This window comes from Thalassovita litoralis (assembly GCF_900182725.1).
GTDB classification, from domain to species: Bacteria; Pseudomonadota; Alphaproteobacteria; order Rhodobacterales; family Rhodobacteraceae; genus Thalassobius; species Thalassobius litoralis.
The window spans coordinates 57,672-113,417 of sequence record NZ_FXTO01000009.1; the positions used below are offsets into that span (position 1 = coordinate 57,672).

Annotated in this window: 56 protein-coding genes (2 of these 56 running past the window's edge); 33 read left to right on the top strand and 23 right to left on the bottom strand. The window is 59.8% G+C overall.

The window, feature by feature from the left end; genetic code table 11:
• The 12 genes from FN828_RS09255 to FN828_RS09305 all read left to right on the top strand — a co-directional run.
• Window positions 1–49, top strand: the end of a protein-coding gene (locus FN828_RS09255) for a hypothetical protein (RefSeq protein ID WP_142493116.1). The gene continues 338 nt to the left of window position 1, outside the view; only the last 49 of its 387 coding nucleotides appear in the window; the start codon falls outside the window, past its left edge; it ends in the stop codon at window positions 47–49.
• Window positions 46–2,277 (top strand): NosR/NirI family protein, encoded by a 2,232-nt coding sequence (locus FN828_RS09260; RefSeq protein WP_142493117.1) that lies wholly within the window; start codon window positions 46–48, stop codon window positions 2,275–2,277. Before FN828_RS09255 ends, FN828_RS09260 begins: the two co-directional genes overlap by 4 nt.
• A complete protein-coding gene (nosZ, locus tag FN828_RS09265) occupies window positions 2,270–4,204 on the top strand; it encodes a TAT-dependent nitrous-oxide reductase (protein WP_142493118.1) in 1,935 nt (644 codons plus the stop codon). The genes FN828_RS09260 and nosZ overlap by 8 nt, the downstream gene beginning before the upstream one ends.
• Window positions 4,204–5,532 (top strand): nitrous oxide reductase family maturation protein NosD, encoded by a 1,329-nt coding sequence (locus tag FN828_RS09270; RefSeq protein WP_142493119.1) that lies wholly within the window; start codon window positions 4,204–4,206, stop codon window positions 5,530–5,532. The genes nosZ and FN828_RS09270 overlap by 1 nt, the downstream gene beginning before the upstream one ends.
• Window positions 5,498–6,391: an ABC transporter ATP-binding protein gene (locus FN828_RS09275; RefSeq protein WP_408033799.1), complete on the top strand. Its 894-nt coding sequence runs from the start codon at window positions 5,498–5,500 to the stop codon at window positions 6,389–6,391. Before FN828_RS09270 ends, FN828_RS09275 begins: the two co-directional genes overlap by 35 nt.
• Window positions 6,391–7,218, top strand: coding sequence for an ABC transporter permease (locus FN828_RS09280; RefSeq protein WP_142493121.1), 828 nt, complete (start codon window positions 6,391–6,393; stop codon window positions 7,216–7,218). Before FN828_RS09275 ends, FN828_RS09280 begins: the two co-directional genes overlap by 1 nt.
• Window positions 7,215–7,772, top strand: coding sequence for a nitrous oxide reductase accessory protein NosL (locus FN828_RS09285; RefSeq protein ID WP_142493122.1), 558 nt, complete (start codon window positions 7,215–7,217; stop codon window positions 7,770–7,772). The genes FN828_RS09280 and FN828_RS09285 overlap by 4 nt, the downstream gene beginning before the upstream one ends.
• Window positions 7,773–7,774: 2 nt before the next feature.
• Window positions 7,775–8,686, top strand: a complete 912-nt coding sequence (locus FN828_RS09290; protein WP_142493123.1) for an FAD:protein FMN transferase — start codon at window positions 7,775–7,777, stop codon at window positions 8,684–8,686.
• Window positions 8,687–8,858: 172 nt separating this feature from the next.
• Complete coding sequence (locus tag FN828_RS09295; RefSeq protein WP_142493124.1) at window positions 8,859–9,146, top strand: co-chaperone GroES; 288 nt, start codon at window positions 8,859–8,861, stop codon at window positions 9,144–9,146.
• 39 nt (window positions 9,147–9,185) lie between these two features.
• A complete protein-coding gene (gene groL / locus FN828_RS09300; RefSeq protein WP_142493125.1) occupies window positions 9,186–10,823 on the top strand; it encodes a chaperonin GroEL in 1,638 nt (545 codons plus the stop codon).
• Between the two features lie 78 nt (window positions 10,824–10,901).
• Complete coding sequence (locus FN828_RS21050; RefSeq protein ID WP_328592207.1) at window positions 10,902–11,186, top strand: hypothetical protein; 285 nt, start codon at window positions 10,902–10,904, stop codon at window positions 11,184–11,186.
• Window positions 11,123–11,749 (top strand): DMT family transporter, encoded by a 627-nt coding sequence (locus FN828_RS09305; protein WP_328592208.1) that lies wholly within the window; start codon window positions 11,123–11,125, stop codon window positions 11,747–11,749. The genes FN828_RS21050 and FN828_RS09305 overlap by 64 nt, the downstream gene beginning before the upstream one ends.
• A gap of 51 nt (window positions 11,750–11,800) precedes the next feature.
• Here FN828_RS09305 and FN828_RS09310 read toward each other — a convergent pair whose 3' ends face one another.
• The 6 genes from FN828_RS09310 to FN828_RS09335 form a co-directional block, all read right to left on the bottom strand.
• Window positions 11,801–12,721 carry an electron transfer flavoprotein subunit alpha/FixB family protein gene (locus tag FN828_RS09310; RefSeq protein ID WP_142493126.1) on the bottom strand — a complete coding sequence of 307 codons (921 nt, stop codon included), beginning with the start codon at window positions 12,719–12,721 and terminating at the stop codon, window positions 11,801–11,803.
• The gene (locus FN828_RS09315) at window positions 12,721–13,479 is read right to left on the bottom strand and encodes an electron transfer flavoprotein subunit beta/FixA family protein (protein WP_142493127.1); all 759 of its coding nucleotides are present in this window, start codon (window positions 13,477–13,479) and stop codon (window positions 12,721–12,723) included. The genes FN828_RS09310 and FN828_RS09315 overlap by 1 nt, the downstream gene beginning before the upstream one ends.
• A gap of 252 nt (window positions 13,480–13,731) precedes the next feature.
• On the bottom strand, window positions 13,732–14,304 hold the full coding sequence (locus tag FN828_RS09320; protein WP_142493128.1) for a cob(I)yrinic acid a,c-diamide adenosyltransferase: 573 nt from the start codon (window positions 14,302–14,304) through the stop codon (window positions 13,732–13,734).
• Window positions 14,305–14,309: 5 nt separating this feature from the next.
• The gene (locus FN828_RS09325; RefSeq protein WP_142493129.1) at window positions 14,310–14,510 is read right to left on the bottom strand and encodes a twin transmembrane helix small protein; all 201 of its coding nucleotides are present in this window, start codon (window positions 14,508–14,510) and stop codon (window positions 14,310–14,312) included.
• Window positions 14,511–14,589: 79 nt separating this feature from the next.
• The gene (locus FN828_RS09330) at window positions 14,590–15,420 is read right to left on the bottom strand and encodes an SDR family NAD(P)-dependent oxidoreductase (protein ID WP_142493130.1); all 831 of its coding nucleotides are present in this window, start codon (window positions 15,418–15,420) and stop codon (window positions 14,590–14,592) included.
• 74 nt (window positions 15,421–15,494) lie between these two features.
• Window positions 15,495–16,040 carry an SH3 domain-containing protein gene (locus FN828_RS09335; protein WP_142493131.1) on the bottom strand — a complete coding sequence of 182 codons (546 nt, stop codon included), beginning with the start codon at window positions 16,038–16,040 and terminating at the stop codon, window positions 15,495–15,497.
• 219 nt (window positions 16,041–16,259) lie between these two features.
• Between FN828_RS09335 and FN828_RS09340 the strand changes: the two genes are divergently transcribed.
• Complete coding sequence (locus FN828_RS09340) at window positions 16,260–18,602, top strand: DNA topoisomerase IV subunit A (protein ID WP_142493132.1); 2,343 nt, start codon at window positions 16,260–16,262, stop codon at window positions 18,600–18,602.
• 169 nt (window positions 18,603–18,771) lie between these two features.
• Here the strand turns inward: FN828_RS09340 and FN828_RS09345 are convergent, their stop codons facing one another.
• Window positions 18,772–19,242 (bottom strand): Lrp/AsnC family transcriptional regulator, encoded by a 471-nt coding sequence (locus FN828_RS09345; RefSeq protein ID WP_142493133.1) that lies wholly within the window; start codon window positions 19,240–19,242, stop codon window positions 18,772–18,774.
• 119 nt (window positions 19,243–19,361) lie between these two features.
• On the opposite strand from FN828_RS09345, the gene putA reads away from it, so the two are divergent.
• The 6 genes from putA to FN828_RS09375 all read left to right on the top strand — a co-directional run bounded on the left by putA (window position 19,362) and on the right by FN828_RS09375 (window position 27,231).
• A complete protein-coding gene (gene putA / locus FN828_RS09350) occupies window positions 19,362–22,877 on the top strand; it encodes a bifunctional proline dehydrogenase/L-glutamate gamma-semialdehyde dehydrogenase PutA (protein WP_235891447.1) in 3,516 nt (1,171 codons plus the stop codon).
• A 201-nt stretch (window positions 22,878–23,078) separates the two neighbouring features.
• Window positions 23,079–24,089, top strand: coding sequence for a C4-dicarboxylate TRAP transporter substrate-binding protein (locus FN828_RS09355; RefSeq protein WP_142493134.1), 1,011 nt, complete (start codon window positions 23,079–23,081; stop codon window positions 24,087–24,089).
• A 97-nt stretch (window positions 24,090–24,186) separates the two neighbouring features.
• Complete coding sequence (locus FN828_RS09360; protein ID WP_142493135.1) at window positions 24,187–24,831, top strand: TRAP transporter small permease subunit; 645 nt, start codon at window positions 24,187–24,189, stop codon at window positions 24,829–24,831.
• The gene (locus FN828_RS09365) at window positions 24,831–26,231 is read left to right on the top strand and encodes a TRAP transporter large permease (protein WP_142493136.1); all 1,401 of its coding nucleotides are present in this window, start codon (window positions 24,831–24,833) and stop codon (window positions 26,229–26,231) included. Before FN828_RS09360 ends, FN828_RS09365 begins: the two co-directional genes overlap by 1 nt.
• A gap of 180 nt (window positions 26,232–26,411) precedes the next feature.
• Window positions 26,412–26,546, top strand: a complete 135-nt coding sequence (locus FN828_RS09370) for an aa3-type cytochrome c oxidase subunit IV (RefSeq protein WP_142493137.1) — start codon at window positions 26,412–26,414, stop codon at window positions 26,544–26,546.
• Window positions 26,547–26,574: 28 nt separating this feature from the next.
• Window positions 26,575–27,231: a hypothetical protein gene (locus tag FN828_RS09375; protein WP_142493138.1), complete on the top strand. Its 657-nt coding sequence runs from the start codon at window positions 26,575–26,577 to the stop codon at window positions 27,229–27,231.
• Between the two features lie 14 nt (window positions 27,232–27,245).
• Here FN828_RS09375 and FN828_RS09380 read toward each other — a convergent pair whose 3' ends face one another.
• The 4 genes from FN828_RS09380 to greA all read right to left on the bottom strand — a co-directional run bounded on the left by FN828_RS09380 (window position 27,246) and on the right by greA (window position 29,918).
• Window positions 27,246–27,578, bottom strand: coding sequence for an AzlD domain-containing protein (locus tag FN828_RS09380; protein ID WP_142493139.1), 333 nt, complete (start codon window positions 27,576–27,578; stop codon window positions 27,246–27,248).
• Window positions 27,578–28,300, bottom strand: a complete 723-nt coding sequence (locus FN828_RS09385) for an AzlC family ABC transporter permease (protein ID WP_142493140.1) — start codon at window positions 28,298–28,300, stop codon at window positions 27,578–27,580. The genes FN828_RS09380 and FN828_RS09385 overlap by 1 nt, the downstream gene beginning before the upstream one ends.
• Window positions 28,301–28,411: 111 nt before the next feature.
• Window positions 28,412–29,428, bottom strand: a complete 1,017-nt coding sequence (locus FN828_RS09390) for a hypothetical protein (protein WP_142493141.1) — start codon at window positions 29,426–29,428, stop codon at window positions 28,412–28,414.
• A gap of 19 nt (window positions 29,429–29,447) precedes the next feature.
• The gene (gene greA, locus FN828_RS09395) at window positions 29,448–29,918 is read right to left on the bottom strand and encodes a transcription elongation factor GreA (protein WP_142493142.1); all 471 of its coding nucleotides are present in this window, start codon (window positions 29,916–29,918) and stop codon (window positions 29,448–29,450) included.
• 301 nt (window positions 29,919–30,219) lie between these two features.
• Here greA and FN828_RS09400 point away from each other — a divergent pair, with 301 nt between their 5' ends.
• From FN828_RS09400 to FN828_RS09410, 3 genes are all read left to right on the top strand, one after another.
• Window positions 30,220–31,866, top strand: coding sequence for an electron transfer flavoprotein-ubiquinone oxidoreductase (locus FN828_RS09400; protein WP_142493143.1), 1,647 nt, complete (start codon window positions 30,220–30,222; stop codon window positions 31,864–31,866).
• Window positions 31,867–32,014: 148 nt separating this feature from the next.
• Window positions 32,015–33,718 carry a tetratricopeptide repeat protein gene (locus FN828_RS09405; RefSeq protein WP_142493144.1) on the top strand — a complete coding sequence of 568 codons (1,704 nt, stop codon included), beginning with the start codon at window positions 32,015–32,017 and terminating at the stop codon, window positions 33,716–33,718.
• Window positions 33,711–34,532, top strand: a complete 822-nt coding sequence (locus tag FN828_RS09410; protein ID WP_142493145.1) for a 4-(cytidine 5'-diphospho)-2-C-methyl-D-erythritol kinase — start codon at window positions 33,711–33,713, stop codon at window positions 34,530–34,532. Before FN828_RS09405 ends, FN828_RS09410 begins: the two co-directional genes overlap by 8 nt.
• A gap of 65 nt (window positions 34,533–34,597) precedes the next feature.
• Here FN828_RS09410 and FN828_RS09415 read toward each other — a convergent pair whose 3' ends face one another.
• Window positions 34,598–35,599 carry a polyprenyl synthetase family protein gene (locus FN828_RS09415; protein ID WP_142493146.1) on the bottom strand — a complete coding sequence of 334 codons (1,002 nt, stop codon included), beginning with the start codon at window positions 35,597–35,599 and terminating at the stop codon, window positions 34,598–34,600.
• A gap of 56 nt (window positions 35,600–35,655) precedes the next feature.
• Between FN828_RS09415 and FN828_RS09420 the strand changes: the two genes are divergently transcribed.
• The 3 genes from FN828_RS09420 (at window position 35,656) to FN828_RS09430 (ending at window position 36,885) form a co-directional block, all read left to right on the top strand.
• On the top strand, window positions 35,656–35,871 hold the full coding sequence (locus FN828_RS09420; RefSeq protein WP_142493147.1) for a putative signal transducing protein: 216 nt from the start codon (window positions 35,656–35,658) through the stop codon (window positions 35,869–35,871).
• Window positions 35,864–36,622: a tRNA1(Val) (adenine(37)-N6)-methyltransferase gene (locus tag FN828_RS09425; RefSeq protein ID WP_142493148.1), complete on the top strand. Its 759-nt coding sequence runs from the start codon at window positions 35,864–35,866 to the stop codon at window positions 36,620–36,622. Before FN828_RS09420 ends, FN828_RS09425 begins: the two co-directional genes overlap by 8 nt.
• 95 nt (window positions 36,623–36,717) lie before the next feature.
• Complete coding sequence (locus tag FN828_RS09430) at window positions 36,718–36,885, top strand: YdcH family protein (RefSeq protein WP_142493149.1); 168 nt, start codon at window positions 36,718–36,720, stop codon at window positions 36,883–36,885.
• On the opposite strand, the gene yddG is transcribed toward FN828_RS09430, so the two are convergent.
• The 4 genes from yddG to FN828_RS09450 form a co-directional block, all read right to left on the bottom strand.
• Window positions 36,863–37,750 carry an aromatic amino acid exporter YddG gene (yddG, locus tag FN828_RS09435; protein WP_142493150.1) on the bottom strand — a complete coding sequence of 296 codons (888 nt, stop codon included), beginning with the start codon at window positions 37,748–37,750 and terminating at the stop codon, window positions 36,863–36,865. The genes FN828_RS09430 and yddG overlap by 23 nt on opposite strands.
• 140 nt (window positions 37,751–37,890) lie before the next feature.
• Complete coding sequence (gene phbB, locus FN828_RS09440; RefSeq protein WP_142493151.1) at window positions 37,891–38,613, bottom strand: acetoacetyl-CoA reductase; 723 nt, start codon at window positions 38,611–38,613, stop codon at window positions 37,891–37,893.
• Window positions 38,614–38,797: 184 nt separating this feature from the next.
• A complete protein-coding gene (locus tag FN828_RS09445) occupies window positions 38,798–39,973 on the bottom strand; it encodes an acetyl-CoA C-acetyltransferase (RefSeq protein ID WP_142493152.1) in 1,176 nt (391 codons plus the stop codon).
• A gap of 138 nt (window positions 39,974–40,111) precedes the next feature.
• A complete protein-coding gene (locus tag FN828_RS09450) occupies window positions 40,112–40,861 on the bottom strand; it encodes an EAL domain-containing protein (protein WP_142493179.1) in 750 nt (249 codons plus the stop codon).
• 223 nt (window positions 40,862–41,084) lie between these two features.
• Between FN828_RS09450 and FN828_RS09455 the strand changes: the two genes are divergently transcribed.
• Window positions 41,085–41,672, top strand: a complete 588-nt coding sequence (locus FN828_RS09455; protein ID WP_142493153.1) for a DNA-3-methyladenine glycosylase I — start codon at window positions 41,085–41,087, stop codon at window positions 41,670–41,672.
• 21 nt (window positions 41,673–41,693) lie between these two features.
• On the opposite strand, the gene FN828_RS09460 is transcribed toward FN828_RS09455, so the two are convergent.
• Complete coding sequence (locus tag FN828_RS09460; protein WP_142493154.1) at window positions 41,694–42,251, bottom strand: TlpA family protein disulfide reductase; 558 nt, start codon at window positions 42,249–42,251, stop codon at window positions 41,694–41,696.
• A gap of 21 nt (window positions 42,252–42,272) precedes the next feature.
• Between FN828_RS09460 and argH the strand changes: the two genes are divergently transcribed.
• From argH to FN828_RS09485, 5 genes are all read left to right on the top strand, one after another.
• The gene (argH, locus tag FN828_RS09465; protein WP_142493155.1) at window positions 42,273–43,664 is read left to right on the top strand and encodes an argininosuccinate lyase; all 1,392 of its coding nucleotides are present in this window, start codon (window positions 42,273–42,275) and stop codon (window positions 43,662–43,664) included.
• Window positions 43,661–43,807, top strand: a complete 147-nt coding sequence (locus FN828_RS09470; protein WP_142493156.1) for an argininosuccinate lyase — start codon at window positions 43,661–43,663, stop codon at window positions 43,805–43,807. The genes argH and FN828_RS09470 overlap by 4 nt, the downstream gene beginning before the upstream one ends.
• Window positions 43,807–44,121 carry a DUF2834 domain-containing protein gene (locus FN828_RS09475; RefSeq protein ID WP_142493157.1) on the top strand — a complete coding sequence of 105 codons (315 nt, stop codon included), beginning with the start codon at window positions 43,807–43,809 and terminating at the stop codon, window positions 44,119–44,121. The genes FN828_RS09470 and FN828_RS09475 overlap by 1 nt, the downstream gene beginning before the upstream one ends.
• A 220-nt stretch (window positions 44,122–44,341) precedes the next feature.
• Entirely contained in the window at window positions 44,342–45,607 is a 1,266-nt protein-coding gene (lysA, locus tag FN828_RS09480) for a diaminopimelate decarboxylase (RefSeq protein ID WP_142493158.1), read from the top strand.
• Window positions 45,608–45,640: 33 nt separating this feature from the next.
• A complete protein-coding gene (locus FN828_RS09485; RefSeq protein ID WP_142493159.1) occupies window positions 45,641–48,202 on the top strand; it encodes a TIGR02302 family protein in 2,562 nt (853 codons plus the stop codon).
• On the opposite strand, the gene FN828_RS09490 is transcribed toward FN828_RS09485, so the two are convergent.
• The 4 genes from FN828_RS09490 to FN828_RS09505 are packed head-to-tail and all read right to left on the bottom strand — an operon-like array spanning window position 48,172 to window position 50,974.
• Complete coding sequence (locus tag FN828_RS09490) at window positions 48,172–48,918, bottom strand: sirohydrochlorin chelatase (RefSeq protein ID WP_142493160.1); 747 nt, start codon at window positions 48,916–48,918, stop codon at window positions 48,172–48,174. The genes FN828_RS09485 and FN828_RS09490 overlap by 31 nt on opposite strands.
• Before the next feature lie 9 nt (window positions 48,919–48,927).
• The gene (locus tag FN828_RS09495; protein ID WP_142493161.1) at window positions 48,928–49,743 is read right to left on the bottom strand and encodes an iron chelate uptake ABC transporter family permease subunit; all 816 of its coding nucleotides are present in this window, start codon (window positions 49,741–49,743) and stop codon (window positions 48,928–48,930) included.
• A complete protein-coding gene (locus tag FN828_RS09500; protein WP_142493162.1) occupies window positions 49,740–50,495 on the bottom strand; it encodes an ATP-binding cassette domain-containing protein in 756 nt (251 codons plus the stop codon). The genes FN828_RS09495 and FN828_RS09500 overlap by 4 nt, the downstream gene beginning before the upstream one ends.
• Window positions 50,492–50,974 carry a transcriptional repressor gene (locus tag FN828_RS09505; RefSeq protein ID WP_142493163.1) on the bottom strand — a complete coding sequence of 161 codons (483 nt, stop codon included), beginning with the start codon at window positions 50,972–50,974 and terminating at the stop codon, window positions 50,492–50,494. Before FN828_RS09505 ends, FN828_RS09500 begins: the two co-directional genes overlap by 4 nt.
• A gap of 95 nt (window positions 50,975–51,069) precedes the next feature.
• Between FN828_RS09505 and FN828_RS09510 the strand changes: the two genes are divergently transcribed.
• The gene (locus tag FN828_RS09510) at window positions 51,070–52,128 is read left to right on the top strand and encodes a zinc ABC transporter substrate-binding protein (RefSeq protein WP_142493164.1); all 1,059 of its coding nucleotides are present in this window, start codon (window positions 51,070–51,072) and stop codon (window positions 52,126–52,128) included.
• A 76-nt stretch (window positions 52,129–52,204) separates the two neighbouring features.
• Here FN828_RS09510 and FN828_RS09515 read toward each other — a convergent pair whose 3' ends face one another.
• Both FN828_RS09515 and FN828_RS09520 read right to left on the bottom strand, forming a co-directional pair.
• On the bottom strand, window positions 52,205–52,768 hold the full coding sequence (locus FN828_RS09515; RefSeq protein ID WP_142493165.1) for a DUF4202 domain-containing protein: 564 nt from the start codon (window positions 52,766–52,768) through the stop codon (window positions 52,205–52,207).
• Between the two features lie 66 nt (window positions 52,769–52,834).
• Window positions 52,835–53,860, bottom strand: a complete 1,026-nt coding sequence (locus FN828_RS09520; RefSeq protein ID WP_235891448.1) for an MBL fold metallo-hydrolase — start codon at window positions 53,858–53,860, stop codon at window positions 52,835–52,837.
• Between the two features lie 222 nt (window positions 53,861–54,082).
• On the opposite strand from FN828_RS09520, the gene FN828_RS09525 reads away from it, so the two are divergent.
• Window positions 54,083–55,746: the 5' portion of a caspase family protein gene (locus FN828_RS09525; protein ID WP_142493167.1), read on the top strand. Its footprint extends 1,408 nt past the window's final position; only the first 1,664 of its 3,072 coding nucleotides appear in the window; it begins with the start codon at window positions 54,083–54,085; the stop codon falls past the right edge of the window.

A 55,746-nucleotide genomic window follows, 5' to 3' on the forward strand; every position in this document is an offset into this window, starting at 1 on the left:
AAATCCGTCACGCGGCCCCCCATCCCTTAACGAAATATTGTGGACATGATGACCTTGTTTTCCCCATCTGCACGTCGCCTGACCCGCTTATTTGCCTCTCTTGTGCTGGTGTTTGGTCTGCTGATCACCGCCGCGTCGGCTCAGGCTCAATCCTCTGGGTCTGTCCTGTCCCGGTTCCTGCCAAAGGTTGATCCGGCGGAACTGGTTGAAGGGGCAGACGCTTTCGGCGCTATCCGGCAAGACGTACCCACGGCCCCCATTCTGAAAGGGGGGCAGGAAATCGGGACGGTGTTTATCACCTCTGATTTCGTAGGCACCACCGGCTATTCCGGTAAACCCATTCACACCATGGTGGCCCTTGATAAGGACGCCAATATCCTTGGTGTATCGCTTGTCAAACATTCCGAACCAATCGTTCTGATCGGTATCCCCGAAAGCAAAATTCGCGGGATGATGGAAGAATATCGCGGTCTGTCCCTTGTGGCCGAAGCACAGGCCGGTGGGTCGGGGCACGATCTGGATATCATCAGCGGCGCGACCGTCACCATCATGGTGATCGACGACAGCATTATTCGTTCAGGTCTAAAAGTGGCCCGTGCGCTGGGGCTGGGCGGTCTGTCCCCCGAAGTGGATACCGGGCCAAAGTTTGAAATCGCCGATCCCTCTCCGGTTCCGGGATCGTGGATGCAAATGGAAGGCGACGGCACCGTGCGGCGGTTGGCGTTGGACGTGGGGCAGGTCAATGCCGCGTTCGAGCAGGTGGACGATCCCCGCGCCGCCGAACGCGCCCTGACCGAAGCGCCGGAAACCACCTTCATTGACATGCAAACGGCGCTGGTATCGGTGCCGGGCATCGGACAGGCCGTTCTGGGCGAGGCGGAAAATACCAACCTTCAGGCATGGCTGGAACCGGGCGACCATGCCATCGCGGTTCTGGGCCGTGGTTTGTATTCCTTCAAAGGGTCGGGCTATGTGCGCGGCGGGATCTTTGACCGGATCGTGCTGATCCAGAATGACGTGTCGGTGCGCTTCCGCGACCGGATGCACCGCCGCATGGGGCCGGTTGCGCTGGACGATGCGCCCGAGTTCACCGAACGCGATCTGTTCCGTATTCCCGCCGATACCGGGTTTGATCCGACCAAACCGTTCCGCCTGCAACTGCTGGTGCAACGCGACGTGGCTGCGATTGAAAAGGTGTTCACCACTTTTGACCTTGGCTATCAGCTACCCAAGCCGTTCCTGACGCCCGTTGCCGTGCAGCCCGTGGCCGCCGCAGAAACGCAAAGCGAAGCAGACGCCCAAAGTGCGCTGTGGCGGAAAATCTGGAACGACAATACCATTGAGATCACGGTTCTGGCCTCGATGCTGGCGATCCTGACGCTTGCGTTCTTCTTCCAGATGCAACTGACGCGGTCGGAACTGCGGGTTAAAATCTTCCGCTACAGCTTCTTGACGGTGACGCTGGTTTTCCTTGGCTGGTTTGCCAATGCGCAGCTTTCGGTGGTCAACCTGATGGCCCTGTTCGGGGCGCTGACCACTGATTTTAGCTGGCAGGCGTTCCTGCTGGACCCGCTGACCTTTATCCTGTGGTTCTCGGTTGCGGCGGCGCTGCTGTTCTGGGGGCGGGGGGCGTATTGCGGCTGGCTGTGTCCGTTTGGCGCGCTGCAAGAGCTGACCAACCACATCGCGCGTAAACTGGGCGTGCCGCAGGTGAAACTGCCGTGGGGCCTGCATGAACGGCTGTGGGCGGTGAAATACATGATCTTCCTGGGGCTGTTCGGGGTGTCGCTGTATTCCATCGAACAGGCCGAGCATCTGGCCGAAGTTGAACCGTTCAAGACCGCGATTGTGCTGAACTTTATCCGCGCGTGGCCTTTCGTGGCTTATGCCGGGGCGCTGGTGATTGCGGGGCTGTTCGTGGAACGGTTTTATTGCCGCTACCTGTGTCCGCTGGGCGCGGCACTGGCGATCCCGGCGCGGTTGCGCATGTTTGACTGGCTGAAGCGCTACAAGGAATGCGGCAGCCCGTGCCAGACCTGCGCCAATGAATGCATGGTCGGGGCCATCCACCCCACCGGCGAAATCAATCCCAATGAATGTCTGAACTGTATGCACTGCCAGGTGCTGTACCAGTCCGACGCGAAATGCCCTGTCGTGATCCGCAAGCTGAAGCGGCGCGAGAAGGTATCCCAACCCGACCTGTCCCCGGCACATGCACGGGCGGTCGCCAATCATCCCAATATCAAGGGTAAGACAGAGGAGACTAAAAATGTCTGACCAACTGAAGAAAGGCCTGAGCCGTCGCGGCTTTATGGGGGCCACCGCCACCGGCGCCGCGCTGATGGGGTCCGCTGGGGGCCGTCTGGGCCTGATGGGGGGTACCGCGGCCCTTGCTGCTGCCAGCGCCACCGCGGCCAGCGCAGCCACCGGCCACGCCACCCCCGCACCGGGCGAACTGGACGAATATTATGGCTTCTGGTCGTCGGGCCAAAGCGGCGAGATGCGCATCCTTGGCATCCCGTCCATGCGCGAACTGATGCGCGTGCCGGTGTTCAACCGCTGCTCGGCGACGGGCTGGGGGTCGACCAACGAAAGCCTGAAAATCCTGAAACAGGATATGATGCCCCAGACCAAGGAATATCTGGCCGCGCAGGGCAAAGAAGTCCACGACAACGGCGACCTGCACCACGTCCACATGTCCTTTACCGAGGGCAAATATGACGGCCGCTTCCTGTTCATGAACGACAAGGCCAACACCCGCGTTGCCCGCGTGCGCTGTGACGTGATGAAAGCCGATAAAATCATCGACATCCCCAACGCCAAGGCCATCCACGGTCTGCGCCCGCAGAAATGGCCGCGCACCAACTATGTCTTTGCCAATGGCGAAGACGAAGTGCCGATGGTCAATGACGGCAAAATCCTTGACGATCCGTCGCAATACGTCAACTTCTACACCGCCATCAACGCTGACGAGATGACGATTGCATGGCAGGTGATGGTCTCGGGCAACCTTGATAACACCGACTGCGACTATGACGGCAAATATGCCTTCTCGACCTCGTACAACTCGGAAATGGGTATGAACCTGGCCGAGATGATGGAAGCCGAGATGGACCACGTCGTCGTGTTCAACATCAAGGAAATCGAAGCCGGTATCGCTGCGGGTGACTTTATCGAACTGAACGGCGTGAAGGTTCTGGATGGCCGCAAAGGCAAGAACAAGAAATACACCCGTTACATCCCGATCCCGAACTCGCCCCACGGCGTAAACATGGCCCCCGACAAGATCCACCTGTGCATCAACGGGAAACTGTCGCCCACCGTTTCGGTGATCGACGTGCGCAAGCTGGACGCCCTGTTTGAAAGCGACGTGGACCCGCGTTCGGCGGTTGTGGCAGAACCGGAACTGGGGCTTGGGCCGCTTCACACCTGTTTCGACGGCAAGGGCAACGCCCTGACCACGCTGTTCCTGGACAGCCAGGTGGTGATGTGGAACATCGAAGACGCCGTGCGCGCCTATAACGGTGAAAAGGTCGATCCGATCCGCACCAAAAAAGACGTGCATTACCAGCCGGGCCACAACTCGACCTCGATGGGGGAAACGCTGGACGCGGATGGCAAGTTCTACATCTCGATGAACAAGTTCTCGAAGGACCGCTTCCTGAATGTGGGTCCGCTGAAGCCTGAAAACGAACAGTTGTTCGCCATTGATGGCACCGAACTGACGCTGATGCACGACGGCCCCACCTTTGCGGAACCGCATGACAGCATCATCGTTCACCGTTCGGTTGTGAACCCGAAATCGGTTTGGGACCGGCATGATCCGATGTGGGCCGATGCCCGCGCACAGGCCGAAGCCGATGGCGTGGATCTGGACGATTATCAGGACACGGTGATCCGCGACGGCAACAAGGTCCGGGTCTACATGTCCTCTCAGGCGCCCGAATTCAGCCTTGAAAGCTTCACCGTTCAGGAAGGTAACGAGGTCACGGTCTATGTGACCAACCTTGATGACATCGACGACCTGACCCACGGCTTTACGCTGAACAACCACGGCGTTGCGATGGAAGTTGCCCCGCAGGCGACCGCCTCGGTCACGTTCACCGCAGCGAAGCCCGGCGTTTACTGGTACTATTGCCAGTGGTTCTGCCACGCGCTGCACATGGAAATGCGTGGCCGTATGTTCGTGGAGCCGAAAGCCTGATGAAACGCTTTGTCCCTGTCTTGTTGGCCCTGTGCCTGTCGGCGTTGCCCGCATGGGCCGACCAGTTCCGCGTTCCTGCCGAACCCGGTGCGCTGGCCGATGCGCTGGCGCGGGCCACGGACGGGGACGAGCTGATCCTTGCAGCGGGGCGGCATGCCGGCCCGTTGCACATCCGCCACCGCCTGTCGTTGATCGGTGAAGACGGCGCTGTGGTGGACGGGGGCGGCACCGGGTCCGTGATCACGGTAGATGCTGCCGGTGTCACGATCCGCCGTCTGACCGTCACCAATTCCGGCCGGTCACATGATGAAATTGATGCTGGTGTAAAACTGACGAAAAAGGCCCGCGATGCCCGTGTTCTGGATAACGACATTCTGGGCAATCTGGTGGGGGTCGATGTCCACGGCGCCCGCGATGCGTTGGTCAAGGGCAACCGGATCGAAGGGCTACGCCTGCGCCGAATGAATGACCGGGGCAACGGCGTATATGTCTGGAACGCGCCGGGGGCCGTGGTGGAAGAAAACGAAATCCGCTATGGCCGCGACGGGATTTTTTCCAACACCTCGCGCCACAATACCTATCGCGGAAACCTGTTCCGCGACCTGCGCTTTGCGGTGCATTACATGTACACCAATGACAGCACCGTGCAGGGAAATGTTTCGATCGGGAATCACCTTGGCTTTGCGATGATGTATTCTGACCGGATCGTGGCGCGGGATAATATCTCGATCAATGACCGCGATCATGGGGTGATGCTGAACTATACCAACCAGTCCGATATTTTCGCCAATTTCGTGACGGGGGGGACGGAAAAATGCGCCTTTGTCTATAACTCGCACCGTAACCTGTTGGCGGACAATACGTTCCACGGTTGCGGGATCGGGGTGCATTTCACTGCCGGGTCTGAACGCAACACGATCACCGGGAATGCCTTTATCGGCAATCAGACGCAGGTCAAATATGTTGGCACCCGTGATGTCGAATGGAGCTTTGAAGGACGGGGGAATTACTGGTCCGATCATCCGGGGTTCGATCTGGATGGCGATGCCCGTGCCGACAGCCCGTACCGGCCCAATGACCTGATGGACCATATCCTGTGGTCGCAACCGGCGGCCAAGCTGCTGCTGGGTGCGCCTGCCGTGCAACTGGTCCGCTGGAGCCAGGCACAATTCCCCGCCGCCCGCACCGGGGGCGTGGTGGACAGTCACCCGCTGACGGGTGCGCCGGTGCCGGACATTCCGCAACCGTTTCAAATGTTAGCCCAAGCTGATCCGCTGTGGGCAAAAGGAGAGCATGATGACGATTCTGACCCTCTCGCATCTGACTAAACGCTATGGCACGCGGACCGTGCTGGATGATGTATCGCTGACCATTTCCGCTGGTGAACGGGTGGCCCTGCTGGGCCATAACGGGGCCGGGAAATCCACGATGATGAAGCTGATCCTTGGCCTGATCCATGCCGACGGGGGCGCGGTGGATATTGCAGGCCATGCGCCGGGATCGTCCGTGGCGCGGTCACTGACGGCCTATCTGCCGGAAAACGCGGCCTTTCACCCGGCGCTAACCGCGCGGGAACAAATCCGTCACTACCTGCGCCTGCGGGGGCAACCTGCCAGCAAGGCTGACGCGCTGTTGGAAAAGGTCGGGCTGGCTGATGCCGCACGCCGCCGCATTGGCACTTATTCCAAGGGGATGCGGCAGCGGGTTGGATTGGCCCAAGCCCTGATCGGCGCGCCGCGCCTGATGATACTGGACGAACCGACCTCGGGGTTGGACCCGGTGTCGCGTCGTGAATTTTACGCGCTGTTGGATGAACTGGCCGCGCAGGGGACGGCGATTTTGCTATCGTCGCACGCGCTATCCGAGCTAGAGGCCCGTACCGATCGTATCGTGATCCTGTCGGGTGGCAAGATGGTCGCCGAAGGGCCGTTGGCGCAATTGCGCGGCGAAGCGGACTTGCCCCTGACGGTCCATATCCTGCCTGCCGAGGGGCAGGGCGCCGTGCTGGCCGCCGCCTTCCCCGAGGCCGAACCGCAGGGCAATGCGCTGTTCCTGCATTGCGCCCCAAGTGACAAGCTGGCGCTGCTGGAACGGATCGCGGCCAACCGTCATCTGGTGGCGGATTTCGATCTGCAACCGGCATCGCTTGACGATCTGTATTCCCATATCAGCCGGAGGGCCGCGTGATGCTGTCCCGTATTCTGTCCACTGCCAGTATTGAATTTGCCATCGCCCTGCGCAACCGCTGGGTCGCTGTTGGCGCGGCAATGATGGTGCTGTTTTCGCTGGTCCTGTCGGCGGCGGGGGCCGCGCCTTCGGGTGGGTTGTCGATTGATCCGCTATCGGTGATCGTGGCCAGCCTGATTTCGCTGGCGGTCTATCTGGTGCCGCTGATTGCCCTGCTGATTTCATTCGACGCCATCGCGGGCGAAGTCGAGCGCGGCACGCTGCCGCTGCATCTGGCCTATCCACTGTCACGGACCGAATTGCTGGTGGGCAAACTGCTCGCGCAATTGGTGGTGATCGTGCTGGCCGTGCTGGCGGGCTATGGCGCGGCGGCGATCATGGCCTTTGCCCGTGGCGGCATGGACGCCACAGCGGGGCTGGGCGCATTGTGGCGGCTGGTCTGGACTTCGGTCCTGTTGGGGGCGGTGTTCCTGTCGCTGGGCCATGCGATGTCCTGCCTTGCGCGGCGTCCTTCGGGGGCGGCGGCAATGGCGATTGGGCTGTGGCTGGTGGCTATCGTGCTGTACGATCTGGGCCTGCTGGCCGCTGTCGTGGCGGATGATGGCGGGGCGTTTACCACGCAGGTGTTCCCGTGGGCGCTGGTGCTGAACCCGGCGGATGCCTTCCGTATTTTCAACCTTGCCGCTTCGGGGGCAGTGGATGCGGCCTCGGGGCTGTCGGGGGCAGCCGGGTCGATTGCCATCTGGAAACCGCTGCTGGCGCTGCTGGCATGGCCCGTGCTGGCCGCCATCATTGCCCGCCTGTCATTTCAAAGGGTGCAGCCATGAAAACCTCTTTTCTTGTCCTTGCTTTACTTGCCTTGACCGCCTGCAAAGAGGACGTGGCGCAACGTCCTGCGCCGGTCGAAATCACAGCCGAGGCTGCCGGGTTCTATTGTCAGATGGGGCTGTTGGAACATGACGGTCCCAAAGGGCAAATTCATCTGGATGGTATGCCCGCCCCGCTGTTTTTCAGCCAGGTACGGGACGCGGTGGCGTATTTACATATGCCCGAACAAAGCCATGCCGTGACAGTCACCTATGTTCAGGACATGTCAGGGGCCACATGGGATGCGCCCGGCAAATGGATCACCGCCCAAGAGGCGATCTATGTCATCGGGTCAACCGCGCGGGGCGGTATGGATGCGCCTGAATTTGTGCCGTTTTCCGATGCCGCAGGGGCGCTGGCCTTTATCGACCGGCACGGCGGCATGATGCGCCGGTTCGAGGAGATCACGCCAGCAATGGCGCTGAGCGCCACATTGCCCACCGACATCGCCCCGGCACCTTCATCAGATATGTCGAACCGCTTGCGTGCGCTCGGCCAATACAAGGGGAACTGAGTATGAAACCCACCCGTCGCCGTTTTCTGACGCTTGCATCGGCTGCCTGTTTGGGCGCGGCCCTGCCTGCACGTGCCTATCAATGGCAGGGAACTGCCCTTGGCGCCCATGCCCAGATCATTCTGGACCACCCAAACGCCAAGGATATCACCCGCGCTGCAATGGCCGAGATTGCGCGGCTGGAACGTGTGTTCAGCCTGTATAAATCCGGATCCGAGCTATCCCGGCTGAACGCCGCTGGCCGATTGGAAGCGCCATCATTTGAACTGTTGGAATGCCTTGCTGTTGCACGGGATGTTCACAGGATCACCGAAGGCGCGTTTGATCCCAGCATCCAGCCGTTATGGGCCGCTATGGCGCAGTCTTATTCCGCAGGGCGTTCCCCCACCGCCAAGGACCTGACACAGGCCCGATCCGCCATTGGATTTGATCGGGTGCGGTTCGATGCGTCGGCTATCGAACTGGCGCCCGGACAGGCGTTGACCCTGAATGGTATTGCGCAGGGCTATATTGCGGATCGGGTGGCCGATCTGATGCAACGGGCCGGGGTGCAGGATGTTTTGATCAATACCGGCGAAATTCTGGCAATGGGACCGTCCGATACCGGCGCTGGCTGGCCGGTTCGGATTGACCGGACGGATCAGAAGCTATTCCTGAACAACCGCGCAATCGCAACGTCGGCAAGTTTTGGGACCGTGCTGGATGCGGACGGCAGGCAAGGGCATATTCTATCGCCCGATCCACGGGCGGCGGTTGCGGCGGTTCAGGTATCCGTCAGCGCCCCGACCGCGGCGTTGGCGGATGGGTTGTCTACCGGGCTTTGTGTGTTCGACAGTCTGGCCAAAGTACACGATACGCTGCGCAAAGCCCCGGATGCACGGCTGGAAAGCTATCTGGAAATCGGGACACTCTGAAGCGGGCGCTGCGGTGCGGCGAAAAAAATCAGCCAGAAGTTTGTGCCAATCGGTTGACTCGTGCATTTCCGCTCCTTAGCTATGCGCCGTTAGCACTCGACTAGGGTGAGTGCTAACGGCCCCGCTTAATGAGAAGGGGGCCAGGATAACTTTGAGCCAAGGAGCCTCAGAGATGGCATTTACACCGCTTCATGACCGCGTGCTGGTTCGCCGCGTGGAAAGCGACGAAAAGACCAAGGGTGGTCTGATCATCCCCGACAGCGCAAAAGAAAAACCGGCCGAAGGTCTGGTTGTTGCAGTTGGCGCAGGCGCAAAAGACGATGACGGTGATCGCATCGCAATGGACGTCAAAGAAGGCGACAAAATCCTGTTCGGCAAATGGTCCGGCACCGAAGTCACCATCGACGGCGAAGAGCTGCTGATCATGAAAGAATCCGACATCATGGGCATTCTGTCCTGATCGTCGACGCTGAAATTCTAGGATACAGGAGCAAGCAATATGGCTGCTAAGGACGTAAAATTCGATACCGAAGCCCGCAACAAGATGCTGAAAGGCGTCAACATTCTGGCTGATGCTGTGAAAGTGACGCTTGGCCCGAAAGGCCGGAACGTGGTTCTGGACAAATCTTTTGGCGCGCCCCGCATCACCAAAGACGGTGTTTCGGTTGCCAAGGAAATCGAACTGGAAGACAAGTTCGAAAACATGGGCGCGCAGATGGTGAAAGAAGTCGCCAGCCGCACCAATGACGAAGCCGGTGACGGCACCACCACCGCAACCGTTCTGGCCCAAGCCATCGTCAAAGAAGGCATGAAGTCGGTTGCAGCGGGCATGAACCCGATGGACCTGAAGCGCGGTATCGACCTGGCAACCGCCAAAGTCGTTGACGCAATCAAAGCCGCAGCGCGCCCCGTGAACGACAGCGACGAAGTCGCCCAAGTCGGCACCATTTCGGCGAACGGCGAAAGCGAAATCGGTCGTCAGATCGCGGACGCAATGCAGAAAGTCGGCAACGAAGGTGTGATCACCGTCGAAGAAAACAAAGGTCTGGAAACCGAGACCGTTGTTGTCGAAGGGATGCAGTTCGACCGTGGCTACCTGTCGCCCTACTTCGTGACCAACCCCGACAAGATGATTGCAGATCTGGAAGACTGCATGATCCTGCTGCACGAAAAGAAACTGTCGTCGCTGCAACCGATGGTTCCGCTGTTGGAATCGGTGATCCAGTCGCAAAAACCGCTGCTGATCATCGCGGAAGACGTTGAAGGCGAAGCGCTGGCAACCTTGGTTGTCAACAAACTGCGCGGCGGTCTGAAAATCGCAGCCGTGAAAGCACCGGGCTTTGGTGATCGCCGTAAGGCCATGCTGCAAGACATCGCGATCCTGACCGGCGGTCAGGTCATCAGCGAAGATCTGGGCATGAAGCTGGAAAGCGTCACCATGGACATGCTTGGCACCGCCAAGAAGATTTCGATCACCAAAGACGAAACCACCATCGTTGACGGCGCAGGCGAAAAGGCCGAGATCGAAGCACGCGTGGCTCAAATCCGTACCCAGATCGAAGAAACCTCCAGCGATTACGACCGTGAAAAGCTGCAAGAGCGCGTGGCCAAACTGGCTGGCGGTGTTGCCGTGATCAAAGTCGGCGGCATGACCGAAGTCGAAGTGAAAGAGCGCAAAGACCGTGTGGACGATGCTCTGAACGCGACCCGCGCAGCCGTGCAGGAAGGTATCGTCGTTGGCGGCGGTGTGGCTCTGGTTCAGGCAGGCAAATCGCTGGATGGTCTGGAAGGCATCAACAGCGACCAGAACGCCGGTATCGCCATCGTGCGCCGCGCACTGGAAGCGCCGCTGCGTCAGATCGCTGAAAACGCCGGTGTGGACGGTGCGGTTGTTGCGGGCAAAGTCCGTGAATCGACCGATCTGGCCTTTGGCTTCAACGCTCAGACCGAAGAATATGGCGACATGTTCAAATTCGGCGTGATCGACCCCGCCAAAGTAACCCGTACCGCGCTGGAAGATGCGGCATCGGTTGCTGGCCTGCTGATCACCACCGAAGCAATGGTGGCCGACAAGCCGCAAAAAGACGCCCCCGCAGGCGGTATGCCCGACATGGGCGGCATGGGCGGCATGATGTAATCTGCCGAACATCGGATTTCGGAAAGGCCCGCCTTTGGTGGGCCTTTTCTTTTTCGTGCCGCGTGCCACGATGGCGGCATGAGACTCATTCTTCTGACGACGCTGACGATGGTCGCCTTCGCGGCGAATTCTGTACTGAACCGGATGGGGCTGGCGCAGGCAGGTATGGACCCCGTGGCCTTTGGCACGATCCGGCTGGTTTCCGGCGCGGCGATGCTGGGCGTGCTGGTGCTGGCCCTGCGCGGGGGCATTACGCTGGCGGGGCGGGGCGGGGACGTGTGGCCGGTGTGTCGTCCTTGGTGTTGTACATATATGGGTTTTCCGGTGCCTATGTTGCGCTGGACGCGGGGATGGGGGCGCTGATCCTGTTTGGCACGGTGCAAATCACCATGTTCGCGGGGGCACTTTGGCAGCGCGATACCCTGCCGCTGATGCGCTGGCTGGGGGCTTTGGTGGCCTTTGCGGGATTGGTCTGGTTGCTGTGGCCAGGCGCAGGCGCGGAGGTGCCATTTGCGCAGGGCGGTATGATGGTTTTCGCTGGTGTGGGCTGGGGTATTTATTCACTGGCTGGTCGTGGGGCCGGGGATGCCTTGGGGACGACTGCCGCCAATTTCCTGCTGGCTGTGCCGGTGGGGGGCTTACTGGGACTATGGCACTCAGCCGGAGGAGAGGCGGCCCCCGCCACCGCAACAGGTATCGGGCTGGCGGTTCTGTCTGGCGCGGTTACGTCCGGTCTGGGTTATGCGCTGTGGTACAGCCTGTTGCCTGCTTTAGGGGCGGGGCGTGCCGCAGTGGCGCAGCTTTCAGTGCCGGTGATTGCCATGATTGGCGGGGCGCTGCTGCTGGCTGAATGGCCGGACCCCAATGTGCTGCTGGCTGCCGCGGTTGTGCTGAGCGGGGTCTTTCTGTCGCTCAGGGCAAAATAAAAGGCCCGCCACTGGCGGGCCTTTCTGTATCTTGTTGCGTCCGTCGGGCGCTTACAGTTTGCCGGTCAGATCCGGGACTGCTTCGAACAGGTCGGCAACCAGACCGTAATCGGCGACTTGGAAGATCGGTGCTTCTTCGTCTTTGTTGATTGCGACGATGACCTTGGAATCTTTCATCCCGGCCAAGTGCTGAATCGCACCCGAGATACCGACGGCGATGTACAGTTCCGGTGCCACGACCTTGCCGGTCTGACCCACCTGCCAGTCGTTCGGGGCAAAGCCCGAATCCACTGCGGCACGCGATGCGCCAACAGCAGCGCCCAGCTTGTCGGCCAGAGCTTCGATAATGGCAAAGTTTTCTTCCGAACCCACGCCACGGCCACCGGACACAACCACCTTGGCCGAGGTCAGCTCGGGGCGGTCGCTTGCGGCAACTTTGTCTTCAACCCATTCGGACAGGCCGGGGTTGGCAGCGGCTGCGGCAGCTTCGACAGCGGCAGAGCCACCTTCGCCAGCGGCGTCAAAGGTCGAGGTCCGAACCGTCAGAACCTTTTTGGGGTCATTCGATTTCACCGTCTGCATGGCGTTGCCCGCATAGATCGGGCGCTCGAACGTCGAACCGTCCACAACGGCGGTCACGTCCGACAGAACCATCACGTCCAGCAGCGCAGCAACGCGCGGCAGGATGTTTTTGGCCGATGCGGTCGACGGGGCCACGATATGTTCGTAGTCGCCAGCCAGCGAAACAACCAGATCGGCGACCGGCTCGGCCAGACCATTGGCATAGGCGGCATCGTCAGCCACCAGAACCTTGGACACGCCGTCGATTTTGGCGGCGGCATCTGCGGCAGCGGCAGGACCGGCGACCAGAACGGTCACTTCGCCCAGTGCTTTGCCTGCGGTGACAGCTTTCGCGGTGGCGTCCAGCGCCAGTTCACCGCCCGAAACTTCTGCAAGAAGAAGAACAGCCATTACACGATCCCCTTTTCTTTCAGCTTGGCGACCAGTTCGTCGACCGAGCCAACCATTTCACCAGCCGAACGTGCGGCGGGTTCTGCGGTTTTCACGACTTCCAGACGCGGGGTGACATCGACGCCGTAATCGGCGGCGGTTTTTTCATCCAGCGGCTTTTTCTTGGCTTTCATGATGTTGGGCAGCGACGCATAGCGCGGTTCGTTCAGGCGCAGGTCGGCGGTGATGATGGCGGGCATCTTCACCTTGATGGTTTGCAGGCCGCCGTCCACTTCGCGGGTTACGGTGGCGCTGTCGCCGTCCACACCCACTTCGGAGGCAAAGGTTGCCTGGCTCCAGCCCAGCAGTGCCGACAGCATCTGACCCGTGGCGTTCATGTCGTTGTCGATCGCCTGTTTCCCGGCGATGATCAGGCCCGGCTGCTCTTCCTCGGCCACTTTGGCCAGGATTTTCGCAACGGCTAGCGGCTCGATGTCCTGATGTACGTCATCGGCAGCCACAACCAGAATGGCGCGGTCCGCACCCATCGCCAGCGCCGTGCGCAGCGTTTCCTGCGCCTGTTTCACGCCGATGGACACAACCACAATCTCATCGGCTTTCCCGGCTTCTTTCAGCCGGATCGCTTCTTCGACTGCGATTTCGTCGAACGGGTTCATCGACATTTTGACGTTGGCGAGATCGACACCGCTTCCATCCGCTTTCACACGGACCTTCACGTTATAGTCGATCACACGTTTAACAGGTACGAGTACCTTCATATCCGTGGTCTCCCTTCAGTGGTGGGAAGGCGCGAAACGACTCCCCAAGAACTCTCTGCGCGTTGATATATACTTGCGCGGCGGCAAAACAGTGCAAAATCGTCACGTTAGCGCCAACCGACGCCGCGTTTCTGCCGATTTGACATAAAATGCCGTTAGGGCAGGACTGTTCGCATGTGAATTATAGCTTGTCCAGAAGAATTTTGCACATGCAGCAAAGCGGCGCCCTAGGTTTGATTCCTCAGGTCCGCTTTAGCGATTTGCGCCCGGCACCCACAGCACGTCACTGTTTCCATTGTCATTGGCCACACGGGCGGCCACGAACATCCAATCGCTGAGGCGGTTCAGATATTTCACGGCGGCGGGGTTGACGGGTTCAGACAGGGCCAGTTCCACGGCCAGACGTTCCGCGCGGCGCGATACGGTGCGGCACAGATGCAGATGCGCGGCCAGCGCCGACCCACCGGGCAGGATGAAGCTGCGCAGGGGTGACAGGTCTTTGTTCATTGCGTCGATTTCGGTTTCCAGCCGCGTGACCTGTGCGTCGGCCATGCGCAGGGGCGGGTATTCGGATTCGGCGTCTTTTTCCATATCCGGGCGGCATAGGTCGGCCCCCAGATCGAACAGATCGTTTTGAATGCGGGCCAGCGCGGCATCCAGTTCTCCGGTTGCGTGCAGGCGGGCCAATCCCAGCGTGGCGTTGGTTTCGTCCACCGTGCCATAGGCATTTACACGGGCGGCATTCTTGGCCACGCGATCGCCGTTGCCCAAGGCGGTGTCGCCCTTGTCCCCGGTGCGGGTATAGATTTTGTTCAAAACCACCATGATAGTCAGCCCCTTCTGATCCAGACGAACAGCAGAATCAGCAACACGGCAACGAACTGTGCCGCGATACGCATCCGCATGATTTTATTGGCGTGCTTGCGGTTGAAATCGCCACCTTTGGCAAAGCCGCCAATGCCGATCATCAGGATCACCACTACGCCCAGACAGGCCGCAGCGACGACATAAAAAAGGGGATCGTCCTTCATTGCGAAAGGTCCTTTCGATTGCTTGCGCCTGATGTAGCGGTCCCGCCGGGAAAAGCGAACCCGCGTTTTGTCGCGCAGCTTAGCCTTTGGCCAGCAGCCAGTCCAACATGCGTGTGGGCAGGATACGGCGCAAGGTGCCCATGATATAGGTGGCCGTGGTGACATAATACCGTGGGCGCGGCGACGGGGTGTTCAGGATGCGCAACACTTTTGCCGTAACGGCAGAGGGGGGCAGCTCAAACATGTCCTTGCCCTCTTTCTGGGCATACAGGCGCGGGATCAGGCTGTCGCGGTATTGCTGGGCGCGAGGGGATGATTCCCAGTCGATCCATTTTTCAAAATACGGCACGGAATTGGCCCGGATGCGGGATGTGACGGGGCCGGGTTCCAGCAGCACCACCTGAATATTGGTGTCCCGCATTTCCAGCCGCAGCGTATCTGTCAGCCCCTCTAGTGCGAATTTCGAGGCGTTATAGGCGGACCGCCACGGCGCAGCCACCAGCCCCAGCACCGAGGAACAGTTGATGATATGCCCGTGGCCCTGCGCCCGCATGACCGGAATCACCAGCCGGGTCAGATCGTGATAGCCAAACAGGTTAACCTCGAAAATTTCGCGCAACGCGCCGCGGGGCAGGTCTTCGGCAGCGCCGGGGCAGGCGAAAGCGCCGTTATTATATAGCGCATCCAGCGTACCGCCGGTCTGTGTCAGAACGTGATCCAGCGCCGCGCGAATGCTGGCCTCGTCCGCGTAATCCAGTTGCAGGGCGTTCAGCCCTTCGCTGCGCAGGCGTTCCACATCTTTTGTCTGGCGGCAGGCCGCGAAAACACGCCATCCGGCCCGCTGCAACCCATGCGCCGCGTCATATCCGATGCCCGATGAGCATCCGGTGATCAGGATTGATTTTGCCATGCTGCCCTTGCCGCCTGTTTGCCCGTTGCGGCAAGGGCTAGGGGAAATACCGCGCGGTTGCAATCACGGCTGTTTCAGCCTTCCAGCTTTTGCAGCAAACGGCTGGCCATCCATCCGATGCGGCCGTTTTCAGCAACCTTCAGTTTCACCCAGCCATTACCCGGCTCCTGAAGGATTTCCACACGCGTTCCTTGGGTCAATTTCAGAATCACGTTGTACTGGGTGCTTGGCCCATTGCGCAGGTTCACGCGGGTGGCGGTCACCTGTCGTATATCCGGGGGGGAAGCTTCGGGGTGTGTTTCTGCTGCGATGGTGTCCGGTTTGGAGGCGGCAGAGGTGGAGCCTGCCGTGTTGTCCAATACCGGGGATGACGCGTCGAACGCCGCCCGCGTCACCATTGCGTCACTGATGTCCGGGGTGTCGGTTTTGTCTGGCAGGCGGGCGTTTTGCTGTTCGCGGGCCGCCCGGTCTGCGGCCTGTTTTTCAGCCAGTTGTGCGGCTGCTTCGGCGCGCACCTGTTCCTTTTGGGCCATAAGATCAGCCGCAAAATCCGTGCCGCCGCTGACCTCGTAAAAGGCCCAGCCAAGGAAAACGAACGACAGCAAAATAAAGCGCAACATCACGCGCCCCCATATCAAACGAACACTAAAATTTAGATCAGCATAACATGGATTTGGTAAAATGCTTATGGGGAAAGCCGGAAAACTGTTCCCCCGCAGTCAAAACACCATGCGGAAATCTTCAACAACACAAAGGGGATAGCCGGTTATGCACAACAGATTGTCTAAGGATTTGGCCTGTGGCTTGCCGCGCCAGATTTTGGGCGGTACACAGCATGTATGAGCGATGTGCTGGACGACCCCAACATGAACCCAACCGAACTGGCCGAGCCGCTGCGCCGGGCCATCGGTGAACGTTATCTGACCTATGCGCTAAGCACGATCATGCACCGGGCCTTGCCCGATGCGCGTGACGGGCTGAAGCCGGTGCATCGGCGAATCCTGTATGCGATGCGCGAATTGCGACTCAGCTCTACCGGGGGGTTCCGTAAATCGGCTAAGATCAGCGGTGACGTGATGGGCAACTATCACCCGCATGGTGATGCCGCGATTTATGATGCGATGGCCCGTCTGGCGCAGGATTTCAACGTCCGTTACCCGCTGGTGGACGGACAGGGGAATTTCGGCAATATCGACGGCGATAACCCCGCCGCCAGCCGGTATACCGAGGCGCGGATGACCGCCGCCGCCGAGGCGCTGCTGGAAGGGCTGAACGAAAACGCCGTTGATTTCCGCGAAAATTACGATGGCACCCTGACTGAACCCGTGGTGCTGCCCGCCGCGTTTCCGAATCTGCTGGCGAATGGGGCGGCCGGGATTGCCGTGGGGATGGCGACGAACATCCCGCCGCACAATATCGAAGAACTGTGCAACGCCTGCCTGCATCTGATCAAGGCACCGGATGCGCGGGACGATACGCTGCTGCAATATGTGCCGGGGCCGGATTTTCCAACCGGCGGCGTCATCGTTGAACCCAAGGAAAATATCGCACAGGCCTATCGTACCGGGCGCGGATCGTTCCGTCTGCGTGCGAAATGGGAGGTCGAGGATCTGGGCCGGGGGACATGGCAGGTTGTCGTGACCGAAATCCCCTATCAGGTGCAGAAATCCAAGCTGATCGAAAAAATCGCCGAGGTTATCCAGACCAAAAAGGTTCCGATTCTGGCCGATGTACGGGACGAATCCGCTGATGACATCCGGCTGATTCTGGAACCCAAATCGAAAAACGTAGACCCGCAGGTGTTGATGGGAACGTTGTTCCGCAGCACCGATCTGGAGGTGCGTTTCAGCCTGAACATGAACGTCCTGATCGACGGCGTGACCCCCAAAGTGTGCAGCCTGAAAGAGGTTCTGCGCGCCTTTCTGGATCACCGCCGCGAGGTGCTGCTGCGCCGTTCGCGTCATCGGCTGGAAAAGATTGATCACCGTCTGGAGGTTCTGGAAGGGTTCATCATCGCCTTCCTTAATCTGGATCGCGTGATCGACATTATCCGCTATGACGACGATCCCAAAGCCGCCCTGATGGCCGAAGATTGGGGCGTATCGCACAAGCGGGCGACGTCGGAAAAGGATTACCTGTCGCCGCTGCCCGCCAAGGGCGATGGTGAACTGACCGAGGTTCAGGCCGAAGCGATCCTGAACATGCGCCTGCGCAGCCTGCGGCGTCTGGAAGAAATCGAACTGACCCGCGAACGCGATGCCCTGATGGCGGAACGTGCCACGATTGAAGATTTGCTGGACGACGAAGGCCTGCAATGGGGGCGCATTTCCGACGAATTGCGGGAAACACGTAAACGGTTCGGGCGTGACTATGAGGGCGGCGCACGTCGCACCCAGTTTGCCGAGGCGACCGAAGTCGAAGACGTCCCGCTGGAAGCCATGATCGAACGGGAACCGATTACGGTGGTCTGTTCGCAAATGGGCTGGATTCGCGCCATGACGGGCCATATCGACCTGACCCGCGAACTGAAGTTCAAGGATGGCGACGGTCCGCGCTTTATCTTCCACGCGGAAACCACCGATAAGCTGCTGGTCTTTGCTACGAACGGGCGGTTTTATACCTTGTCAGCGGCCAACCTGCCCGGCGGGCGTGGTATGGGCGAACCGCTGCGCCTGATGGTCGACCTGCCGAACGAGGCGGAAATTATTGACCTGTTCATCCACCAGACGGGGCGGAAATTGTTGGTCGCCTCCTCCGAAGGGAACGGGTTCATGGTTGGCGAAGAGGATGTTCTGGCCCAGACCCGGACAGGCAAACAGGTGTTGAACGTCGGTGATGGGGTCAAGGCGCAACTGGTACGTCCGATCGCGGGCGATCATGTTGCCATCGTCAGCCAGAACGGCAAGCTCTTGGTGTTCCCGGTATCCGACTTGCCCGAAATGACACGGGGCAAGGGCGTGCGCCTTCAGAAATACAATATGGCGCGCGGACGTCAGGGGACGCTGGAACTGGATGGCGGCCTGTCTGATGTCACAACCTTCAATTGGGATGATGGTCTGTGCTGGGAAATGGGCGGCGGCAAAACCCGCCACGAACCGGACCTGACAGAATGGCTGGGAAAACGGGCCGGGGTTGGGAAAAAACCGCCCTATGGGTTCCCGCGGTCCTTCAAGTTCAGTTAAGCCAGCGCAAGTGCGCGCCTTCTCCTTGCAGCTTGGGGCTTTGCCCCAAACCCCAGAGTGTTTCTGATCAGAAAGAAATCAATCCGCTTCTTTTTGATAAAAAATACTCCGGGGTGAATGCGCCGCAGGCGCAGAGGGGCAGCGCCCCCTTTTCCTGATCGAAAGGGGATTACAAGGCTTCGTCCTTGACCGATTGCATCGACACATGGGTCGAGGTGGAGCCAACATAGGGTAGGGTGGAAATCACCTCTCCCAGGACGCGGCGATAGCTTTGAATGTCACTGGTCCGGACCTTCAGCAGGTAATCGAAGGAACCGGCGATCATGTGGCATTGTTCGATTTCCGGCACCGCCAGAACCGCCTTGTTGAACGCCCCCAGGGCTTTTTCGGTGGTGTCTGTCAGTTTCACTTCGGCAAAGGCGACGTGTTCCAGCCCCAGCTTTTCAGCGTTCAGAATGGCGCGGAAACCCTGAATATAACCATCATCCTGAAGCCGTTTCAGGCGCACCTGACAGGGGCTTTTGGACAGGCCCACCTTGCGCGCCAGTTCGGTCACGGGAATGCGCCCGTTTGCGGACAGAATGGTCAGAATTTTACGGTCGATACGGTCCAGATCGTCGCTTAGATCGGGGTGAGGCATGGATATGGCCTGTCATTTGTTTAATTTTCAGGCCAAATGCCTGTGAATTTCAATTCTACGGGAAAACTGCCCGAATTGCATCTGGTAATCTGCCGGTACTGTCCTTTTGAGAGCCACTGATGACCGATATGACCCCCCTTCGTTTTGCCGAACTGGCCCCGCAGCGCACCGCGATCCGTCAGGTGCATCACATGGCTGAAACCACTGTTTTATCGGACCTGCGTGCGGCCCATGCGCCAGATGCCACCGTCCGGCAGTCTGCCGTCGCGGCGGGTGTGTCGCTGGTCAAACGTATTCGCAGCGCGAAAAATGCTGGTCTGATGGAGGTGTTCCTGTCCGAATATGGCCTGTCCACCAAAGAAGGCATCGCCCTGATGTGTCTGGCCGAGGCGCTGCTGCGGGTGCCGGATCGTGACACGATTGACGAATTGATCGAGGATAAAATCGCGCCGTCGGAATGGGGTGCGCATCTGGGGCGGTCGTCGTCGTCGTTGGTGAATGCCTCGACCTGGGCCTTGATGCTGACGGGCAAGGTGCTGAAAGAAGACGAAACGCCGGGATTGGCGGCCACCTTGCACGGCGCTGTCCGGCGCTTGGGCGAGCCTGTGATCCGCTCTGCCGTGGCGCGCGCGATGAAGGAACTGGGTGCGCAGTTTGTTCTGGGGCAGACGATTGACGAGGCGATCAAGCGCGGCAGCGCACGGGCGAAAGACGGATATACGTTTTCCTATGACATGCTGGGCGAAGCGGCGCTGACGGCCCGTGATGCCGCGAAATATCACGCGGCGTATCTGGATGCGATTCAGCGTCTGGCAGGGGAATGCCGCCATGATGACATTCGCCAGAACCCCGGCATCTCCATCAAACTGTCCGCGCTGCATCCCCGGTACGAGGTGGGGCAGGCGGATCGTGTCATGCGCGAACTGACCGCGTCGACGCTGGAACTGGCCCTGGCGGCGAAACAGGCAGGCATGGGGCTGAACATCGACGCGGAAGAGGCGGATCGGCTGGACCTGTCGCTGGACGTGATACAGGCAGTTCTGGCGGATGATCGGCTGGCGGGCTGGGATGGGTTCGGCGTGGTGGTGCAGGCCTATGGCAAACGTGCGCCTTTCGTACTGGATTGGCTGCATGGGCTGGCGCAGAGCTTGGATCGCAAAATCATGGTGCGGCTGGTCAAGGGGGCCTATTGGGACACGGAGATCAAACGCGCTCAGGTCGAAGGGCTGGGCAGCTTTCCGGTTTACACCCGTAAACAGGCGACCGATGTGGCCTATCTGTGCTGTGCGCAAAAGCTGTTGGGGATGACGGATCGGATTTATCCGCAATTTGCCACCCATAACGCGCATACAGTGGCCGCTATTCTGGAAATGGCGCGGGGGTTGACGGGGCAACCCTATGAGTTCCAGCGCCTGCATGGCATGGGCGAGCTGCTGCATGATCTGGTGAAGCAGGACAATCAGACCCGCTGCCGGATTTATGCGCCGGTGGGGGCGCATCGGGATTTGCTGGCCTATCTGGTGCGGCGGTTGCTGGAAAACGGGGCGAATTCGTCCTTTGTGAATCAGATCGTGGACGAGGATGTCGCCCCGGAAACCGTGGTCGCCGATCCATTTGCGGCGCTGGACGGTTTGGCGGGCACGCCTGTGCGCGGTGTGGCTGCACCTGCGGATTTGTTCCGGCCCGAACGGGGCAATTCGCAAGGCTGGGATTTGCACGACAGCCGTGATCTGAGCAATATCGAGGATGCGCGCACCCCCTTCCGGACCCATCAATGGCAAGCTGCGCCGCTGACGGTCAGCCCCGCTGCGGATGGCCCGGTGCGGGCGGTTATGAACCCCGCGCTGCCGGGCGATACGGTGGGGCTGGTGGCCGAAGCGACAGCCACACATGCCGCGCAGGCGGTGGCCGATGCGCGGGCATGGGATGTGCCGGTTGCGGATCGTGCGGCGGCGCTGAACCGTGCCGCAGACCTGTACGAGGCGCATTTTGGCGAATTGTTCGCCCTGCTGGCCCGCGAGGCAGGCAAGACCCCGAAAGATGCGATTGCCGAACTACGAGAGGCGGTGGATTTCCTGCGCTATTACGCAGCACAGGCGGCCGGTCTGGATGCGCCCGCGCGTGGTGTGTTCACCTGCATTTCGCCGTGGAACTTTCCCTTGGCGATTTTCTCGGGGCAGATTGCGGCGGCGTTGGCGGCGGGGAATGGCGTGTTGGCAAAACCGGCGGAAACCACCAGCCTGATCGCCCATCGCGCCACGCAATTGTTGCATCAGGCCGGGGTGCCAGTGGCATCGCTGCAATTGCTGGCGGGGCCGGGGCGTGAACTGGGGGCGGTTCTGACGGGCGGGGCCAGCATCAATGGTGTGTGCTTTACCGGATCAACCGCCACGGCGCAGCGCATTCAACAGGTGATGGCGCAAGACACCGCCGCCGATGCCGCATTGATTGCGGAAACCGGGGGGCTGAATGCGATGATCGTGGATTCCACCGCGCTGCCGGAACAGGCGGTGCGGGATATTATCGCCTCGGCCTTCCAGTCGGCGGGGCAGCGGTGTTCGGCCCTGCGCTGTCTGTATGTCCAAGAGGATATCGCCAACAGCCTGTTGGCCATGCTGTATGGCGCGATGGATGAACTGCGGATCGGTGATCCGTGGGACCATGCCACCGATGTGGGGCCTGTGATTGATGCCCGTGCGCAGGCGGATTTTGCGGCTTATATCGCGGCTGCGCGGGAGCGGGGGGCGCTGTTGCACCATCTGGCCGCGCCCGAACAAGGGCATTTCATCGGCCCGGCAGTGATCCGTGTGAACGGGATTGCTGATCTGGAACGGGAAATCTTTGGCCCGGTGCTGCATGTCGCCACCTTCAAAGCGGCTGAAATTGACGCGGTTGTGGATGCGGTGAATGCCACGGGTTATGGGCTGACCTTTGGGCTGCACACCCGGATTGACAGCCGGGTGGAACAGGTGTCCAGCCGCTTGTGCGTGGGCAACCTGTATGTGAACCGCAACCAGATCGGGGCCATTGTCGGCTCGCAACCCTTTGGTGGCGAAGGCATGTCTGGCACGGGTCCAAAAGCAGGCGGCCCGGCCTATTTGCCGCGTTTTGCCCAATGTGACCGGATCGCGCATTCCGCCTCAGGCGGGAAGGCGGTGAAGGTGGCGCAGGTGCAGGCCGAACTAGACCGTCTGGCCGTCTTGCCGCAAGAACGCTTGTCCGTCACCGATCTGCCGGGGCCGACGGGGGAATCCAACCGCCTGTCTGTTTATGGGCGTGGCACGGTTTTGTGCCTTGGGCCGACGGCCGAGGATGCAATCGAACAGGTGCGCATTGCGCGGGATAACGGGTGTCAGGCCTTGGCCGTTGCGCCCGGTGTTCCCCCGGCGCTGGGGCTGGATGGCACCCTGCCGCGCGGCGCATTGGAACATCTGGAGCATGTCGCGCTGCTGGCCTGCTGGGGGACGGATGCCGATGTGGCCCCGATCCGCCGCGCCTTGGCGGCGCGGGACGGGGCGCTGATCGGGCTAAGCTGCGGGTCCGATCTGGCGGCGCGTTGCCGGATGGAACGCCACATCTGCGTGGATACCACCGCCGCAGGTGGCAACGCGCAATTGCTGGCGGCAAGTGCCTGATTCGGCGTCATATTGGTCGTATAGGGCGGGGATCAGCCCCGGCCCTATACGTTTGAAGTAGTTCAGCCCCGGATTGCTACCCAATGGTGGGTATGCGAAAATTTGACCAGTCAGGAAAGGGTTGGCACCAGCGGATCACTGTACTAGCTTCCCCAGATGTCAGCGGCAAAAATCAACAAAGCCGCCTACTGGGAGGACATCATGAAGAACCTTATGACCAAGGCCGCCGTGGCGGCCCTTGCCTTTGGCTTTGCAACCGAAGCAATGGCAACAGAATGGAATGTTTCCGTTTGGGGTAAGCGCCGCGCCTTTACCGAACATCTGGAAAAGATGGCCGAAATCGTGGCCGAAAAGACCAATGGCGAATTCACCATGAATGTCAGCTATGGCGGTCTGTCGAAGCCCAAGGAAAATCTGGACGGTATTTCAATCGGCGCGTTTGAAATGGCGCAGTTTTGCGCGGGCTATCACCCGGACAAAAACCCGACCGTGACCGTTCTGGAACTGCCGTTTCTGGGCGTGAACACGCTGGCCGAAGAAGTGGCGGTTTCCAATGCCGTCTATGCGCATCCTGCCGCGCAAAAGGATCTGGCCCGCTGGAATGCAAAGCTGCTGATGCCGTCGCCCATGCCGCAGTACAACATTGTCGGCACTGGCGAACCGCGCGATACGCTGGAAAAAATGAACGGTATGCGCGTCCGCGCCACCGGCGGGATCGGTCAGGCGTTCAAGTCGATCGGCGCGGTTCCCACCTCGGTTCCGGCAACCGAAGCCTATAACGCGATGGAAAGCGGCGTTGTGGATACTGTGGCCTTCGCCCAGCACGCGCATTTTGCCTATCGCACGATTGATCAGGCGAAATGGTGGACGGCGAACCTGAACCCCGGCACCGTGAACTGCCCGGTGGTGGTGAATATCGACGCCTATGAAAGCCTGTCGGACGCCCACCGCGAGGCGCTGGACAGCACCGTTGATACCGTTGTGGCGTATTACCTGGAAAACTATGGCAAGACGCTGACCAAGTGGGATCAGGTTCTGGCCGAAAAGAACGTGACCAAGGTTATGCTGAGCGAAGAAGAAATCGCCAAGTTCAAAGCCACCGCAGCCGACCCGATCCGCGAAGAATGGATCGCCAAAATGGATGCGCAAGGCATTCCGGGTCAGGATCTGTATGACACGGTGATGACGGCGCTGGCGGAAGCCCGCAAATAAGCAAAGCTGCTGAAAATACCCGCCCGAAGGTTTCGGCCTTCGGGCGGTTCGGCCTTTTTGGCCCAATGAAGCAACAATTTACAGACAGGGGGATAGCATGGCAGGCGGAGCGGCTGTGCTGGAAGATGGCTCGGGGTTGAGCCGTCTTGACCAGGGACTTCACAAGGTTGAACGTGTTTTGGCCCTGATCAGCGGTATCGCGGTGTTTTCACTGATGCTGCTGGCGGTGGTTTCTGTTGGGGGGCGCAATTTGTTCAATGCGCCCTTGCCCGGTTATGTGGACTGGATTGAACAGGCCATGCCATTGATCGCCTTTATGGGGGTTGCCTATACCCAGCGCGATGGCGGTCATATTCGCATGGATATTCTGGTGGGCCGCCTGAAAGGGCGTGTGCTGTGGGGGGCGGAATTCCTGACGGCGCTGGTGACGCTGATCCTGATGGCGCTGCTGGTTTGGGGAAGCTGGACCCATTTCCAGCGTAGTTTCGATTTCGGCGCCCCGATGTGGAGCCGCGACAGTTCCATTGATATCGGCATTCCGCTGTGGCCCGCAAAACTGCTGGCACCTGTGGCGTTTTCGGTGCTGTGCCTGCGTATGGTGCTGCAAGTCTGGGGCTATGCCCGTGCCTTTGCGCTGAACCTGTCGGAACCTGTGGCGGTGCCGCTGGTGATGTCCGCTGCCGCGCAGGCCGCGGAAGAGGCGCAGCATGTCAGTGGTCTTGATGAAGAGGACGCGAACTGATGGAAAGTATTGAAATCGGTCTGTGGGTTTCCGGGTTCCTGCTGCTGCTGGTGCTGCTGGGGATGCGCGTGGCCTTTGCTGCGGCGATGGCGGGTCTGGTTGGGCTGGTCTGGATTTTCTGGAACAAGTTTGGCTACGATCCGTCGCGGTTCCTGAAAGCGGTTACAATCGCGGTGAAAACGGCGGGGCAGGTGCCGCATTCCAAGGTTGCCAGTCAGGCGCTTAGCCTCATCCCGACCTTTATCCTGATCGGCTATCTGGCCTATTACGCGGGTCTGACCAAAGCCCTGTTCGAGGCGGCAAAACGCTGGGTCGGCTGGTTGCCGGGCGGTCTGGCGGTGTCCACTGTGTTCGCCACTGCGGGCTTTGCGGCAGTATCGGGCGCATCGGTGGCAACGGCGGCGGTTTTCGCCCGGATTGCGATCCCCGAAATGCTGAAGGTCGGGTACGATAAACGCTTTGCCGCTGGTGTGGTGGCGGCTGGTGGCACACTGGCGTCCTTGATCCCGCCCTCGGCCATTCTGGTGATTTACGCGATTATCGTGGAACAGGACGTGGGTAAGCTGCTGCTTGCAGGGTTCATTCCCGGTGCATTTTCGGCAGTGATCTATGGTGCCTTGATCGTCGGTCTGGCGTTGGTGTTGCCGAAATTCGGCCCGCCGGTGCGGGGCTTCACATGGAAGCAGCGGTTCGCGTCGATTCCCCCGGCGTTCCCGATCTTTTTCGTGGTGCTGATCATCGTGTTGTTCATCTACAACCCCTTTGGCGGTGACGCTTGGGGCACCCCGACCGAAGGCGGTGCATTAGGGGCGTTCGTGGTGTTCCTGATGGCGGTTTATCGTGGAATGCGCTGGTCGCAATTCAAGGATGCGCTGCTGGAAACGGCGAAGCTGTCGGCGATGATTTTCACGATCATCTGGGGCGTGCTGATCTATGTTCGCTTTCTGGGGTTCGCCGATCTGCCGGGCGCGTTTTCGGATTGGATCACATCGCTGCATCAACCGCCGATGATGACATTGATCCTGATCCTGCTGGCCTATGCGGTGCTGGGCATGTTCATGGATGCAATCGGGATGCTGCTGCTGACTTTGCCGGTGGTTTATCCTGCTATCATGGCCCTGAACGGGGGCGAGATGGTCAGCGCAGCCGACAGCGCCTTTGGCATGTCGGGGCCGATGTGTGCGATTTGGTTCGGCATTCTGGTGGTGAAAATGGCGGAATTCTGCCTGATCACGCCCCCCATCGGGTTGAACTGTTTCGTCGTGGCAGGCGTGCGCCCTGACCTGAGCGTTCAGGACGTGTTCCGCGGCGTGACACCGTTCTTTGTGGCGGATGCGGTCACGATCGGGTTGCTGATTGCCTTCCCGTGGATCGTGCTTTGGTTGCCATCGCTGGCCTGACCTGATCCCGATTTGATTGGAAAACGCCCCCGTTTCGGGGGCGTTTTTTCGTTTTCAGGTCACACGGCCGTATTCTTGGAAGGATATACCGCAAGGGGCCGTTTCAGCGTTATTCCTGGGATGACAGGCCGGGAAAAATCCGTTAGTCACGGTTTGAATGCTAATCTAAGGAACGCGAAAATGGCAGACTTCAAGCCCGGTGAAATGGACGTAACTGTTCAGGAAAAAACCTTTGCAGGGTTCATTAACTTCACCAAATATTCGGTTGTGGTCATCATCTGCACGCTGATTTTCATGGCGCTGGTCAACGGCTAAGCACTGTTTGCCCAAGGGGACCCCACCGATGCGTAAATGGTTATTGGTTTTGGCAGCGGTCAGCCTGACGGCTGGTTGTGCGGTAAAGCAAGATCCGCCCGTCACGGACGAGCAGATCATCAATGCCACGTATCGGCATGATGCACCGCCTGAACTGACGCTTTATACGATGATCAACAACCAGAACGGATCGGGGGCGCATACGTCCCTGATGATCAACGCCAGCCAGCGCGTGATCTTTGATCCGGCGGGGTCTTTCCGGGATAAGGCCATCGTGGCCCGCAATGACGTGGTGTATGGTGTCACCCCCTATGTCGAGGATGTGTATACCCGTTTCCACGCGCGCAAGACCTATCATGTTGTGATCCAGCGGTTGCAGGTGACGCCCGAAGTGGCTGAACAGGCGTTGCGTCTGGCGCAGGGGATGGGCGAAATCGGTGACGGTCAATGTGCCAGCTCGACCTCGCGTCTGCTAAGCCAGTTGCCGGGGCTGAATATTCAGCAAACCATGCTGCCGAAAAAGCTGATGGCGCAATTCGGCGACGCCCCGTTGATGAGTTCGCGCAGCCTGTATGAATACGATGACGAAGATCGGTTCAAGGCGTTGCGGGAATACGATCCTGAAAAGGCCAAGGCCAGTTTTCAGCGTATCCGTGAGCGCGATTCTGCAAAGGCCGACGATTGATTGATCTGCTGGGATTAGCCCAGCAGATACAATGACAGATACAGGCTGGCAGCTCCTGCAAAGATCGCGGCCAGCACGTTTTTCCACAGATAGCCCACGATCACAGTGACCGCCGCAGCAATCAGGCGGGCCGGGTCCGGCTGTCCGCCGGTCACTGTGGGCCACATGACGGCGGGGGCAACCAGCCCCGGCAGGATTGCCACTGCCGTATAGCGCAGGTGACGCAGCAGCCATTCGGGCATGGCACGCTGGCCAATGATCCCGGTGAACACAAAACGCAGGCCAAAGCTGCCCAGCCCCAGACCGATCATGATGGTCCACAGGGTTTGAGTATCAATCTGATGCATCAGGCTGTTCCTTTCCGGGTGGCGCGGCGGGTGGTCCACAGCTCCACCTGTGCGCCGGTCATCATGCCGCCCAAACCGGCCACCAGAAGCCCCGTGTTATAGGGCATAAAGGCAAAGATCAGTGCCAACACGACCGATGACAGCGCCGCCGCCCGATGTGCAGCCGTGTGCAGCATGGGGGCGATCAACGCCAAAAAGGTGATCGGCACCGCGAAGTCCAGCGCCAGTTCCGGCGGGATATTCGCCCCGATCAACGCACCCGCCAGTGTCGAGAGATACCAGCTTGGGCAGACAGGTGTGACGACGCCAAAGAAGTAGCGCAGTTTCTGGGACAGGGACCAATCGGGATTTTTTTCGTATGCCATGATCGAGCAGGCATAGCTTTGGTCGACAGTGAAATAGGCGGCAAATGCCCGCTGCCATAACGGGGCCGCGCCGATATGTGGGGTCAGCGATGCCGAATACATCGCCATGCGCAGATTGACCGCCAAGGCCGAGGCCAAAATGACCAGCGTGGGGGCGTCCTCTTTCAACAGTTGGATGGCGGTAAACTGTGCAGCCCCCGCAATGACGACCACCGAAAAGCTAAGCGTTTCAAACACGTTCAGGCCTGCTTCGGTGGCGATTACGCCGAACAGAATACCAAAAGGAATCATCACCAGAAGGAAGGGCAACCCATCCCGGACGCCTTGCCAATATGTCGAACGGTCAGACTGTGACATGCCAATACCCCTATCTCAATGGGCATGGCCTATCGGCTGGACCGGGAAGATGCAATGTGGATCGGGCGCTGCGGGGTGGCTTGTGCTGTATGCGCCCGGTTCCTGTGCAGCTTAGTCAAACATACCTGTCACACGGCCCAGCAGCATAAAGGCGCGGGCGGTGCGGGTGTCTGACAAATCCGCAATTTCATTGTCGCTGGCGGATTCCGCGAATTCGGCCAGCATCCGATCGAAACGGCGCAGGAAATGGTGCGCGGTGTCACGGAAAATCGGGTCTTGCTTCATGCGTCCGGCTGACAGCGCCAGCGATGAACGGTCCCGAATCCCCCCAAGCGCGGAAATTGTGCGCCCGCGTTCGCCCTGCGCAAAGCGCCGCCAGATTTCTGCACGGGCGCGATCCGGGCGCAGGTCATCCATGTAAATGCCGTCCTGACTTAGCAGGGTCAGAATATCTTGTGCGGCCTGAATCAACTGCGCGGCTTGCCGGTCTTTCAGCGCCTTGCGCAGCGCGGCAAACCCTTCTTCGTCTTCGGCGGTTTCCGGGAAATTCAAGGCGCGGATGAAATCAGCACGTTCCAGCGGCGGCGCCAGATCTTCGGCCGGGGTGCCAAGCGGCAAGGGCGCCTGATCCTGTGGTGCGGGGGCGTCCGAGGGCTTGGGGGCCGGGCGCAACAAATCAGGCACAGCCCGGTCACGGGTCGAGGTAAACGTGGCCAGCGCGATTTCGGTTTTCTTCTGCGCTTCGGCGATTTCTTCCAGCTTTTTGGCGATGGTCGAATCCCCGGCTGACGACCGCCCTTGTGACTGTGCCAGATAGGTTTTGCGAATTGCGTCAATCGCAGCCTGAAGGCGGGCGCTTTCCTCGCGCATAACGCGCGAGGACCGTGCGGCGGTGGCGGCAACCCAGATCATTGCGACGGGCAGAAAGATCACCATCAGGGTCATCATGAAGCGCAGGGCCATATCAGCCGATGTGTCGCCGTTCAGCAGGAAAAAGAACACACCCGCCCCCAGCAGCCAAAGCAGGCTGAGGATGACGGCGATCATTTCGATCCCGGTTACGCGCCCGCCAGCGGGGCGTTCATACAGACCCAGCGGGGTCGAGCGGCTTTCTTCCTTATCGGCCATCGTCGCGGACTGCCTGCTGTCAGATGAACTGTATCTTCAACACTTCATAGGATTTTTCACCACCGGGCGTTCGGACTTCGACGCTGTCGCCTTCGTCTTTGCCGATCAATGCCCGCGCAATAGGCGATTTGATGTTCAAAAGACCTCTTTCAATATTGGCTTCGTGTTCGCCCACGATTTGCCAGGTCTTTTCTTCGTCGGTGTCTTCATCCACCAGCGTCACGGTCGCGCCGAATTTGATCGTGCCGGACATGGTGGTGGGGTCGATCACTTCGGCCAGGCCGATGATGCCTTCCAGTTCCTTGATCCGTCCTTCGATAAAGGACTGCTTTTCGCGGGCCGAATGATATTCGGCGTTTTCCGACAGGTCGCCCAATTCGCGCGCTTCGGCGATGGCCTGAATGATGGCCGGACGTTCGACGGATTTCAGGTTTTTCAATTCTGCCTCAAGCGCGACAAAACCCGCGCGGGTCATCGGTATTTTTTCCATAAGCCCATAGTTCCACGAAAGGCACGGCGGGCGCAGAACGCCCGCCGCATAGATAACATTCCTATTCGGGTTATCTGACCCGAAGCCCCGATACAATGCAAGAGATACATCGCCGGGCATTCGCGCGGATGGCGACCCGCGACAGGGGGGCGCCCTTTGATGGCGACCGTGTGCAGGAAAAACTGCCCGCGCAGCGCAGATTCCCGTATTTTAACGTTGTGTCGCAATTGACCAACATTGCTGCGCTGCGGTATCCCCGAGCGAAATAAAGTTACGCGCGTGATCCAGAGGAGGGCCACCCATGTCGGAAATCGAACGGGAAGCAATGGAATATGACGTTGTTATCGTCGGCGCAGGCCCTGCGGGCCTGTCGGCTGCGATCCGTCTGAAACAGCTTGATGCGGACCTGAACGTGGTGGTCCTTGAAAAAGGGTCCGAAGTCGGGGCGCATATCCTTTCGGGGGCTGTGCTGGACCCGTGCGGGCTGGACGCGCTGATCCCGGATTGGAAAGCAAAAGGCGCGCCGCTGAATACGCCGGTCAAGCACGACAATTTCTATATGCTGGGCGAAGCCGGGCAGGTGCGGGTTCCCAATTTCCCGATGCCGCCGCTGATGAACAACCACGGCAACTATATCGTGTCGATGGGCAACGTCTGCCGCTGGATGGCTGAACAGGCCGAAGAACTGGGCGTGGAAATCTTCCCCGGCATGGCGTGTTCCGAACTGGTGTATGGGGACAACGGTGAAGTCAAAGGCGTAGTGGCCGGTGTCTTTGGCCTGGAAGAGGACGGTTCGTATGGCCCGAACACCGAGCCGGGAATGGAGCTGCACGGCAAATATGTGTTCATCTCCGAAGGTGTGCGCGGGTCGCTGGCCAAGGAACTGATCAACAAATACGACCTGTCAAATGGTCACGGGCCGCAGAAATTCGGCATCGGGATGAAAGAGATCTGGGAAATCGACCCGGCCAAGCACCGCGAAGGCACCGTGACGCACACGATGGGCTGGCCGCTGGGATCGAATGCGGGTGGTGGATCGTTCATCTATCATCTGGAAAACAATCAGGTCTATGTCGGTTTCGTGGTTCACCTGAACTATAAAAACCCGCATCTGTTCCCCTATATGGAATTCCAGCGCTTCAAACATCACCCGATGGTGGCCGAACTGCTGGAAGGCGGCAAACGCGTGGCTTATGGCGCGCGGGCAATTTCCGAAGGCGGCTATCAGTCCATGCCGAAAATGGTGATGCCGGGGGCCGCGCTGCTGGGCTGTTCGGTGGGCATGGTCAACGTGCCGCGCATCAAGGGCAACCATAATGCCATGCTGTCGGGTAAGGCCGCCGCCGAAGCCGCCTATAAGGCCATTCAGGACGGGCGTTCGGGCGATGAGCTGACCGCCTATGAAACCGAAGTGCGCACAGGCGCTATCGGCAAAGATCTGAAAAAGGTCCGCAACGTGAAACCGCTGTGGTCGAAATTCGGCCTGATGGCGTCGCTTGGGTTGGGTGGGTTCGATATGTGGACCAACACCTTGGGCTTTTCGCTGCTTGGCACGCTGAAGCACGGGAAAACCGATGCTGCGGCAACCGAGGAAGCCAGCAAGCACAAGAAGATCGACTATCCCAAGCCGGATGGAAAGCTCAGCTTCGATCGGCTGACCAACGTGTCGTTCGCCATGACGAACCACGAAGAAAGCCAGCCCTGCCATCTGCAACTGAAAGATCCATCGGTTCCGATCAACGTGAACCTGCCGAAGTTCGATGAACCGGCGCAGCGGTATTGCCCGGCAGGTGTGTACGAGGTTCTGGACGGTGAAAATGGCCCGGAATTCCGCGTCAACTTCCAGAACTGCGTTCACTGTAAAACCTGTGACATCAAAGACCCCAGCCAGAATATCAACTGGGTCACGCCGCAGGGCGGGGATGGTCCGAACTATCCGAATATGTAAGCAAACAGGGCGGCCAAATGGTCGCCCTTTTTCTTTATTCCGCCGATATGATCGTTGCGCGGGTCTGGCGCATTGCCTTTGTCGCGCAGCGCGTTAGTCTGTCTGTCCGAGAAGTGAGAAGACAGGCAGGCAAATGGCGGGGATATCCATGCGCAAACGGATTTGGGGACTGGCTTTGGCCGTGGCAATCGGGTCTGCCGTGCCTGTACATGCGCAGGGGATTGCCGGGTCATATCTGGCCGCCCGCAGTGCGGGTATGTCCGGGGATTATCAGGCGGCGGCGGATTATTTCACCCGCGCATTGGCCCGTGATCCGTCGAACCCGCAACTGATGGAAAACACGGTGCTGGCGCAATTGTCTTTGGGGCAGTTGAACCGCGCGCTTCCCGTAGCCCGGAAGATAGAAGCAGACGGCCTGAACAGCCAGATCGCCCGCATGGTGCTGATTGCGGATGAAGTCGCCAATGACAAATATGACGCTTTGCTGACCCGGTTGGCAGAGCAGCGCGGCGTTGGTCCGCTGGTTGACGGGTTGCTGAAAGCATGGGGGCAACTGGGCGGCGGCGACTTCGGCGCGGCATTGAAAACTTTTGGGGAGGTGTCGCAAGAACGTGGTCTTGGGGCCTTTGCAATGTATCACAAGGCAATGGCGCTGGCCTCGGTCGGGGATTTTGAAAGCGCCGATGCGATTTTTACCGAAAACGCAGCCGGGCCGTTGCAGATGACCCGCCGGGGCGCAATTGCCCGTATCGAGATTCTAAGCCAACTGGATCGCAGCGAAGAGGCGCTGGCCCTGTTGGATGACTTGTTCGGGCAGGCCTTTGACCCTGCAATTCAGGATATCCGCGCCAAGCTGATTGCGGGGGAAAAGCTGCCATTTACCTTGGTGCAAAGCCCGCGCGACGGTGTGGCCGAAGTGTTCTATTCCGTGGCTGCCGCGCTGAACAGCGAAGCGGGCGAGGATTATACGCTGCTGTATACCCGTGTTGTAGAATACCTGCGCCCGGATCACGCCGATGCCATATTGCTGAGCGCCAATTTATTGGACGCTTTGGAGCGGTACGATTTGGCTGCTGCGGCCTATAAATCGGTGCCATCCGGCAGCCCATCGTATTTCGCAGCAGAGCTGGGACGGGCGGAAACCCTGCGCAAGGCTGACAAGGCCGATGCTGCCGCCGAAGTGCTGGAACAATTGACGCGCAGCCACGGTGAATATCCTGCGGTTTGGGTGACGCTGGGGGATTTGATGCGCCAGCTAAAGCGGTTCGAGGATGCCGTCAAAGCCTATGACAAGGTGCTGGATCTGGCAGGAGAGCCGGACCGTGACCAATGGTTTGTCTTTTACGCCCGCGCCATCAGTTATGAGCGCCTGTCCGAATGGCCCAAGGCCGAGGCCGATTTCCGCAAGGCGCTGGAATTGAATCCGGGGCAGCCGCAGGTTTTGAATTATCTGGGTTATTCGCTGGTCGAACATAAAATCAAGCTGGATGAAGCTCTGTCGATGATCGAACAGGCGGTCGAGGCGCAACCCGAAAGCGGCTATATCGTCGATTCGCTGGGGTGGGTTTTGTACCGGCTGGGGCGCTATGACGAAGCGATTGGCCATATGGAACGGGCCGCGGAATTGATGCCAGTCGATCCGGTGGTGAATGACCATCTGGGCGATGTGCTTTGGGCTGTAGGCCGTAAACGCGAGGCGGAATTTCAGTGGCACCGGGCCTTGTCTTTTGTGAAATATGACAACGCTTCGGGCGATGTGGACCCGGATCGTATTCGCCGCAAGCTGGCGGTTGGGCTGGATGCCGTTCTGGCCGAAGAAGGATCACCGCCGTTGAAGGTGGCGCATGAGTGACGGTTGGGTTCTGGCCCCGGCCAAGGTGAACCTGACGCTACATGTGACCGGACAACGTGATGACGGCTATCACGTTCTGGATTCGCTGGTGATGTTTGCCGATATTGGGGATCGGGTGCGGGTGACGCCCGCGCCGCAGATGGGATTGACGATTAGCGGGGCGTTCGCGGGAAATATCCCTGATGATGCGCGGAACCTGTGTTGGAAAGCCGCCGAGGCCTTTGGCGAAACGGTTCAGATCGAATTGGAAAAGAACCTTCCAGCCGAGGCCGGGATTGGCGGTGGTTCGTCAGACGCCGCTGCGGTGCTGCGCGCGATGGAGGCGACGTTTGGGCGCGCCTTCGAGCGGGACCCCATTGTGTTGGGGGCGGACGTTCCCGTGTGTTGCGTGGCTCATGCCGCGCGGATGCAGGGGATCGGGGAACATGTTTTACCGCTTTCTATGAAGCCGATTGCTGCGGTTTTGGTGAACCCCGGTGTGGCCGTGTCCACCCCCGAGGTGTTCCGTGCGATGACCCATCGCAACAACCCACCTATGACGGATTGGCCTGAAGGGGGCGGAACCCCGGAAGCGTTGGGGTGGATTGCATTACAGCGCAATGACATGGAGGCGGCAGCGATTGCCCGTCAGCCCGTCATTGCCGTGGCGCTGGCAGAGATTCAGCGCCGTGCGGATGTGAAGGTGTCGCGCATGTCCGGGTCCGGCGCGACCTGTTTTGGATTGTTCCCGAATTATGCGGCGGCCTGCAACGCTGCAACTGTGCTGGCGGAAAAGCATCCGGGATGGTGGGTCAGGGCCGTGACGCTACAGTGAAATCTGCGCCCGTTTCGGGGCGCGGATTTTGAGTGTTTTCAATCAGAAAGAAGCCAAAGCGCGGATTAGTTGATCCGGGCGACCACATAATCGGCCAGATCGGAAAGCATTTGGCGGATCGGGTGTTCTGGTAACGTGGCAACGGCGGTTTTTGCCTTGGCCGCCCAGTCCAGCGCATCCTGTCGGGTGGCGTTCAGCGCACCATGTTTGTGCAACAGGGACAGCGCGTGGTCCAGATCGCCGTCTTCCTGTTTTCCCTTTTCGATGGTGCGGGTCCAGAACGTGAGCTCTTCTGTGTCGGCTTTGGCAACGGCTTTGATGACTGGCAGGGTGAGTTTGCGTTCGCGGAAATCATCGCCGACATTTTTGCCGGTAGCTTTGGAATCGCCTTGATAGTCTAGCAGGTCATCTACGATCTGGAATGCGATCCCCAAGGCGTCGCCATAATCGAACAGGGCTTTGACATGGGATTCGTCTGCGCCCGCAATAACCGCCCCGGATTCTGTGGCGGCGCTGAACAGCGCAGCGGTTTTGCCACGGACTACTTGCAGATAGATGGATTCATCGGTGCGCAAATCTTGGGCGGCGGTCAGTTGCAGCACTTCGCCTTCGGCAATAGTGGCCGCTGCGTTGGACAGGATATTCAGGACGCGCAGATTGCCCGGTTCGACCATCAACTGAAACGCGCGGGCGAACAGGTAATCGCCGACCAGAACGCTGGATTTATTATCCCACAACAGGTTAGCGGTGGGGCGTCCCCGGCGTTGGGCGCTTTCGTCGACGACATCATCATGCAACAGCGTGGCGGTGTGGATAAATTCCACGGTTGCCGCCAGATGGATGTGATAGGGACCGCTGTAGCCGCACAATTCCGCTGCGGCCAGCGTTAGCATCGGGCGCAGACGTTTGCCGCCTGCCTCTACCAGATGGGCCGTCACCTCGGGGATGCGGGGGGCGTGTTTTGACGCCATGCGGGCGCGGATCAGGGTATTCACCGCCCCCATTCCATCGGCCAGATGGGCCGCAAGTTGCTCGTGCGGTTTGGTCGCGGCTTGATCCAGGCTCATCACTGTACCGTCACATGGCTCGACAAATGCGGCGCCATGCCCTTAATTCCCCAATTATGAAACAGTTACTTAGCACGACCGATCCGACGATCATTGCCTTTGCCAAGGCCCTGCTTCAGGGCGAGGGTATAAACTGCTTTGAAATGGACGTAAATATGAGCGTCCTTGAAGGTGGAATAGGATTGTTCCCGCGCCGGATCATGGTGGCGGACGATGATTATCTGCCTGCGGCGCGAGTGATGCGCGATAATGGGATTGCGGTGGATGGCTGAGCTGAGCTGCAATGCCTTTTTGGGGGGTAAAGTCCAGATTTGGCAGCCTGTGCGCGGCTATCGTGCGGGGGTGGACCCGGTGCTGTTGGCAGCCACGATACCGGCCCGCGCGGGGCAGCGAGTGCTGGAACTGGGCTGCGGTGTGGGGGTTGCGTCACTTTGTCTGGCGGCGCGGGTGCCGGGGGTTGAAGTGACCGGGCTGGAGATTCAGCCGGAATATGCCGATCTGGCGCGCCGCAATGCGGTTGAAAATGCGGCTGATTTTACCGTGATCACCGGGGATTTGCAGCAGTTGCCCGAGGCGTTGAAGCAACAGCAATTCGATCATGTGATGGCTAATCCCCCTTATTTTCGGCGCGAAGCCGGGACGGGGGCTACGGACCCCGGTCGTGATTTGGCGCTGGGGGGCGATACGCCGCTATCGCTATGGGTCGAAGTTGCGGCGAAACGCTGTGCGCCACGGGGCTATGTGACCTTTATTCAGCGGGTGGAACGGTTGCCCGAGCTGATGGCGGCGATGCACCTGCATCTGGGCAGTCTGGAATTGCTGCCGCTGATCCCCCGGCCCGGACGTCCACCACAGTTGATCCTGATTCGGGGTCGGCGCGGGGGGCGGGCTGATTTCAAATTGCATCCGGGTGTGTTGGTGCATCCGGGCAATGCCCACCAGGACGGCGGCGAAGATTACACCCCGTTGATGTGGGACGTACAAAGATATGGGGCGTATTTACCTTTTGATAACGCTGAGTGAAGAAACCTGCGCAAAATGCTGCGCTGCCGCGTGACAGAAGCCGATTCTTGTGGTGCAATTGTTACACGTATTTCACAAATGAGAGGAGAATGCCCATGAGCTTGAGTTCGCATGTCGAAGAACTGAAGAAGAAACACTTATCCCTCTCGCAGCGAGTTGAGGAGGCGCAGCGCACTCCTAGCTTTAGCGATGCTGAACTTGTTGAACTGAAGAAGCAAAAGCTTCGCCTGAAAGAAGAAATCACCCGTCTGTCGACTGTGTGACACCAGAACGTAAGCTGGCGCGCGCAGCCAAGGCTGCGCCGCCAGTGATCAAGAAGGCGGCCCCTGCCAGACTCCAACTGGGGGACGTGACGCCCGTTAAGACCAAAACCAAGGTAGACAGTAGCGGTGCGGCGTAGGACGCCACCCCCAAAAGCTGGATGTCGCCGCGCTTTACCCCAATATCCCAAACATAAAACGCCAATCCGACCGGGCCTAACCCCAATCCAATCGCGGCGGCCCAGCCGATTGTGCCCTGTGGCCAGACCGTTTCTTCCGTGGCCAGATGCAGAAGGGCGGACAGAATTGCCGTGGCAACACAGAATACGGCCACCGATTCTGTAGGCGCATCGCCCAGTTTGCGCGACAGGACAGAATAGGTGGACCACGTTAATGCGCAGGCCAAGGCCAGAAGGTAGCCGGGCAAAGATTGCGGATCAAATCCCGTCGCCCCGCCGCCAATGATCAGCGCCGCACCCAGAAATCCAACGATACCGCCTATCAAATGCCCGGCCCGTAATGTTTCACCGGGCAGCAGGCCGGAAAACAACACAATCAGAAGGGGCCACAGATAGGCGATCAGCCCGGCCTCGGCAGCGGGGGCCAATCGCAGGGCGCTGAAATACAGCGCGTGATAGCCGAACAAGCCCAACGTCCCAAACAGGTAAACGCGCAGCGGCACCTGCCGTAGGCGGGCGAATCCCCCGGTGCTGCCGGTCCAGATCAGCCCCAGCGTACCGCCAATAGCGAAACAGATGGCGTTCAGCAGCAGGGGCGGGGTCGGGGCGGTGCCAACGGTGAACAACGCCAAGAGCGCCCACAGAAGAACAGCAATGAAACCGATGGCGGTGGCTTGGCGGCGTGGCATTGGGCGTAATCGTCCTTGCGTGAGTAATTTCGGTAATACCTGCAATGAGATGCGGGCGAAAATCAACAGATTGAACGGGGTCGCAAAAGAAAAAGGGCCGATCGCAGACCGGCCCTTTGATATGTAACGATGTCTGCGGGTCAGACGAAGAATTGCCCGCCGTTGGCCGAAATGGTCGAACCGTTGATGAAACCTGCATCGTCCGAGGCCAGGAATACGACGCAACGCGCGATTTCTTCGGGTTCGCCCAAACGGCCAGTGGGGATTTGTGCGATGATCGAATCGCGCACCTTTTCCGGGACCGCCATCACCATGTCAGTGCCGATATAGCCGGGGCAGATCGCGTTGGCGGTGATGCCTGCGCGTGCGCCTTCTTGGGCCAGCGATTTGACGATGCCCAGATCACCCGCTTTGGTCGCAGCATAATTCACCTGCGCGAACTGGCCCTTTTGACCGTTGATCGACGAAATCACGACGATACGGCCAAATTTACGTTCGCGCATACCCGGCCAGATCGGATGAACCGTGTTGAACACGCCGGTCAGGTTGGTGTCGATGACCTCGTGCCACTGTTGCGGGGTCATTTTGTGGAACGGGGCGTCGCGGGTGATGCCTGCGTTGGCAACAACCACGTCGATCGGGCCAAGATCTGCCTCGACTTTGGCGATACCGGCAGCCGAGCTTTCGTAATCGGCGACGTTCCATTTATAGGTTTTGATGCCGGTTTCTTCGGTGAACTTTGCCGCGGCTTCGTCATTCCCGGCATAGGTTGCGGCCACATCGTAGCCTTCGGCCTTCAAAGCCTTTGAAATGGCTGCGCCGATGCCGCGCGAACCGCCGGTGACGAGTGCTACTCTTGCCATGATCTTCCTCCAGTCTGGCGTGATGCGTTGGTAACTCTATTACTTTGTATGCCGCAATTGCGCAATAAAATTACGTGATAAAAATGAGTGTTGGGCGTATTTTTTTGCGGGCGCAGCATTTGGGATGAAAAAAAAGGGGCGCTAAAGCAGCGCCCCTGATATGTGGTTATCGGGTCATCCGGGATCAAGGACGCTCAAGGCACATGGCCACGCCCATGCCGCCACCGATACACAGGGTTGCCAGCCCCTTTTTGGCTTCGCGGCGTTTCATTTCAAACAGCAGCGTATTCAGGATACGGCAGCCCGATGCGCCGATCGGGTGGCCGATGGCGATGGCCCCGCCGTTCACGTTCACGATCGAAGGGTCCCAGCCCATGTCTTTGTTCACGGCGCAGGCTTGCGCGGCAAAGGCTTCGTTGGCTTCTACCAGATCCAGATCGCCCGCAGCCCAGCCTGCTTTGTCCAGCGCCTTGCGCGAGGCATAGATCGGGCCAACGCCCATGATGGACGGGTCCAAACCAGCGGTGGCGTAGGATGCGATGCGGGCCAGCGGTTCCAGACCACGTTTTTCGGCTTCTTCCGCGGACATCAGCAACACAGCCGCGGCACCGTCGTTGATCCCCGAGGCATTGGCGGCGGTAACGCTGCCGTCTTTGGTAAAGGCCGGGCGCAGCTTTTGCATGGCATCCATGGTCGCGCCGTGACGGATGTATTCGTCTTTGTCCACGATGATGTCGCCCTTGCGGGTTTTGATCGCGAAGGGGATCACCTCGTCATCGAATTTCCCGGCTTTTTGGGCGGCTTCCGCTTTGTTTTGCGATGCCACGGCGAATTCATCCTGCATGTCGCGGGAAATTTGCCATTGCTGGGCGACGTTTTCGGCGGTCTGGCCCATGTGATAGCCATTGAACGCATCCCACAGACCGTCGCGGATCATGGAGTCGATGTATTTCACATCGCCCATTTTCACCCCTGCGCGCAGGTGGGCAACATGGGGGCTGAGCGACATGTTTTCCTGACCGCCCGCCGCGACGATTGCGGCATCGCCCAGTTGGATGTGCTGGGCTGCCAATGCAACAGCGCGCAGACCCGAACCGCAAACTTGGTTCAGACCCCAGGCCGCGCTTTCGATGGGCAGACCGGCATTGATATGGGCCTGACGGGCCGGGTTCTGGCCCTGACCTGCGGTCAGAACCTGACCAAGGATCGTCTCGGATACTTCCGATTTGTCGATCCCGGCGCGGGCGACGATGGCTTCCAGCACAGCCGCGCCCAGATCATGGGCCGGGGTATTCGCGAAAGAGCCGCTGAAAGACCCAACGGCAGTTCGCGCCGCCGAGACGATAACAACATTGGTCATGTTCATCCTCCACCAATTGTCTTGGGGGGAAACGCCGGGCGCGCAGCGTGCGGGCCCTGGTCTTCCCGCCTTATATCACGTCATAAAACAACTGCCGCACTGCGGCAACTGCGCAGAATTGCCGCGTTGCAGCGCAATTTATGCGCGACGCTGATGGGGCATTCTGGAATTTTCTTTCCAAGGGGGCTGAATGGTCGGTGCGCCAAAATAATACCCCTGCAAACAATCCACGCCAATCTGTTGCAACCAATGAACATCTTCTGCATTTTCAACGGATTCCGCGACAGTGAACATATCAAACTGCTGAGCGACACTGACCAGTGCTTTCGTTAAGACCTGATTATCCGCATCGGCATGGATATTGCGAATGAACTGCCCATCAATCTTCAGAATGTCGAAATAGAAATCTTTCAGATAGCGGAAAGACGTGTACCCGGCCCCGAAATCGTCCAGCGCAAAGCTGATTCCCTTGCGTTGCAAGTCGCCCATGAAGCGGACCACCAGTTCCGGTACGGTCATCGCAGAGCTTTCCGTGATTTCCAGAATCAACCGTTCGGCTACGGTTGTGTCCGCCTCCAACCCCTTGCGCAGGCTGGTCATCCAGCGGGGATAGCCGATGGATCGCGCGGACATGTTGATGGACAGCCGGATGCCCGGTTCCTCTCGCAGTGTGCGCAGTCCGATTTCCAAAGCCAGACAGTCAATCATCCTGCCCAACTCGGTTGCTTCGATATGGTCGATGAAATCTTTGGCCGGGATGATGCGCCCGGTTTCATCGAAGATGCGAATCAGCCCCTCGTAGAAGGCGGGGAATGTCGGGCGACTGGCTTGGACCACTGGTTGATAGGCCAGCGTCACCTGTTTGTGACGTACAGCATCGGCAACCATGCCCAACACCCCGGCATCCCGCGACGTCACGGCGAAATCCAGCGGTGATTGATGACCTGCGTGTATGTCATTCCATTTGTTGCCTTTGCGTTTTTTCACGTCAGCCTCCGGTGTTCGGTTGCCAGAACACAATGGTGCCGCAGACGTTACCAGTAGTTTAACATTCACATTTTGTTCTAATTGTCCGAAACTGGCGAAGCCAAGTGGAGAAAGAGTAATGAATATGGGTGAAAGATGCGGCTGGGTGGGGTCCGAACAAATCTATCTGGACTATCACGATACAGAATGGGGCGTGCCGGAATATGACAGCCGCGCGCTGTGGGAAAAGCTGGTTCTGGATGGATTTCAGGCGGGGCTGAGCTGGATCACTATTCTAAAGAAACGAGATGGATTTCGTGCAGCATTTCAAGGCTTTGATCCGAATGTGATTGCCGAATGGGGGGCGGATGACGTTACCCGCTTGCTGGGCGATCCGGGCATTGTTCGACATCGCGGAAAGATCGAGGCGACCATCACGAACGCCCAGGCCTGGCAACGGATCGAAGCGAACGAGGGCTTTGCCACGTTTCTGTGGAAATACGTTGATTTCACGCCGGTGCAGAACCAATGGGACCGTTTGGATCAGGTGCCTGCGTCCACGGAAATCTCTGTACAAATTTCAAAGGATTTGAAGAAAGCGGGCTTCAAGTTCTGCGGGCCAACCATTGTCTATGCGTTCATGCAGGCGTGCGGCTTGGTGAATGATCACCTGACTGGCTGTCCCTGTCATGGTCCTGTGGCGCAGATAGGGCAGCACGGGATGCCCCGGTAACGGTGCCGGGGCATAAACGCTTCAGGATTGCGGCAACAGCGCCGCAATCAGGGCGCGGGCGCTATCGGAATGCCAATCCGCATCCCCCATCAGGCGCCCGATTTCCTGACCATCGGCATTCAGGATCACGCTGACCGGCAGGCCCAGAACCGCCATCTGCCGCGCCAGTGCCGATTTCGGATCGCGGTGCAGCGGCAGATTGGTCACACCGATCTGATCAAAGAACTTTGCCATCGCGGGGGGCGGGTTGCGCCCGGTGGCGATTGTCACCACCTCGAAATCATCGCCACCGAACTCTGCTTGCAAGGCGGATAGGGCGGGCATTTCCTTGCGGCAGGGGGCGCACCATGTTGCCCAGAAATTGACCAGCACCAGTTTGCCCTTGTAATCCGCCAGCGTCATATCGGTCCCGTCCGCCGACACAAAGGCGATGTCTGGCACGGCTTGCGGGGCGCTGTGCAGGTTCAGTTTTTTCATGTCGTCCACGCGCAACGCTTCCAGTGCGGTGTCCCCGGCGATGGACGCATTTGCACCAAGCGCCAAGGCCGTATAAAGGACGATCCGATAAATCCTGTGCATGACACCTCCTAGGGGCCAATTATGACTGACAAATCCTCGAACCAGATGTGGGGCGGCCGCTTTGCCGCCGGTCCTGACGCGATCATGGAGGCAATCAATGCCTCGATCGGGTTTGATCAGCGTATGGCCGCGCAGGATATTGCCGGGTCAAGGGCCCATGCCGCCATGCTGGCCGCCACGGGCATCGTCAGTGATAGCGATGCCAGCGCCATTCGGGAAGGGCTGCTCACGGTCTTGTCAGAAATTCAGGGCGGGACGTTCGAGTTTTCCACCGCGCTGGAAGACATCCATATGAATGTCGAAGCACGGCTGAAAGAAATCATCGGTGAACCGGCGGGACGCCTGCATACAGCCCGCAGCCGGAACGATCAGGTGGCAACCGATTTCAAACTGTGGGTGCGCGATCAGATCGACGCCGCAATTGACGGGATCGAGGCGCTGATCAAAGCCCTGCTGGGGCAGGCCGAGGCCGGGGCCGATTGGGTAATGCCCGGCTTTACCCACCTGCAAACGGCGCAGCCTGTAACGTGGGGGCATCACATGATGGCCTATGTGGAAATGCTGGGCCGGGATATGTCGCGTTTCCGCGATGCGCGCGCGCGGATGAACGAATGCCCGTTGGGATCGGCGGCGCTGGCGGGAACCTCGTTCCCGATTGACCGGCATATGACGGCCACGGCACTGGGATTCGATCGGCCTACCGCCAATTCGCTGGATGCGGTGGCGGATCGCGATTTCGCGCTGGAATTCCTGTCCTGCGCGTCGATCTGCGCCATGCACCTGTCGCGCTTTGCCGAAGAGTTGGTGATCTGGTCCTCGGCCCAGTTCCGGTTCGTGGCGATGTCTGACAAATGGTCCACCGGATCGTCCATCATGCCGCAAAAGCGCAACCCTGATGCCGCCGAACTGATCCGCGCCAAGATCGGCCGTATCTTCGGGGCGAATGTGGCGCTGATGACTGTGATGAAGGGGTTGCCGCTGGCCTATTCCAAGGACATGCAGGAAGACAAGGAACAGGTGTTCGATGCGGCCGATAACCTGATGCTGGCGCTGGCGGCCATGACCGGCATGGTCAGCGATATGACCGCACGCCGTGAAAATCTGGCTGCGGCGGCGGGGTCGGGTTTTTCCACCGCCACCGATCTGGCCGATTGGCTGGTACGCGAACTGAACCTGCCGTTCCGCGACGCGCATCATGTGACCGGGTCGCTGGTGGCGTTGGCCGAAAGCAAGGGCTGCGATTTGCCGGACCTGACATTGCAGGATATGCAATCGGTTCATGCGGGGATCACCGATGCAGTGTTCGGCGTGCTGGGGGTTGATAATTCCGTGGCCTCGCGCATGTCTTATGGGGGAACCGCGCCAGCACAGGTGCGGGATCAGATCGCAAGATGGAAGGACGTGCTGAAATGAAAGCGCTGGCCGGATTGATGATTGTAGCGCTACTGGCGGCTTGCGGCGCGGACGGCGCGCCGGTGCCGCCCCGCGAGGAACCAACAAAGACCGGGGTGACGATTTCAGGATCGGCCCGGTTTGGCGTGAGCAAATCATTCTGATGTCCGGCCTGCGGATGGCATATTTGGCGTTGGCCGTTCTGGGGGCGGTCTGGCCGATGTGGCATTTGCTGCCGTGGGTCTGGGAACATGGCCTGTCCCTCGATGGGCTGATCGCCGCTTGGCACGCCAATGCTGCCGCGACGGGACTGTTCTGGGATCTGGTGATTTCCGCTGTGGCGGTAAGCTTGTGGATTTTGGCCGAGGTCAGCGTGCGCCGCAACTGGGGCGCGTTATGGGCCATTCCGGCCACGTTTTTTATCGGCGTCAGTTGCGGCCTGCCGCTTTATCTTTTTTTGCGCACGCGTCCGGTTTGATCCAAAGGCGGCGCTGATGTGTTGCGGATCTTGGGGCGTGGGGGCGTTGCCCCCGGTCGCCTGCGGCGCCCTCCCCCAGAGTATTTCAGATCAGAAAGAAACCAATCCGCTTCTTTCTGATCTGAAATACTCATATTCCGACTGGGGCGGCTGGGAAGGCCGATTGAATTGGCGCGATAGTCTGCTATGACGCGGAGGAACCAGCGGAAGGGCGGATGCGATGGATCATTTTCTTTACAAAGACGGTGCGTTGCACGCCGAAGACGTGCCTGTGGCCGAAATCGCCGCCGCTGTCGGAACGCCCTTCTATGTGTATTCCACGGCAACCCTGTTACGGCATTTCCGCCTGTTCGACGAAGCTTTGGCGGGGATGGATCATCTGGTGTGTTTTGCCATGAAGGCCGCCAGCAATCAGGCCATTTTGAAGACATTGGCGCAGGCCGGGGCTGGAATGGATGTGGTGTCGGGTGGGGAATATGCCCGTGCCAAGGCCGCCGGGGTTCCGGGGGATCGGATCGTGTTTTCCGGGGTGGGCAAAACCCATGCGGAAATGCGGGCGGCACTAGAGGGTGGGATTCGTCAGTTCAATCTGGAATCCGAACCAGAGATGGAGCGGCTGAACGAGGTGGCGCTGTCCTTGGGGGTAAAGGCACCCGTGACGGTGCGGGTGAACCCCGATGTCGATGCCAAGACCCATGCCAAGATCGCCACGGGCAAATCCGAGAACAAATTCGGCATTCCAATTTCACGCGCGAAAGAGGTCTACGCCCATGCGGCCCGTTTGCCGGGATTGGACGTGGTCGGGATCGACGTGCATATCGGCAGCCAGTTGACCGATCTGGAACCCTTCCGGTTGGCCTATCGCAAGGTTGCAGCATTGACCGAGGCGCTGCGGGCCGATGGGCATAATATTCGCCGTCTGGATCTGGGGGGCGGATTGGGCATTCCCTACACCCGGTCGAACGAAGCGCCGCCGCTGCCGTTGGATTATGGCACTATGATCCGCGAGGAACTGGGCCATCTGGGCTGTGAGATCGAGATCGAGCCGGGCCGTTTGATCGCGGGCAATGCGGGGCTTCTGGTCAGCGATGTGGTGTATGTGAAATCGGGCGAAGGGAGGGATTTCCTGATTTTGGATGCCGCGATGAACGATCTGGTGCGTCCGGCCATGTATGACGCCCATCACGACATTATCCCGGTGGTCGAACCGGCCAGCGGGGTCGAACAACGCCCCTATGACATCGTGGGGCCGGTGTGCGAAACCGGCGACACCTTTGCCAAGCAGCGGATGATGCCGCCGGTGCAGGCGGGCGATCTGGTCGCCTTCCGGTCTGCGGGGGCTTATGGTGCGGTGATGGCTAGTGAATATAACACTCGGCCTCTGATCCCCGAAGTTTTGGTCAATGGGCATCAATTCGCCGTCATTCGGGCGCGTCCGAGCTTTGACGAAATCATAAACCGCGATACCATTCCTGAATGGCTGTGATGCGATCCCCGCATCGGGCCGCCGGGAAAAGGTATGTCTGACGCTGGTCGCATCGTTCTGAGGAAAATCCGCTGGCCGCTTCGCCTGACATGGGCGGGGCTGATTGCCGAGCGGCTGACGCGCGCGTTCTGGCCATTGTGGTCGGTGGTGATGCTGGCCGCTGCGGTGCTGATGTTGGGGCTTCAGGATCATGTGGCGGTGGAACTGGTGTGGGGCGCTGCGGTTCTGACTGCGCTGGCGGCGGCGGGTTTTGCCCTGCGCGGTGCGATGCAGTTCCGGTTTCCCAAACGGGCCGAGGCCTTGGCCCGGCTGGATGGCGCCATGACAGGCCGCCCGATTCAATCGCTGTTGGACCAGCAGGTGATCGGGGTGGGGGATGCGGCCTCGGCTGCGTTGTGGCGGGCGCATCAGGCACGGATGGCTGACCGCGCGGCGGCGGCAAAACCCGTGGAGCCTGATCTGAACCTGACCAGCCGCGATCCATTTGCGCTGCGCTATGTGGCGATTTTGGGCCTGTCTGTTGCATTGCTGTTCGGCACATGGAGCAAGGTCGGATCGGTCACGGGCATGGGGCCGGGCGGCAAAGGCGGGCTGGCTGCTGGCCCCGCGTGGGAAGGCTGGATTGAACCGCCAGCCTATACCGGGTTGCCGGTGCTGTATCTGGCCGATCAGGCGGGCAAGCGGTTAACGATCCCGCAGGGCAGCCGCATCACGTTGCGGTTTTATGGGGAATTGGGGGCGCTGACGCTGGCGGAAACCGTATCAGGCCGGGTGGGGCAGGTGCCTCCGGCGTCGGACCCGGCGCAGGATTTCACCGTCGCGCAATCCGGCACTTTGGCGATCGAAGGCACGGGCGGGCGGCAATGGGATGTGACGCTGTTGCCAGACCTGCCGCCGATGGTGGATATTGCCGGGCTGCCGGAAACCAATGTGGATGGGCAGATGAGCCTGCCCTTTACCGCAGCGGATGATTATGGCGTGACGGGGGGCAGCGTGCGCATATCGCTGGATCTGGACACGCTGGATCGGCGGTATGGTCTGGCCTTGCCGCCGGAACCGCGCCAGCCTGTCGATATGGACCTGCCGATGCCGATTTCGGGCAGCCGCGCGGAATTCACCGAACAGTTGATCGAGGATTTTTCCCAACACCCGTGGGCGCATTTGCCGGTGCGGTTTGAACTGTCGGTGCAGGATGCCGCAGGGCAATCGGGGGTGGGGCAGCCCGTGGTGATGAACCTGCCCGCGCGGCGGTTTTTCGATCCGCTGGCGGCGGCGCTGATCGAACAGCGGCGAGATTTGCTGTGGACCCGCGAAAATGCCCCGCGCATTGCGCAGGTGTTGCGGGCGATTTCGTGGCAACCCGAAGAACAGCTTTTCCCGGACGAAGCGAATTATCTGCAACTGCGTGTCATTTTGCGACGGATCGAATCCTATGCAGCCAGCGGCATGACAGATGAACAGCGCGATGAAGTGGCTGCGGCACTGTGGGAACTGGCGATCCAGATCGAAGAGGGCGATCTGGACGACGCGATGGATCGGATGAAACGCGCACAGGACCGGCTGAGCGAAGCCATGAAAAATGGTGCTTCGGAACAGGAAATCGCGCGGCTGATGCAGGAATTGCGCGATGCGACGCAGGATTATCTGCGGCAATTGTCGCGGCAGGCGCAGCGCGATCAGGAGCAGGCGGATGCGGACATGCAGATGTCCGACAACACGATGCAGATGGATATGGACGATCTGCAACGGATGATGGACCGCATTCAGGAATTGATCGAACAGGGCCGCATGGCCGAAGCACAGGAAGCGATGCGCCAGTTCCAGCAGATGATGGAAAACATGCGCATGGCTCAACAGCAGGGCGGGCAGGGTGGCCAATCCCCCGGCGACCGCGCGATGGAGGAGTTGGGCAAAACTCTGCGCGATCAACAAGGCCTGTCAGATCGGGCCTTCCGTGACTTGCAGGAACAGTTCAACCCCGGTGCCAATCAAGGCCAGTCGCAGGGCAACGAAGGCCGTGATGGGGGCATGGGGCGGGGCCAAAGCCACGAGGGGCAGGATGGTCAGGGACAAGACGGCGATCAGGGCCAGCAAGGTCAGGGATCATTGGCGGATCGTCAGCAGGCCTTGCGGCAGGAATTGGAACGTCAGCGCGGTAATCTGCCCGGTGCCGGAAGCGAAGGCGGTGAAGCCGCCCGCGAGGCGCTGAAACAGGCGGAACGTGCGATGGACGGGGCCGAGGAAGCCTTGCGTCAGGATGATCTGGCCGGGGCCATTGATAAACAGGCGGAAGCGATGGAAGCCCTGCGCGAAGGGATGCGCAATCTGGGCGAGGCGATGGCCGAAGCAGGCCGCCGTCAACGTGGTGGCGATGGCCGCGAAACCGGGGACGCGCAGACGGGGGCGCGTGATCCTTTGGGGCGGAACCCCGGATCGCGTGGCGGCGATGTCGGCACCGAGGACAGCCTGCTGCAAGGCGAAGATGTCTATCGCCGCGCCCGCGAATTGCTGGACGAAATCCGCCGCCGCACTGGCGAAGGCGACCGCCCGGATGCTGAACTGGATTACTTGCGCCGCCTGTTGGAACGGTTTTGATCTGACGGGCAGCTTACGGTTACGGTTTCAGTGCCTTGTTTTGTCAGGCTGTTGGCGATTAGACCCGGTGTTTCCGGCCAGTGGATCATCGGGGGCAATACGGCACCGTTAAACCCTGCGGCAGTCAATGCGTTGGGCAGATCGTCCAGAACATGCCCGGCCTCCAGCGCGAAATAGCTTAGGCAGATGGCTTGCCCCAGATCGCGGGCTTGATCGTGGACAAAGGGCGGTTCTTCGATAAATCCCGCGCGGGTGGTGCGGAATGGCAACCGGCGGGCCAGTTCACGTTCCATTGCATGAGTACTGTCGGCGCTGGTGCGCGATACTGCGCTGCCGTGGGCGGCCATCAGTAGCGCGGTGTCTTGGGCCTGCCAGCCCCGGTCTGTCAGGGTGGCCCGCAGGCGGGATTCTGCGACGTCGGCCAGTCCGGTTTCTACGCCCAAGGGCGGCAATTGGGTCAATCCCAGCGCCGTTGTTTTCGGGGCAAGAACGCGATTGGTGAAATAACCCTGCGCCATGAAAAACGGGTATATCAGCGGGTGATCCAGCCCATTCAATGCAGCATCGAACCGCCCCGGCGCGGCCAAAGTAGCCCCCCGGATTTGCCAGCCGGGCAGCAGGGTTTGCACCTTTTCGGCTAAGGCCTGCATGGCCTGTTCCTGTGGATCGGGATCGGACGGGCTGCCGTGGGCGATCAGGATTGCGCAGCGGGGCATGGACACCTCTTAGATTTGGCGCGCCACGCGGTGACGCAGGGCCGAACCGATACTGGACAGGGTAAACAGCACTGCGGCCACACATACAATAGACGGCCCCGTTGGTGTGTCAAAATGATAGGACAGGACCAGCCCACCAACCGAAGATATCGTTCCCAACGCCGCTGCAATCATTCCCATGCGTTCGGGGGTGGTGGCAAAGGGGCGGGCCGTTGCGGCCGGAATGATAAGCAGCGCCGCAATCAGCAGTACGCCCACCACCTTGATTGCCACGGCCACCACCAACGCCAGCGCCACGGTCAGCACCATTTGTTCGCGTCGCGGGTTCAGCCCGGCGGCATAGGCCAGATCCTGATTGAGCGAGGACAGCAACAGCGCCGACCATCGCCACCACAGCAGCGCCAGAACCAGCGCCGTGCCGCCCCAGATCACGGCCAGATCGGTCTGGCTGACCGCCAGAATATCCCCGAACAGATAGGCCATCAGATCAATCCGCACCCCGGACAGGAACGATACCGCGACCAGACCAAAGGCCAGCGCGGAATGGGCCAGAACCCCCAGCAGCGTATCCATCGCATAACCCCGACCGCTTAGGGCGGAAACCGTCAGGGCCATGACCAGTGCAGCCACCAAAGCGCCCGCGAAAATCGAGGTGGAAAACGCCAGCGACAGCGCCACACCCAGAATCGCGGCATGGGCGGTTGCATCCCCGAAATAGGCCATGCGCCGCCACACCACGAAACACCCCAGCGGAGCGGCCGCAATCGCAACACCGATCCCGGCCAATGCGGCACGGATCAGGAAACTGTCCAACAGTGATGTCATTCTGCGGCCTCGTGTGTGTGGCTGTGATCATGGCCGCAACCGGGATCGTGGCTGTGGTTGTGTTCATGACGATACAGCGCCAGCGCGCCTTGCGTGCCTGACCCAAACAAAGCCCGGTATTCCGGGGCCGAGGCAACGTGTTCAGGTTCGCCCTGACAGCAGACATGCCCATTCAGACAAATCACCCGGTCCGATGCTGCCATGACGACATGCAATTCGTGGCTGACCATCAGCACAGCACAGCCCAGATCGCTGCGCACCTGTTCGATCTGGCGGTAAAATGCTGCCGATCCGGGTTGATCCAACCCCTGTGTCGCTTCGTCCAGAATCAACAATTGCGGTTTGGACAACAGCGCCCGCGCCAGCATGACGCGCTGAAACTGCCCGCCGGACAGGTCCGCCATCTGGCGATTGCCCAGATCTTCGGCCCCGGCTTCGGTCAAGGCCCGGCGCACGTCGGCATGGGCTACCTGATGGGGCAGGTTCATGAACCGTTGCACCGTCAGCGGAAGCGTTGGATCGACATGCAGCTTTTGCGGAACATAGCCGATCCGCAGATCAGGGCGCAGGCGCACGGTTCCTGCGCTGGGGCGAATTGCGCCAATGATCGCTTTCAACAGGGTGGATTTGCCGGACCCGTTGGGGCCGACAATGGTGACAATCTCGCCTTCATCCATATGGAAATCGACATGAGACAGCACCGTGTTGCCGCCCAGACGAATCGTCAGATCCGTGACCTCGATCAGGCTCATGCCGGTTCCTTTGTCTGGCAGGCGGGGCACAGCCCTTCGGCTTCGATCACGGCTTTTTCGATGCGGAACCCTTCGGCGCGGGCGGTCTTGCCCAATGTGTCCGCGGAAATCTGGGTGGTGGCTTCGGCCACGGAATTGCAGGCCCGGCAGATCAGGAACATCGGCGTATGGCTGTGGCCCGGATGCACACAGGCGGCAAAGGCATTCAGGTGTTCGATCTTGTGCGCAAACCCGTTCGACACCAGAAAATCCAGCGCCCGATAGGCAACCGGGGGCTGTGATCCCAGCCCTTCGGTGCGCAGCATGTCCAGAATTTCATACGCGCCAAGCGCCCGGTGTTCATGTAGCAGGATTTCCAGAACCCGACGGCGTACCGGGGTGAATTGCAGCCCGTTGTCCTGACATATCTGTTCTGCCGCTGACAAATTGGCGGCGATGCAACTGTGGTGGTCGTGATGTGCGAAACCAACAGGGTCCATAGGCGGCCTTCCGGGTTGGGAAAGATTGGGGTTGCTATGGTATAAAGTAACAGGTATCGACTGTCGATATGTTATACAATTACACGAGGTAGAAAATGCGTTTGCCCCTGATGACCTGCGGCGCGGCCTTGCTGGCTGGTTCCGTCTTGGCTGAAACCCCGCATGTGGTGGCCGATATTACGCCGGTGCATTCGCTTGTGGCGCGGGTGATGCAGGGGGTTGGCGAACCGACCCTGCTGGTCGAACCGGGGGCTTCGCCGCACGGGTATGCGCTGCGCCCGTCGCAGGCCGCCGCACTGAATCGCGCCGACGCCGTTTTCTGGATCGGAGAAGCGCTTGAACCTTGGCTGGAAGGGCCGCTTGAAACCCTTGGCGGTAAAGCGCGTCAAATCGAGCTGATGACCGTGCCGGGTACGACGGTGCTGGAATATCGGCTGGGGGCGGCGTTTGAAAAGCATGATCATGGTGACGATGACGACCACGGACATGACGATGCCGCAGACGACAAGCATGACCATGATGACCACGATCATGATCACGACGAGCATGATCACGCTGAAAAAGATTCGCATGACCATGAAGGCCATGACGATCATGCGAAGGCAGAGACCGATCAGCATGGCGATCATGATGGCCACGACCATACCGGAATGGATTCTCATGGTTGGCTGGACCCGATGAATGCGCATGTCTGGCTGGGGGCGATTGCGCAGGAACTGGGCCGGATTGACCCGGAAAATGCCACGCGCTACGCGGCCAACGCTGCCGAGGGGCAGGCCGAGCTGGATGAACTGGTGGCAGAGCTGAATGTGCAGCTTGCAGCGTTCCGGCAGGTGAACTTTATCGTGTTCCACGATGCCTATCAGTATTTTGAAAACCGCTTCGATCTGTCGGCGGTGGGGTCGATTTCGTTGGGGGATGCGTCTGAACCGGGGGCGGCCCGGATCGCTGAAATCCGCAACAGGGTTCAGGAACTGAACGTGACCTGCGTGTTCGCAGAGCCGCAGTTCAATCCGGGCCTGATCAAGGCTGTGTCCGATGGTGGCGTAAAAGTTGCGGAAATCGACCCGCTGGGCACCACGCTGGAGGTTGGTCCATCGCTTTATCCCAGCCTGATGCGTGAATTGGCAAATAGCATCAGCGCGTGCCAATAAAATGCCACACCACCACTCACTGCCGCATCCGGCTTTGGCCGGGTGCGGGGCGTGTGTGCGTTTCTAAACGATCATTTTAGCTGGCAAATGCCGCGGCGAACGGGGCGGGCAGATCAAATTCCCGCAACACCCGCGCCCGTCCTTCGACCGACATTTTGCGTGCCGTGCGGATCACGATCTTTTCCAAGGCTTCGGGTGACTGCGTTCCGGCGAAGGGGTGGAAATACCATTTCAGGAAGGTAAAGCAGATCACGTCTTCTAAGGCCTGCACCTGAGGATCGCGTTTGATCCCTTCCTTGCGCAGCATAGTGCCGACCTGTGCCTGTTCGTCTTGGGAATATCCGGCCTCTGCCATCATATCCGCCAGCCGGACCCCGTGCCGACGCCCCTGTTCCTTGCGCCATTCCAGATAGCCGTTGCGCCCCTCGGGGTAATCCTTGCGGGGCAAAAGCCAGCGTTCGATATGCTGACCACGCGCCGCGATTTGCAGCGGTTCCGACGCATCGGGAAACAGGCGCCGAAGCTCTGCTGTCATGCGTTCCCCATAAAGCTGCGCTGCGGGGCGTCCGTCTTCTTGGGTCGGGTCGGCGGCGTTGGCGGTGTCGATTGCGGTCAGAACGGTTTGCAAACGGTCGGACATGGCGGGCCTTTCGGTCAAAGCGGGGTCGCGCCCAGCCTATACCGGGTCGTTGCGCTGTAACAGGGGTTACAGGCTGCGCAGCGTCAGCCGATCCCCCGGTTCACTGATCCATTCCAACTGTCCGCGTTTGACCATGAAATTCACATGGGCCAACACCTCGCTAAAGGCAAAGCTCATTTGATGAGGGTCCAGTTGGCGGTGAAAAATCACCGGAATCAGATCATTCGCGGAAATGTCACGGGTTCGGCAGGCATCGTGGATCATTCCGCAGCGTTCTTCGTGGTGGGCGACCAGATCGGTGCAGCGAATATGCAGGCCGTAAAAGGGCAGGCGATGGCCGGACAAAACCAACACATCCTCGGGCAATTCGCGTTTCAGATAATTCAGCGAATGGATAAAGCCGCCCAAGGGGTTTCCTTCGGGTTCGGTGGCCATCACGGATACGTTGGGGCTGATTTTTTCAATCACCTGATCAGCGGCCAGAAACAGCTTTTCTTCGGGCAGGTATAGCATCACCTGTTCGGCACAATGACCATCGCCGGTCAGCACCTGAAATTTACGATCCCCGATTGGCAGGGTCATGCCATGATACAGGCGCCGATAGGTAAAGGGCGGCGTGGACAGCATCCGCAGATAATTATGCCCCTGTGTGCTGACCAGCGCGGCAATTTCCGGGGCCATGCCGTGACGGGCGTAAAATTCACTATAGGGGGTGGCCTCCATCACTGCGGGGGAATGGGCGAACATCATACACGACAGGAACGAGGTGCGGCTGGTCAGCATCGGGATGTCCAGCTTTTCGCACAGCCACCCGGCCATGCCGATATGATCGGGATGGTGATGGGTGATGATCAGCCCGGTAAATTTTTCCCCCGCAAAGGGACCGTTCAGCAATGCCTCCCACGCGGCGCGGGTCTGCTTGTTGGAAATGCCACCGTCGACGATCATCCAGCCGTCATTATCCTGAAGGAAGTAAATATTCACATGGTCCAGTTGGAACGGCAGTGCCAGCCGCGCCCACAGGATGCCGGGGCGAACTTCGATGACGTCGCCGGGTTGTGGCGGGGTGGTAAAGGGATGATGCAGGCTCACGGGGGTCTCCTTGCTGGCTTGTGGTAGTGTGGCGGCAATCGTCAGACGATTGCAAGGTGCGAGGAAAAGAACGTCACGGCACAGCGGGGGTGCTTTTTCATTGGGGTTCTGCCAGTTTTGTGGCGATACTGGTGGCGTTGTCGGCATTTTGCCGGGGGCGCTGCCGAAGAATGGGATTTGGTTTTTGCAGATTGAGTGGGTTTTGCATGGAAAGGAATAGTCTTGGCCCGACACGACCGTGACATGCCGTGCAGGATCGCCCAACGGGTCGGCATTCTGCGGCAGGGGGGGATGCCCCCACGCCCCCATCGAGGGGGCGCGTGGACAGCCTTTGGCAAGAGTATTTCGGGCAAGATGAAGGCGGGTTGTGTCGCTGGGTTGTTAGGTCTGGCAGCGGGGGCGGTACAGGCGCAAACGGTGGAGTTTCATCTGGATCTGGATACCGGCGGGCATCGCGCGGTGATCCGCGATGTGGTGGCCAGCGCGGATGGGGCGGTGGTCGTTTCGGCGTCCGATGACAAAACAGTGCGGATCTGGAATGGTGGTACAGGCGAAAGCACGGCTGTGTTGCGTGGCCAGATGGGGCCGGGCGGCGAAGGTGTGGTGAATGCCGTGGCCCTGTCCGCCGATGCTGGGGCCGTTGCCGTGGGCGGATATTTTGCGGGTCATCAGGCCGCGCAGGGACCGTTTGGGGATGTGCGGATTTTCGATGTGCAAAGCGGGGCAATCCGGTCGGTTCTGCGTGGTCATGAACTGGTGGTGGAAACGCTGGCTTATGATGCCGGGCGTGATGAACTGGCGGTATCGGGGCAGGGCGGGCAGGTGCATCGCTGGGCTGCGCCGTTTTCCGATGCGCCGCAAGCCCTGCCAGTGCTGGATACCCAAAGCTGGCGGGTCAGTCGGGTTGACTATGCGCTGAATGGGCAGCAGTTGATTGTGGCGACCTATGATTATGGGCTGCGGATTTGGGATTTGGACAATGGTACGGAAATCGCCGCACCCGATGCCGAAGCCCTGTGGGACACGCCGCTTGTGGCATTGGCGGTCAGCGCGGATGGGGCGCTGTTTGCACTTGCGGATGATCAAGGGCGTGTGACGGTGCGCGAGGCGGCGACCGGGGCGGTGATTGCAGCCTTACCCCAGCGCCCGTTCCGGGTGGATGCGTTGGGATTTTCCGGGGATCGGCTGGTGCTGTCCTGCGGGTATCGCTGTGGCGACAGCTATGGCAGCGAAACATGGGACTGGGCCACTGGAACCATGTTGACCGAATATCGGGCGCAGGACGGCGGGGTTCATGCTTTGGCGATATTGCCCGAAGGGCGGGTGGTTACGGCAGGCGGGCGGTTGAACCGGCTGGATATGTGGGACGTGTCGACCGGGCAGGCCATGCGGCAGATGGGCGGCATCAGCGCGCCGGTGGCGGCGGTTGGGCTGTCGGCAATGGCGGATCGGATCGGCTGGGGGGCGGATGACCCCTGTCCCACGCAGGCGATTTGCCCGACCCGGATGGGTGAACTGACGCAGGAAATGGAACTGCCCACGGCAGAACGGGCCTTTGAAAAACCGGGGCCGCGCGGGGCCGCGCGGTTGGGCCGGGCTGTGACTGCGCTTCCGGGATTGGAGGTTAAGCTGGACAGCGAACCCGGCACCGGGTTTGACGGTTCGCGTTTGCGCATTGGCGATGCTGCCGTGATCAAGGGCGGGGATAGCGGCTATTATCATAGCGCCTATAGCTTTGTGCCGGGGCTGGACCGGGTCATTTCCGGCGGCGGGAACGGGATATTGCTGGACTATGGATTGGATGGCAGCATTGCCGGGGAATTCGTGGGCCACACCGGAGAGATTTTGGCGCTTGCCGTCGCCCCCCGCGCGGAACGCTTGCTAAG

Excerpts from the sequence above, each read along its gene's own strand:
- FN828_RS09260 (WP_142493117.1), top strand. The coding sequence starts at position 46 with ATGATGACCTTGTTTTCCCCATCTGCACGTCGCCTGACCCGCTTATTT.
- nosZ (WP_142493118.1), top strand. The coding sequence starts at position 2,270 with ATGTCTGACCAACTGAAGAAAGGCCTGAGCCGTCGCGGCTTTATGGGG.
- FN828_RS09270 (WP_142493119.1), top strand. The coding sequence starts at position 4,204 with ATGAAACGCTTTGTCCCTGTCTTGTTGGCCCTGTGCCTGTCGGCGTTG.
- FN828_RS09275 (WP_408033799.1), top strand. The coding sequence starts at position 5,498 with ATGATGACGATTCTGACCCTCTCGCATCTGACTAAACGCTATGGCACG.
- FN828_RS09280 (WP_142493121.1), top strand. The coding sequence starts at position 6,391 with ATGCTGTCCCGTATTCTGTCCACTGCCAGTATTGAATTTGCCATCGCC.
- FN828_RS09285 (WP_142493122.1), top strand. The coding sequence starts at position 7,215 with ATGAAAACCTCTTTTCTTGTCCTTGCTTTACTTGCCTTGACCGCCTGC.
- FN828_RS09290 (WP_142493123.1), top strand. The coding sequence starts at position 7,775 with ATGAAACCCACCCGTCGCCGTTTTCTGACGCTTGCATCGGCTGCCTGT.
- FN828_RS09295 (WP_142493124.1), top strand. The coding sequence starts at position 8,859 with ATGGCATTTACACCGCTTCATGACCGCGTGCTGGTTCGCCGCGTGGAA.
- groL (WP_142493125.1), top strand. The coding sequence starts at position 9,186 with ATGGCTGCTAAGGACGTAAAATTCGATACCGAAGCCCGCAACAAGATG.
- FN828_RS21050 (WP_328592207.1), top strand. The coding sequence starts at position 10,902 with ATGAGACTCATTCTTCTGACGACGCTGACGATGGTCGCCTTCGCGGCG.
- FN828_RS09310 (WP_142493126.1), bottom strand. The coding sequence starts at position 12,721 with ATGGCTGTTCTTCTTCTTGCAGAAGTTTCGGGCGGTGAACTGGCGCTG.
- FN828_RS09315 (WP_142493127.1), bottom strand. The coding sequence starts at position 13,479 with ATGAAGGTACTCGTACCTGTTAAACGTGTGATCGACTATAACGTGAAG.
- FN828_RS09320 (WP_142493128.1), bottom strand. The coding sequence starts at position 14,304 with ATGGTGGTTTTGAACAAAATCTATACCCGCACCGGGGACAAGGGCGAC.
- FN828_RS09325 (WP_142493129.1), bottom strand. The coding sequence starts at position 14,510 with ATGAAGGACGATCCCCTTTTTTATGTCGTCGCTGCGGCCTGTCTGGGC.
- FN828_RS09330 (WP_142493130.1), bottom strand. The coding sequence starts at position 15,420 with ATGGCAAAATCAATCCTGATCACCGGATGCTCATCGGGCATCGGATAT.
- FN828_RS09335 (WP_142493131.1), bottom strand. The coding sequence starts at position 16,040 with ATGTTGCGCTTTATTTTGCTGTCGTTCGTTTTCCTTGGCTGGGCCTTT.
- FN828_RS09340 (WP_142493132.1), top strand. The coding sequence starts at position 16,260 with ATGAGCGATGTGCTGGACGACCCCAACATGAACCCAACCGAACTGGCC.
- FN828_RS09345 (WP_142493133.1), bottom strand. The coding sequence starts at position 19,242 with ATGCCTCACCCCGATCTAAGCGACGATCTGGACCGTATCGACCGTAAA.
- putA (WP_235891447.1), top strand. The coding sequence starts at position 19,362 with ATGACCGATATGACCCCCCTTCGTTTTGCCGAACTGGCCCCGCAGCGC.
- FN828_RS09355 (WP_142493134.1), top strand. The coding sequence starts at position 23,079 with ATGAAGAACCTTATGACCAAGGCCGCCGTGGCGGCCCTTGCCTTTGGC.
- FN828_RS09360 (WP_142493135.1), top strand. The coding sequence starts at position 24,187 with ATGGCAGGCGGAGCGGCTGTGCTGGAAGATGGCTCGGGGTTGAGCCGT.
- FN828_RS09365 (WP_142493136.1), top strand. The coding sequence starts at position 24,831 with ATGGAAAGTATTGAAATCGGTCTGTGGGTTTCCGGGTTCCTGCTGCTG.
- FN828_RS09370 (WP_142493137.1), top strand. The coding sequence starts at position 26,412 with ATGGCAGACTTCAAGCCCGGTGAAATGGACGTAACTGTTCAGGAAAAA.
- FN828_RS09375 (WP_142493138.1), top strand. The coding sequence starts at position 26,575 with ATGCGTAAATGGTTATTGGTTTTGGCAGCGGTCAGCCTGACGGCTGGT.
- FN828_RS09380 (WP_142493139.1), bottom strand. The coding sequence starts at position 27,578 with ATGCATCAGATTGATACTCAAACCCTGTGGACCATCATGATCGGTCTG.
- FN828_RS09385 (WP_142493140.1), bottom strand. The coding sequence starts at position 28,300 with ATGTCACAGTCTGACCGTTCGACATATTGGCAAGGCGTCCGGGATGGG.
- FN828_RS09390 (WP_142493141.1), bottom strand. The coding sequence starts at position 29,428 with ATGGCCGATAAGGAAGAAAGCCGCTCGACCCCGCTGGGTCTGTATGAA.
- greA (WP_142493142.1), bottom strand. The coding sequence starts at position 29,918 with ATGGAAAAAATACCGATGACCCGCGCGGGTTTTGTCGCGCTTGAGGCA.
- FN828_RS09400 (WP_142493143.1), top strand. The coding sequence starts at position 30,220 with ATGTCGGAAATCGAACGGGAAGCAATGGAATATGACGTTGTTATCGTC.
- FN828_RS09405 (WP_142493144.1), top strand. The coding sequence starts at position 32,015 with ATGCGCAAACGGATTTGGGGACTGGCTTTGGCCGTGGCAATCGGGTCT.
- FN828_RS09410 (WP_142493145.1), top strand. The coding sequence starts at position 33,711 with ATGAGTGACGGTTGGGTTCTGGCCCCGGCCAAGGTGAACCTGACGCTA.
- FN828_RS09415 (WP_142493146.1), bottom strand. The coding sequence starts at position 35,599 with ATGAGCCTGGATCAAGCCGCGACCAAACCGCACGAGCAACTTGCGGCC.
- FN828_RS09420 (WP_142493147.1), top strand. The coding sequence starts at position 35,656 with ATGAAACAGTTACTTAGCACGACCGATCCGACGATCATTGCCTTTGCC.
- FN828_RS09425 (WP_142493148.1), top strand. The coding sequence starts at position 35,864 with ATGGCTGAGCTGAGCTGCAATGCCTTTTTGGGGGGTAAAGTCCAGATT.
- FN828_RS09430 (WP_142493149.1), top strand. The coding sequence starts at position 36,718 with ATGAGCTTGAGTTCGCATGTCGAAGAACTGAAGAAGAAACACTTATCC.
- yddG (WP_142493150.1), bottom strand. The coding sequence starts at position 37,750 with ATGCCACGCCGCCAAGCCACCGCCATCGGTTTCATTGCTGTTCTTCTG.
- phbB (WP_142493151.1), bottom strand. The coding sequence starts at position 38,613 with ATGGCAAGAGTAGCACTCGTCACCGGCGGTTCGCGCGGCATCGGCGCA.
- FN828_RS09445 (WP_142493152.1), bottom strand. The coding sequence starts at position 39,973 with ATGACCAATGTTGTTATCGTCTCGGCGGCGCGAACTGCCGTTGGGTCT.
- FN828_RS09450 (WP_142493179.1), bottom strand. The coding sequence starts at position 40,861 with ATGGTTGCCGATGCTGTACGTCACAAACAGGTGACGCTGGCCTATCAA.
- FN828_RS09455 (WP_142493153.1), top strand. The coding sequence starts at position 41,085 with ATGGGTGAAAGATGCGGCTGGGTGGGGTCCGAACAAATCTATCTGGAC.
- FN828_RS09460 (WP_142493154.1), bottom strand. The coding sequence starts at position 42,251 with ATGCACAGGATTTATCGGATCGTCCTTTATACGGCCTTGGCGCTTGGT.
- argH (WP_142493155.1), top strand. The coding sequence starts at position 42,273 with ATGACTGACAAATCCTCGAACCAGATGTGGGGCGGCCGCTTTGCCGCC.
- FN828_RS09470 (WP_142493156.1), top strand. The coding sequence starts at position 43,661 with ATGAAAGCGCTGGCCGGATTGATGATTGTAGCGCTACTGGCGGCTTGC.
- FN828_RS09475 (WP_142493157.1), top strand. The coding sequence starts at position 43,807 with ATGTCCGGCCTGCGGATGGCATATTTGGCGTTGGCCGTTCTGGGGGCG.
- lysA (WP_142493158.1), top strand. The coding sequence starts at position 44,342 with ATGGATCATTTTCTTTACAAAGACGGTGCGTTGCACGCCGAAGACGTG.
- FN828_RS09485 (WP_142493159.1), top strand. The coding sequence starts at position 45,641 with ATGTCTGACGCTGGTCGCATCGTTCTGAGGAAAATCCGCTGGCCGCTT.
- FN828_RS09490 (WP_142493160.1), bottom strand. The coding sequence starts at position 48,918 with ATGCCCCGCTGCGCAATCCTGATCGCCCACGGCAGCCCGTCCGATCCC.
- FN828_RS09495 (WP_142493161.1), bottom strand. The coding sequence starts at position 49,743 with ATGACATCACTGTTGGACAGTTTCCTGATCCGTGCCGCATTGGCCGGG.
- FN828_RS09500 (WP_142493162.1), bottom strand. The coding sequence starts at position 50,495 with ATGAGCCTGATCGAGGTCACGGATCTGACGATTCGTCTGGGCGGCAAC.
- FN828_RS09505 (WP_142493163.1), bottom strand. The coding sequence starts at position 50,974 with ATGGACCCTGTTGGTTTCGCACATCACGACCACCACAGTTGCATCGCC.
- FN828_RS09510 (WP_142493164.1), top strand. The coding sequence starts at position 51,070 with ATGCGTTTGCCCCTGATGACCTGCGGCGCGGCCTTGCTGGCTGGTTCC.
- FN828_RS09515 (WP_142493165.1), bottom strand. The coding sequence starts at position 52,768 with ATGTCCGACCGTTTGCAAACCGTTCTGACCGCAATCGACACCGCCAAC.